The sequence below is a fragment of the Sporosarcina koreensis genome, from assembly GCF_042655825.1.
Classification (GTDB): Bacteria; Bacillota; Bacilli; order Bacillales_A; family Planococcaceae; genus Sporosarcina; species Sporosarcina koreensis.
The window spans coordinates 57,672-115,342 of sequence record NZ_JBHSNP010000025.1 but is presented as its reverse complement, the minus strand read 5'-3'; the positions used below and the strand labels follow the sequence as shown (position 1 = coordinate 115,342).

General features: G+C 44.4%; 50 protein-coding genes and 1 riboswitch (2 of these 51 cut by a window edge). Of the genes, 42 read left to right on the top strand and 8 right to left on the bottom strand.

Annotated elements, in window-relative coordinates; all coding sequences use genetic code 11:
- From ACFPTP_RS11435 to ACFPTP_RS11385, 11 genes are all read left to right on the top strand, one after another.
- Nucleotides 1–351 carry the final stretch of a putative thiazole-containing bacteriocin maturation protein gene (locus tag ACFPTP_RS11435; protein ID WP_381444957.1) on the top strand. The gene continues 1,548 nt to the left of window position 1, outside the view, so 351 of the gene's 1,899 nt are visible here — the last part of the coding sequence; the start codon falls outside the window, past its left edge; its stop codon occupies nt 349–351.
- On the top strand, nt 348–2,291 hold the full coding sequence (locus ACFPTP_RS11430; protein ID WP_381444954.1) for a TOMM precursor leader peptide-binding protein: 1,944 nt from the start codon (nt 348–350) through the stop codon (nt 2,289–2,291). The genes ACFPTP_RS11435 and ACFPTP_RS11430 overlap by 4 nt, the downstream gene beginning before the upstream one ends.
- 22 nt (nt 2,292–2,313) lie before the next feature.
- Nucleotides 2,314–3,885, top strand: a complete 1,572-nt coding sequence (locus ACFPTP_RS11425) for a SagB family peptide dehydrogenase (protein ID WP_381444950.1) — start codon at nt 2,314–2,316, stop codon at nt 3,883–3,885.
- A 229-nt stretch (nt 3,886–4,114) separates the two neighbouring features.
- Complete coding sequence (locus tag ACFPTP_RS11420) at nt 4,115–4,963, top strand: phosphate ABC transporter substrate-binding protein (RefSeq protein WP_381444948.1); 849 nt, start codon at nt 4,115–4,117, stop codon at nt 4,961–4,963.
- A gap of 48 nt (nt 4,964–5,011) precedes the next feature.
- Nucleotides 5,012–5,926, top strand: coding sequence for a phosphate ABC transporter permease subunit PstC (gene pstC / locus ACFPTP_RS11415; protein WP_381444945.1), 915 nt, complete (start codon nt 5,012–5,014; stop codon nt 5,924–5,926).
- Between the two features lies 1 nt (nt 5,927).
- Complete coding sequence (pstA, locus tag ACFPTP_RS11410; protein ID WP_381444942.1) at nt 5,928–6,752, top strand: phosphate ABC transporter permease PstA; 825 nt, start codon at nt 5,928–5,930, stop codon at nt 6,750–6,752.
- 34 nt (nt 6,753–6,786) lie between these two features.
- Nucleotides 6,787–7,557 carry a phosphate ABC transporter ATP-binding protein PstB gene (gene pstB / locus ACFPTP_RS11405; RefSeq protein ID WP_381444940.1) on the top strand — a complete coding sequence of 257 codons (771 nt, stop codon included), beginning with the start codon at nt 6,787–6,789 and terminating at the stop codon, nt 7,555–7,557.
- 21 nt (nt 7,558–7,578) lie between these two features.
- Entirely contained in the window at nt 7,579–8,241 is a 663-nt protein-coding gene (gene phoU, locus ACFPTP_RS11400; RefSeq protein ID WP_381444937.1) for a phosphate signaling complex protein PhoU, read from the top strand.
- A 136-nt stretch (nt 8,242–8,377) separates the two neighbouring features.
- The gene (locus ACFPTP_RS11395; protein ID WP_381444934.1) at nt 8,378–9,718 is read left to right on the top strand and encodes a sigma-54 interaction domain-containing protein; all 1,341 of its coding nucleotides are present in this window, start codon (nt 8,378–8,380) and stop codon (nt 9,716–9,718) included.
- A 317-nt stretch (nt 9,719–10,035) separates the two neighbouring features.
- Nucleotides 10,036–11,364 carry a GntP family permease gene (locus ACFPTP_RS11390; protein ID WP_381444932.1) on the top strand — a complete coding sequence of 443 codons (1,329 nt, stop codon included), beginning with the start codon at nt 10,036–10,038 and terminating at the stop codon, nt 11,362–11,364.
- A 106-nt stretch (nt 11,365–11,470) separates the two neighbouring features.
- Nucleotides 11,471–12,238, top strand: coding sequence for a 3-hydroxybutyrate dehydrogenase (locus tag ACFPTP_RS11385; protein ID WP_381444930.1), 768 nt, complete (start codon nt 11,471–11,473; stop codon nt 12,236–12,238).
- A gap of 47 nt (nt 12,239–12,285) precedes the next feature.
- Here the strand turns inward: ACFPTP_RS11385 and ACFPTP_RS11380 are convergent, their stop codons facing one another.
- On the bottom strand, nt 12,286–13,467 hold the full coding sequence (locus tag ACFPTP_RS11380) for a DHH family phosphoesterase (protein ID WP_381444927.1): 1,182 nt from the start codon (nt 13,465–13,467) through the stop codon (nt 12,286–12,288).
- A 67-nt stretch (nt 13,468–13,534) separates the two neighbouring features.
- Entirely contained in the window at nt 13,535–15,604 is a 2,070-nt protein-coding gene (locus ACFPTP_RS11375; protein WP_381444925.1) for a S9 family peptidase, read from the bottom strand.
- A gap of 418 nt (nt 15,605–16,022) precedes the next feature.
- Here ACFPTP_RS11375 and ACFPTP_RS11370 point away from each other — a divergent pair, with 418 nt between their 5' ends.
- The 4 genes from ACFPTP_RS11370 to ACFPTP_RS11355 all read left to right on the top strand — a co-directional run bounded on the left by ACFPTP_RS11370 (nt 16,023) and on the right by ACFPTP_RS11355 (nt 21,967).
- Nucleotides 16,023–17,414, top strand: coding sequence for an NCS1 family transporter (locus ACFPTP_RS11370; protein WP_381444922.1), 1,392 nt, complete (start codon nt 16,023–16,025; stop codon nt 17,412–17,414).
- Nucleotides 17,415–17,645: 231 nt separating this feature from the next.
- Nucleotides 17,646–19,115 carry an allantoin permease gene (allW, locus tag ACFPTP_RS11365; RefSeq protein WP_381444919.1) on the top strand — a complete coding sequence of 490 codons (1,470 nt, stop codon included), beginning with the start codon at nt 17,646–17,648 and terminating at the stop codon, nt 19,113–19,115.
- Nucleotides 19,116–19,193: 78 nt separating this feature from the next.
- Nucleotides 19,194–20,552, top strand: coding sequence for an allantoinase AllB (allB, locus tag ACFPTP_RS11360; protein WP_381444917.1), 1,359 nt, complete (start codon nt 19,194–19,196; stop codon nt 20,550–20,552).
- Between the two features lie 71 nt (nt 20,553–20,623).
- Nucleotides 20,624–21,967, top strand: coding sequence for an allantoinase (locus ACFPTP_RS11355; protein WP_381444915.1), 1,344 nt, complete (start codon nt 20,624–20,626; stop codon nt 21,965–21,967).
- Between the two features lie 38 nt (nt 21,968–22,005).
- Here ACFPTP_RS11355 and ACFPTP_RS11350 read toward each other — a convergent pair whose 3' ends face one another.
- The gene (locus ACFPTP_RS11350) at nt 22,006–23,643 is read right to left on the bottom strand and encodes a PucR family transcriptional regulator (RefSeq protein ID WP_381444913.1); all 1,638 of its coding nucleotides are present in this window, start codon (nt 23,641–23,643) and stop codon (nt 22,006–22,008) included.
- 218 nt (nt 23,644–23,861) lie between these two features.
- Here ACFPTP_RS11350 and ACFPTP_RS11345 point away from each other — a divergent pair, with 218 nt between their 5' ends.
- Both ACFPTP_RS11345 and ACFPTP_RS11340 read left to right on the top strand, forming a co-directional pair.
- Entirely contained in the window at nt 23,862–24,818 is a 957-nt protein-coding gene (locus ACFPTP_RS11345; RefSeq protein ID WP_381444910.1) for an oxamate carbamoyltransferase subunit AllH family protein, read from the top strand.
- Nucleotides 24,815–26,194 (top strand): uracil/xanthine transporter, encoded by a 1,380-nt coding sequence (locus tag ACFPTP_RS11340; RefSeq protein WP_381444907.1) that lies wholly within the window; start codon nt 24,815–24,817, stop codon nt 26,192–26,194. The genes ACFPTP_RS11345 and ACFPTP_RS11340 overlap by 4 nt, the downstream gene beginning before the upstream one ends.
- Nucleotides 26,195–26,246: 52 nt before the next feature.
- On the opposite strand, the gene ACFPTP_RS11335 is transcribed toward ACFPTP_RS11340, so the two are convergent.
- A complete protein-coding gene (locus tag ACFPTP_RS11335) occupies nt 26,247–27,119 on the bottom strand; it encodes an alpha/beta hydrolase (RefSeq protein ID WP_381444905.1) in 873 nt (290 codons plus the stop codon).
- A gap of 106 nt (nt 27,120–27,225) precedes the next feature.
- On the opposite strand from ACFPTP_RS11335, the gene ACFPTP_RS11330 reads away from it, so the two are divergent.
- From ACFPTP_RS11330 to ACFPTP_RS11285, 10 genes are all read left to right on the top strand, one after another.
- Nucleotides 27,226–28,884, top strand: a complete 1,659-nt coding sequence (locus tag ACFPTP_RS11330; protein WP_381444903.1) for a PucR family transcriptional regulator — start codon at nt 27,226–27,228, stop codon at nt 28,882–28,884.
- A 254-nt stretch (nt 28,885–29,138) separates the two neighbouring features.
- A complete protein-coding gene (gene allC, locus ACFPTP_RS11325) occupies nt 29,139–30,383 on the top strand; it encodes an allantoate deiminase (protein WP_381445036.1) in 1,245 nt (414 codons plus the stop codon).
- A gap of 58 nt (nt 30,384–30,441) precedes the next feature.
- Complete coding sequence (allE, locus tag ACFPTP_RS11320) at nt 30,442–31,209, top strand: (S)-ureidoglycine aminohydrolase (RefSeq protein ID WP_381444900.1); 768 nt, start codon at nt 30,442–30,444, stop codon at nt 31,207–31,209.
- 24 nt (nt 31,210–31,233) lie between these two features.
- Nucleotides 31,234–32,283 carry an ureidoglycolate dehydrogenase gene (gene allD / locus ACFPTP_RS11315; protein ID WP_381444898.1) on the top strand — a complete coding sequence of 350 codons (1,050 nt, stop codon included), beginning with the start codon at nt 31,234–31,236 and terminating at the stop codon, nt 32,281–32,283.
- Between the two features lie 49 nt (nt 32,284–32,332).
- The gene (gene allD / locus ACFPTP_RS11310; RefSeq protein ID WP_381444895.1) at nt 32,333–33,382 is read left to right on the top strand and encodes an ureidoglycolate dehydrogenase; all 1,050 of its coding nucleotides are present in this window, start codon (nt 32,333–32,335) and stop codon (nt 33,380–33,382) included.
- Between the two features lie 89 nt (nt 33,383–33,471).
- Nucleotides 33,472–35,220 (top strand): acyl-CoA synthetase FdrA, encoded by a 1,749-nt coding sequence (gene fdrA / locus ACFPTP_RS11305; protein ID WP_381444893.1) that lies wholly within the window; start codon nt 33,472–33,474, stop codon nt 35,218–35,220.
- Between the two features lie 242 nt (nt 35,221–35,462).
- Nucleotides 35,463–36,737: a YlbE family protein gene (locus ACFPTP_RS11300; RefSeq protein ID WP_381444890.1), complete on the top strand. Its 1,275-nt coding sequence runs from the start codon at nt 35,463–35,465 to the stop codon at nt 36,735–36,737.
- Nucleotides 36,738–36,830: 93 nt separating this feature from the next.
- Nucleotides 36,831–37,769 carry a carbamate kinase gene (arcC, locus tag ACFPTP_RS11295; protein WP_381444888.1) on the top strand — a complete coding sequence of 313 codons (939 nt, stop codon included), beginning with the start codon at nt 36,831–36,833 and terminating at the stop codon, nt 37,767–37,769.
- 91 nt (nt 37,770–37,860) lie between these two features.
- The gene (locus ACFPTP_RS11290) at nt 37,861–38,298 is read left to right on the top strand and encodes a YueI family protein (protein ID WP_381444884.1); all 438 of its coding nucleotides are present in this window, start codon (nt 37,861–37,863) and stop codon (nt 38,296–38,298) included.
- 368 nt (nt 38,299–38,666) lie between these two features.
- A complete protein-coding gene (locus tag ACFPTP_RS11285; protein WP_381444881.1) occupies nt 38,667–39,614 on the top strand; it encodes a DMT family transporter in 948 nt (315 codons plus the stop codon).
- 168 nt (nt 39,615–39,782) lie between these two features.
- Here the strand turns inward: ACFPTP_RS11285 and ACFPTP_RS11280 are convergent, their stop codons facing one another.
- Entirely contained in the window at nt 39,783–41,042 is a 1,260-nt protein-coding gene (locus tag ACFPTP_RS11280) for a TolB-like translocation protein (RefSeq protein ID WP_381444878.1), read from the bottom strand.
- Nucleotides 41,043–41,411: 369 nt separating this feature from the next.
- Between ACFPTP_RS11280 and ACFPTP_RS11275 the strand changes: the two genes are divergently transcribed.
- The 4 genes from ACFPTP_RS11275 (at nt 41,412) to ACFPTP_RS11260 (ending at nt 44,862) form a co-directional block, all read left to right on the top strand.
- Nucleotides 41,412–41,837 (top strand): VOC family protein, encoded by a 426-nt coding sequence (locus tag ACFPTP_RS11275; protein ID WP_381444876.1) that lies wholly within the window; start codon nt 41,412–41,414, stop codon nt 41,835–41,837.
- A 142-nt stretch (nt 41,838–41,979) separates the two neighbouring features.
- Nucleotides 41,980–42,642, top strand: coding sequence for a reverse transcriptase-like protein (locus ACFPTP_RS11270; RefSeq protein WP_381444873.1), 663 nt, complete (start codon nt 41,980–41,982; stop codon nt 42,640–42,642).
- 287 nt (nt 42,643–42,929) lie between these two features.
- Nucleotides 42,930–43,985 carry an LLM class flavin-dependent oxidoreductase gene (locus ACFPTP_RS11265; protein WP_381444871.1) on the top strand — a complete coding sequence of 352 codons (1,056 nt, stop codon included), beginning with the start codon at nt 42,930–42,932 and terminating at the stop codon, nt 43,983–43,985.
- Between the two features lie 31 nt (nt 43,986–44,016).
- Nucleotides 44,017–44,862, top strand: coding sequence for an MBL fold metallo-hydrolase (locus tag ACFPTP_RS11260; protein WP_381444868.1), 846 nt, complete (start codon nt 44,017–44,019; stop codon nt 44,860–44,862).
- Nucleotides 44,863–45,155: 293 nt separating this feature from the next.
- Here the strand turns inward: ACFPTP_RS11260 and ACFPTP_RS11255 are convergent, their stop codons facing one another.
- On the bottom strand, nt 45,156–45,485 hold the full coding sequence (locus ACFPTP_RS11255; RefSeq protein WP_381444865.1) for a DUF3889 domain-containing protein: 330 nt from the start codon (nt 45,483–45,485) through the stop codon (nt 45,156–45,158).
- A 115-nt stretch (nt 45,486–45,600) separates the two neighbouring features.
- On the opposite strand from ACFPTP_RS11255, the gene ACFPTP_RS11250 reads away from it, so the two are divergent.
- The 3 genes from ACFPTP_RS11250 to ACFPTP_RS11240 all read left to right on the top strand — a co-directional run bounded on the left by ACFPTP_RS11250 (nt 45,601) and on the right by ACFPTP_RS11240 (nt 47,776).
- On the top strand, nt 45,601–46,167 hold the full coding sequence (locus tag ACFPTP_RS11250; protein ID WP_381444862.1) for an AAA family ATPase: 567 nt from the start codon (nt 45,601–45,603) through the stop codon (nt 46,165–46,167).
- Between the two features lie 67 nt (nt 46,168–46,234).
- Nucleotides 46,235–47,197, top strand: coding sequence for a polysaccharide deacetylase family protein (locus ACFPTP_RS11245; RefSeq protein WP_381444859.1), 963 nt, complete (start codon nt 46,235–46,237; stop codon nt 47,195–47,197).
- An 87-nt stretch (nt 47,198–47,284) separates the two neighbouring features.
- Nucleotides 47,285–47,776, top strand: a complete 492-nt coding sequence (locus tag ACFPTP_RS11240; RefSeq protein WP_381444857.1) for a hypothetical protein — start codon at nt 47,285–47,287, stop codon at nt 47,774–47,776.
- 35 nt (nt 47,777–47,811) lie between these two features.
- Here the strand turns inward: ACFPTP_RS11240 and ACFPTP_RS11235 are convergent, their stop codons facing one another.
- Complete coding sequence (locus tag ACFPTP_RS11235) at nt 47,812–48,192, bottom strand: helix-turn-helix domain-containing protein (RefSeq protein ID WP_381444854.1); 381 nt, start codon at nt 48,190–48,192, stop codon at nt 47,812–47,814.
- Between the two features lie 218 nt (nt 48,193–48,410).
- Between ACFPTP_RS11235 and ACFPTP_RS11230 the strand changes: the two genes are divergently transcribed.
- The 8 genes from ACFPTP_RS11230 (at nt 48,411) to rsgA (ending at nt 56,809) form a co-directional block, all read left to right on the top strand.
- Nucleotides 48,411–49,409: a YecA family protein gene (locus ACFPTP_RS11230; protein ID WP_381444851.1), complete on the top strand. Its 999-nt coding sequence runs from the start codon at nt 48,411–48,413 to the stop codon at nt 49,407–49,409.
- A gap of 590 nt (nt 49,410–49,999) precedes the next feature.
- On the top strand, nt 50,000–50,482 hold the full coding sequence (locus tag ACFPTP_RS11225) for an NUDIX hydrolase (RefSeq protein ID WP_381444848.1): 483 nt from the start codon (nt 50,000–50,002) through the stop codon (nt 50,480–50,482).
- A gap of 93 nt (nt 50,483–50,575) precedes the next feature.
- Nucleotides 50,576–50,682, top strand: a riboswitch (TPP riboswitch).
- Between the two features lie 78 nt (nt 50,683–50,760).
- On the top strand, nt 50,761–51,342 hold the full coding sequence (locus ACFPTP_RS11220) for a YkoF family thiamine/hydroxymethylpyrimidine-binding protein (RefSeq protein ID WP_381444845.1): 582 nt from the start codon (nt 50,761–50,763) through the stop codon (nt 51,340–51,342).
- A gap of 1 nt (nt 51,343) precedes the next feature.
- Nucleotides 51,344–51,925, top strand: coding sequence for an ECF transporter S component (locus ACFPTP_RS11215; protein ID WP_381444843.1), 582 nt, complete (start codon nt 51,344–51,346; stop codon nt 51,923–51,925).
- Complete coding sequence (locus tag ACFPTP_RS11210; protein WP_381444840.1) at nt 51,918–53,288, top strand: ABC transporter ATP-binding protein; 1,371 nt, start codon at nt 51,918–51,920, stop codon at nt 53,286–53,288. The genes ACFPTP_RS11215 and ACFPTP_RS11210 overlap by 8 nt, the downstream gene beginning before the upstream one ends.
- Complete coding sequence (locus ACFPTP_RS11205; protein ID WP_381444838.1) at nt 53,269–54,024, top strand: energy-coupling factor transporter transmembrane component T family protein; 756 nt, start codon at nt 53,269–53,271, stop codon at nt 54,022–54,024. Before ACFPTP_RS11210 ends, ACFPTP_RS11205 begins: the two co-directional genes overlap by 20 nt.
- Nucleotides 54,025–54,106: 82 nt before the next feature.
- Complete coding sequence (locus ACFPTP_RS11200; RefSeq protein ID WP_381444836.1) at nt 54,107–55,180, top strand: metallophosphoesterase; 1,074 nt, start codon at nt 54,107–54,109, stop codon at nt 55,178–55,180.
- Nucleotides 55,181–55,729: 549 nt separating this feature from the next.
- Nucleotides 55,730–56,809, top strand: coding sequence for a ribosome small subunit-dependent GTPase A (gene rsgA / locus ACFPTP_RS11195; protein ID WP_381445034.1), 1,080 nt, complete (start codon nt 55,730–55,732; stop codon nt 56,807–56,809).
- A 129-nt stretch (nt 56,810–56,938) separates the two neighbouring features.
- Here the strand turns inward: rsgA and ACFPTP_RS11190 are convergent, their stop codons facing one another.
- On the bottom strand, nt 56,939–57,671 hold the end of the coding sequence (locus tag ACFPTP_RS11190; protein ID WP_381444833.1) for a S8 family serine peptidase. 3,662 nt of this gene lie beyond the right edge of the window; 733 of the gene's 4,395 nt are visible here — the last part of the coding sequence; its start codon lies beyond the right edge, outside the window; the stop codon is at nt 56,939–56,941.

Here is a 57,671-nt window from a genome sequence, read left to right as displayed (position 1 = left end):
GAAGTGAACGGCTTCCCAGTCATCTGGGTCGGAACGGATGACGGCTGGTATGGCGGTGTAGATTTGAATATCACATTGGCGTTGCGAAAAGTGCTACAACAGGCGCTGATGAACCCGGTGTATGCCCAAGAGAATTCGTCCTTTCTACTGGAAGAAAAGGCACTACCCAGCCTAGTTATCCCCGCTAGTGATGAGAACAGTCGACCTGATATTTTGCATTCCGCCATACAAATCCTCGAACGGAATCACAAACGGCTAGTAGTAGTTGATCTAGCATTTGAACCATTTTTGAAAGAGGGGCTTGCAGGGGTGTTTGGCGTGTTGTTGCGAGAGGAGGGAGGATTCCAGTGAGTGCCATCGTAATGGTTGTTGGCGAAGGATTATTGGCTGACCGGGTGTGCGGGGATCTATCCACTCAATATGAAGTAATACGCCGCTACGATTTCGAAGAGGGCGTACCAGAAACGACTGATCTGGTCCTGGTATTGCACGATACCTTAAATCCTACCATTCATAAAAAGGCAGAAGAGGTATTGCGACCAACCGGCATACCTTGGCTGCGGGGTTTTGTTTCATATGGAGAAGCTGTGATTGGTCCACTAGTACGTCCGGAAATACCAGGCTGCTCCCAGTGTGCCGATAAGCGACGTCTCATGGCAGGAAGAGACCGTAAAGAGATGTGGGAGATGGAACAGCTACTTGAGGAACATGGTGGAATATCGAGTGATGCTTGGGCATCGCGCACGGGATTACTGCAAATGGCGCATCTTCTTGGGTCGGAGGTACAGAGCGTACTGAATGGAAATCAGGCTTATTCTGAAGGTCGTTTATGTTTAATCAATCTGAAATCGCTAAAGAGTTCATGGCATTTGTTTCTTCCTGACTCGTTGTGTCCAGTCTGTAGTCAATTACCCAATGATTCACCAGCTGCTGCCCAAATTACACTGCAATCTAGTCTGAAAAGCAATCCTGACAGTTTCCGTTGTCGTTCCATGGCTGACCTGCAAAAGTTTCTAAGCAAGGATTATCTAGATCAGCGGACTGGGTTGCTTAATGGTAAGATGCATGAACTCACGCTGCCATTTGCCGATGTAAATGTTAATCTGCCGTTGTTTGGCGGAGATGAGGGTGTGGCAGGCCGAACCCATTCATACAAGGTTAGTGAGTCTACGGCTATTTTAGAAGGGTTGGAGCGTTATTGTGGTCTGTCTCCAAGTGGAAAACGAACAGTGGTTCATGACAGCTACCGCAATCTGGGAGACCGAGCGCTTAATCCTCTCAAGGTCGGTGTCCATTCAAAGGAACAGTATGAGCTGCCTAATTTTCCTTTCAAACCGTTTGATCCTGATCGTTCCATCGATTGGGTTTGGGGTTATTCGTTTTTGGAAGAGCGTCCTATTCTGATTCCCGAGTTGCTTGCTTATTACAGCGTGAGTGCTGGTGAAGGATTTATATATGAAACTTCCAACGGCTGTGCGTTAGGCGGTAGTTTAGAAGAGGCTATTTTCTACGGTATTATGGAAGTTGTAGAGCGTGATTCGTTCCTGATGACGTGGTATGCAGAGCTGGCACTTCCACGTCTTGACCCTTATTCTACGAATGATCAAGAACTACTATTGATGATTGACCGTGTGCGGGCGGTTTGTGGTTATGATCTTTATTTTTATAATTCGACGATGGAGAATGGAATTCCAAGTGTTATGGTACTGGCGAAAAACAGGAAAAAAGCGGGAATGAATATTATCGCTGCGGCAGGCGCTCATCTGGATCCAATACGAGCGGCGAAAAGCTCGATTCATGAGTTGGCTGGCATGATGCTAATACTTGACAAAAATCTAGAAGCAAACCGGGAGGAGTATTTACAAATGTTGAAGGACTCTTCCTTGGTACGAAAGATGGATCATCACGGGATGTTGTATGGGTTGCCGGAAGCGCAAGAACGACTACAGTTTTTGTTGGATGATAATCGGCCATTGCGAACGTTTGACGAAGAATTCAAATGGGAAGCAGTGCATGCAGACCTCACGGATGATCTACGGGATATTCTCCAGGTGTTTAGGGGATTGAACCTCGATGTGATCGTGGTGGATCAAACAACACCGGAAATCAAACAAAATGGACTATCCTGCGTTAAAGTATTGATTCCGGGAATGCTGCCGATGACATTCGGTCAACATCTTATCCGATTAACAGGGCTTGAGAGGGTGCTCCGTGTGCCAATGGAACTCGGATATAAGGAACAGCCGCTAACATTTGAACAGCTCAATCCATTTCCGCATCCGTTCCCATAACCAGTCGTGAGGAGGTAGGAGGATGAATCTTGAGGCATTGCTGCACAATCTCCATTTTGACATTGACAAGGTAAGCCCGCCAGACTGGGAAGTGGATTGGGATGATGCACCGTTTACGTATAAGCTTTACCGCGGCTTACCTGTGATTCCGCTTTCTTTAGAAGTACCGTTGACGCTTAATGGTATGGAGGAATCTGGAATCCCAGACCTTGGCAAGATCGGTCATTTTCTCTGGTATGTATATGGTCTAACGCAATTTAGCGAGTCTATGATGAACTTTGATTCCAGCGATCCAACCTCAAACCTCATGCAGTCGAAACGGCGGTTCGTTCCTTCCGGTGGGGCGCTGTATCCAAACGAATTGTACGTGTATTTGAAGATAGAGAACTTGCCTTCCGGTGTTTACCATTATGATGTGGCACATCATCGATTAGTGTTGCTGCGCGAAGGGAATTTCGATTTATATATCTCCCGGGCACTTGGAAATCGCTGTGATGTATCCGATTGTTTTGGCACTGTCTTTGTATCGACGATGTTTTGGAAGAACTTCTTTAAATATAATAACTTCGCATACCGTCTTCAAGGATTGGATGCCGGAGTCCTCATTGGACAATTACTGGAAGTTGCAAAATGTTTTCGCTTCGCCTCTCCGGTATGCTTCCAATTTCTTGATCGGGCCGTCAATCATCTCCTTGGGCTATCCGAACAAGAGGAAAGTGTGTATGCGGTAATTCCGCTATCAATGGAATCAACAAGCTTCTTCTACAAAGGCAACATTGATGGGGATGAATCTGCCATTGAATTATGCAAAGAATTGACAGCAATTCAGTCTACTCATTACGTCCGTTCACGAAGGGTTCTAGAGTTTCCGTTGGTAACGAAGATGAATGAAGCATCTATGTTGGAATCAACGAAATCGTTTCGGCAGATCAAAGAGGATCCTATCAATTGTGGCGGCCAAACGGTGACGCTGCCTCATGTGAAACGATTGTCATATGATTTGGCGTCGGTCTGCCGAAAGCGATTTTCACCGGAAAAAGATTTCGTTTTGGGAAAGGTGAGTCAACTACAGCTTGCCACACTGCTTAAGGGCGCGATGGATTCCTTCTCATATGAAAACGATTTGGATGACATTCATCAGAAACAGAAGCCCCGTGTCTCACTTTACGGATGTTTGTATAATGTCGATGACATTCCGAATGGTGCATATCACTATGACAGCGATGCCCATGCATTGCGTAGCATACAACTCGGAGATCAGCGAATGCCATTACAGCTCGGATTGTCCGGAGACAATGTAAATCTGTTCCAAGTACCGCTCTCTTTGCATGTAGTTGGAGACAATAATCATTTCAAAACAAAACTGGGATACCGGGGATATCGCATTCAGCAAATGGAAGCGGGTATGCTCGTGCAACGATTGCTGCTCGCCGCGTCATCCCTCGGATTCGGAGGGCACCCGCTCCTCGGGTTTGATGTGAACATTTCTGATGAGATTTTTAAGCTGCGTCCACAAGGAAAAACAAGCCTCATCCAAATCCCGACAGGTCCGTATCGGCACCGTCCATGGTTAAGTGGGGGGCTGCATAGTTAAGTAAGTGATAATGCCTCAATTCCCTTTTAGGAGTTGAGGCTATCTTTATGTAGAGCGCTAAAACTTCTCTTTTTGGTTAATCATATAACCAGGGAAATACATTATTTTAGGAAACGCCACCCAATTGTGTAAAGTGAATTTACAAAACCTTTACAATAAAACCTAATAGAATTTACAAATGGACATTATTATTTACATTGGGTCAACAAATCATGCCGGAGGGACAACTATGAAATTTATTAGTAAAGTAACGAAAGGAATAATGGTTATTTCCATAGCGGTCGTTTTATCTGCGTGCGGCAACAGTGCCGAAGGGGGTAACAAATCGTCAAAAGAAGGTTTACCGACAATCGCTATTTCCGGGTCGACTTCCGTAGGGCCATTGGCAGAAAAATTAGCATATAAATACGAAGAAAGCAACGATGTCAAAATAGAGATTAACCAGATCGGATCATCAGCGGGCATAACAAATGCAATCAATGGCGTGTCCGAAATCGGCATGTCCTCCCGTGACTTGAAACAGGAAGAGATCGACAAAGGATTGAAAGAAACAGTAATTGCGTACGACGGTATTGTTGTCGTCACTCATCCGACGAATAAAGTGAAAGATCTCACGTTGGAGCAAGTAAAGAAAATATTCACCGGTGAGGTGACAAACTGGAAAGAGCTTGGCGGAGATGACTTGGAGATTGTAGTCGTTTCCCGAGAGGACGGCTCAGGTTCACGTGATGCATTCCAGGAAATCGTTGACTACTCATCAGGTGAATTAGTGAGAAGTGCCCTCATTGCAAGTGGAAACGGGAATATTAAAACGACTGTTGCAACAAATAAGCATGCAGTAGGTTTTATTTCCTTCGAATATATCGATGAGTCAATTTCAACGATCAACATCGATGGTGTGCAAGCAACAGCAGAAAATGTTCTTCAGAAAAAATATAAACTTTCCCGTCCATTTTTGTTTGTTCATATGGAAGAAGGGTTAACGGATACCGGACAGAAATTCATTGATTATATCTTAAGTCCGGATGGACAAGCTGTTGTGTCTGAAACCGGGGCTATACCCGTTAACGAATCATGAATTGAATCTACATCTGCCCTATAAAGGTAATCTTGGAGGAATGCAGCCATGACAAGCCCACCTATTGAGAAACACCACATAGGTAACGGTAAATCAAATAAAAGAAAATATATGTTGGAAAGTTTATCATCAAAACTTTTCCTGCTTTGTGCACTCTTATCAGTACTCAGCTTGTTGTTAATCGTCGGCTTTGTATTTTATAGAGGTTCCCATCCGTTCATAGCGGAAGGTTACAGCTTTTTCGACTTCATCTTCGGAGTCGATTGGGTGCCGGGGGAGGATAAATTCGGGATATTCCCCATGATTGTCGCATCCATTTACGCGACAATTGGATCGTTGATCATCGGTGTACCGATTGGATTATTTACAGCTATTTTCTTATCCGAAATCGCCCCAAAACGAGTTGCAAAAATCATTTCACCAGCCGTTCAATTGCTTGCTGGCATCCCGTCTGTTCTGTATGGTGTTTTCGGACTTGCTATTATCGTGCCGTTTCTGCAAAACTACCTAGGTTTAGCGAAAGGGCAAAGCTTATTGGCCGTTATTGTCGTATTAGCGATCATGATGCTTCCGACAATTGTGACGGTAGCTGAAACGTCAATTCGCGCGGTTCCCAAAACGTATCGGGAAGGTTCTTTGGCACTCGGGGCTTCTGAAATCGGCACTATTTTTAAAGTGGTCGTACCGGCGGCAAAATCCGGTATTATGGCAGCCATTGTTTTAGGTTTAGGTAGAGCGATCGGGGAAACGATGGCGGTTATTTTGATAGCAGGAAACAGTTTGATCGTTCCTACAAGCCTGACAGACAGTGTCCGCCCGTTGACAACAAATATTGCTTTGGAAATGGGTTATGCTGCAGGGGTTCATCAAGAAATGTTATTTGCAACAGGAATTGTGTTGTTCTCCTTTATCATGATTTTGAATTTCGTTTTAGCAAAAATCAGCACAAGGGGTGCTAACTAAGATGAGGACTTTTAAGGATAACTTATTGCGTGGCCTTCTATGGTTTGCAAGCTTAGTAACGGTTGGTATTCTGTTGCTTATTGTAGGATACATTTTTTATAAAGGATTCCGTCTCATCAATTTTGAATTTATTTTCGGGAGTTATTCCCCAACAGGCGGCGGTGGCATTTGGCCAATGATCGTTACAACCGTGTACACAATCGTCATTTCACTCGTTATTGCAACCCCCATCGGGATTTTGGCTGCTGTGTACCTCCAAGAGTACGCGAAGCAAGGCCGGCTTGTCAGAACAATCCGTTTTGCGACAGAAAGCTTAACAGGGATTCCATCCATCATCTATGGATTGTTCGGTGCAGTATTTTTTGTGACGACGTTAAAGCTCGGCATGTCAATCATCTCTGCGTCATTAACGTTGACGATTATCGTATTGCCAGTCGTCATCCGTACAACAGAAGAAGCATTGAAAACAGTCCCTCAGTCGTATAGAGAAGGTTCTTTGGCTTTAGGAACGACGAAACTTCAAACACTCATTAAAGTCATCTTGCCGAGTTCAATGCCCGGAATCCTATCGGGAATCATTCTTTCCATGGGCCGGATTATCGGCGAGTCGGCTGCGATATTTTTAACCGCCGGAACTGTGGCGGCGATGCCCTCAAGCATATTCTCTTCTGCAAGGACATTAACGGTCCACGCCTTTTTAGTTACACAGGAGGCAGGAGATATTGAGCTTGCGGCTGCAATTGGGATTGTGTTAATCGTTATCATCTTGATTTTGAACTTCTCAGCTACGTTCATATCCAAGAAGTTGAATAAAGCAGATTATTAATGGAGCAAGAAGTGAAGGAGGACATGTAGCGCTTATGAAGAGGCAATCAGAAGGAACAGCTAAGATTAGTGTAAAAGATTTAAGTCTTTTTTATGGAGAGAAACAGGCACTTTACAGTGTGTCGTTAGATATTGAAGAAAAGAAAGTGACAGCGTTAATCGGTCCATCCGGTTGTGGGAAGTCGACTTTTCTACGAACGCTCAACCGGATGAATGATCTGATTGATGGAGTGAAAATCAACGGAGATATTGCAATCGATAACGAAGATATCTATAAATCCAGTGATGTCATTAAGCTTCGTACAAAAGTCGGAATGGTATTCCAGAAACCGAATCTATTCCCGATGAGTATCTATGATAATGTTGCGTACGGACCTCGGGCACAGGGGATTAAAAGTAAGAAAGAACTGAACCAAATTGTGGAGGAAAGCTTGCGTGGCGCTGCGATTTGGGATGAAGTGAAAGACCGTCTTAAGTCGTCAGCACTCGGTCTATCAGGTGGTCAGCAGCAAAGGGTTTGTATTGCCCGTGCAATTGCGATGAAACCGGATGTCATTCTCATGGACGAGCCTACTTCGGCACTAGATCCAATATCAACATTAAAGGTCGAAGAATTGATTGCACAATTGAAAAAAGAATATACAATTGTAATTGTGACGCATAATATGCAGCAGGCTGCCCGGGTATCGGACAAAACCGCATTCTTCCTAAATGGAGAAATTATTGAATATGATGTAACAAATTCCGTCTTCTCAAATCCGAAAGATCAAAGAACTGAAGATTATGTAACGGGACGTTTTGGTTAATCAAATCAAGGGGTGACTGTAATGATGAACGTGAGGAAAAACTTTGACAAGAACTTGCAACAACTGCAAAACAAAATGTTGGAGATGAACGCACTTACCGTATCTGCATTTGAGAAGGCGTTCACTGCTTTTAAAACGCAAGATGTTGAATTGGCGTTACGGGTCATTGACGAAGACACAGCAATTGATAATCTTGACCATGAAATCAACCAATTTGCAGTGTGGCTTATTGCAAAAGAGCAACCTTTTGCAACTGATCTACGAAGAATCATTGCGTCATTAAAAATCACTTCTGATATCGAACGAATCGCCGATTTCGCAGTAAACATCGCGAAAGCGACAGCTAAAATCGGGAAAACCGAATCATTGATCAATATTACAAGTCTTGAGCAAATGAATGAGGTTTCCCTTAACATGCTTAAAAAGGCAGTAACTGCATTCATTGATGGAAACATGGAATTGGCTAAGGAAGTCGCCGCTTTGGACGATCAAGTCGACGATGCCTATGCGCAAAACTATAAAAGCATCACTGAATACTTACGCCAACACCCAGAAGAAACAACACAGCTCGTTCAATTACTGTTCATCAATCGCTTTCTTGAGCGCACCGCCGACCACATTACAAACATCGCCGAAAGCGCTGCGTATTTAATAAAAGGCCAGATTTATGATTTGAATCAATAACGATAAAAATGAGATGAAATTCATTCGAACGGGAATGATTTCATCTCATTTTTATTTTCCTACAAACATTTCCGTTTGCACTATATTTACTTTTTTGAGAAAATTAGTGCGCAAGGAAATGCGATGGAGGGGTATGATGAAATCAGTAACAGATAGACTGACAGAATCGGTTTTAATGGAGATATTGGAGAATGCATTTCAGTGGTTTGTCGTCGTTGATAAAGAAGCGAACATTTTATATATCAATGAAGAATACTGTAAGTTCCTTGAAACGACTCGTGAAGAAGCAATCGGAAAACCAGTGAACGAAGTCATTGAAAACACTCGTATGCATGAAGTCATTGAGACGGGTGAGGAGCATATCGCATCGCCGCACTTTATAAAAGGAACCTATATGTTAGCGAATCGTGTTCCATTGAGAGTGGATGGGGAAACTGTAGGGGCTTTCGGAAGTGTCATCTTTCGTGACCTGCACGATTGGCATAACTTAAGCTCCCATGTGAGAACGACAATGGAGAAAATTAAGATTGGACAGGCAACAGAAAAAACGACCTTCCAACTACAGGATATTCTTGGAACCTCCGATTCGATCAAATCGATTAAAGAGACCATTCGAATGATTGCCCCAAGTGACTTGCCTGTATTAATCCAGGGGGAAAGCGGAACGGGAAAGGAAATGTTTGCGCAGAGCATTCATCACCTATCGAGCCGCTCTGAAAAGCCTTTTGTGAAAGTGAACTGTGCCGCAATTCCAGCAGAGTTTCTTGAACTTGAGCTTTTTGGCAGTGTCGGATCTACCGACCAAATCCAAAGGAAGGGGAGATTCCAGCAAGCCGAGGGCGGAACATTGTTTTTGGATGATCTAGGGGACATGCCACTATCGATGCAAGTTAAATTATTACGGGTGCTCCAAGAAGGGACGATTGAACCGATCGGGTCGCACCATGCAAAAAAAGTAAACGTCCGAATCATCGCCGCTGTCAATCAACCTTTGAAAAACTTGTTGGAATCAGGAAAGTTCCGAGAGGATCTTTATTATCGGATACATGCCATCACCTTGCAAATTCCACCGCTTCGTCAGCGGATGGATGATTTCAAGGAAATTGCAAATCACTTTTTTCACGAGACGATTGCAAAAGTCGGAAATCGTAATCTGTCAATTGCACCGGAGACGATGCACTATTTACAAGAATATAGTTGGCCAGGGAACGTGAGGGAATTGCAGAATGTAGTCCAAGCAGCTGTCTATTTAACAAACGGAAATGTGATTGAACCTAGTGTCCTGCCTCAAGAAGTTCGAGTCAAGTCAGGATATTATACGAGAAATACCCTAACGTTACAGCAAGCTGTAGAGCAAATGGAGAGGAATATCATTTCCGAAACCCTTCAAATGCACCCGAATAAGAGAGAAGCGGCAAAGGTGTTGGGCCTAAGCAGAAGCACCTTTTATGAGAAGTTGAAAAAATATGAGTTTTGACCTATTTTCCGACCTTCCGGACACCAGTACGGAAATCCGGACACAATGAAATAGGTGTTTCATATGCTGGAAAGGGTTAGAGATGAACAGTCCGAATTTCCGGACTGTTTTTTCTATTTATCTAGTAAAACGCCTAGAAATAAGGGTTTGCAAGTTTTCATAAGCTTTGATTAAATGAATTGAAAGCGCTTTACTACTTACATATATTGGAGGTGAACTCAAGGGAGAAGAGTTATCGATGAATTGTTTTGTATCTATTGTCTTTATTTTTCGCTTTAATTAACCGAAAATTATAATTACATTTGGGGGAAAATGCAATGGAAGCATTAGGTATGATTGGTTTGATTGGGGGACTCGCTCTTCTTATTTTCCTGACAATGAAGGGCGTAAATATTTTGATTGTCGGTCCTGTTTCTGCACTGTTTGTTGCGCTAATGAGTGGAATGCCGTTATTCGCTACGCTTGCTGAAGAAGGACAAGCCGACTTTGTATCGAGTTACATGGGTGGTTTTACATCGTTTATTGCATCCTGGTATATGATGTTCTTGCTTGGTGCGGTTTTTGGTAAGGTAATGGAAGATAGCGGTGCAGCAGATGCCGTTGCAAAATGGTTTGTAGATAAAATGGGAATGAAATTTGCCGCGCTTGCTATTGTTATTGCATGTGCAATCTTGACCTACGGCGGAGTCAGTCTATTTGTCGTAGCATTCTCCGTCTATCCAATGGCTATCTCTTTGTTTAAACAAGCAGACTTGCCTAGACGATTTATCCCTGCGGCTCTAGCGTTGGGTTCCGTTACATTTACAATGACTTCAGCAGGTTCTCCGGAAATTCAAAACTGGATTCCAATTAAATACTTAGGGACATCTCCTTGGGCTGGTTGGGAAGTCAGTGCGATTGTTGCCGTGTTTATGGCTGTATTCGGCTACTGGTGGTTAAAGCGAATGATCACAAAGGCAGTCAACAAAGGAGAGCGTTTTGTCGGCAGAGATACGGATCCGACATTCGATACAACACGTAAACTTCCTAATCCGTTCTTGTCTATGATTCCATTGGTTGTAGTCTTGGTTATTTCGTTTATCTTCCATAACAAGCTGGCACAATCAGCATTGATTGTCGCTTTGCTAGGTGGAATCATCGCGACGTACTTCGTTGGAAGAAAGTATTCTGCGAATTTCGGAACAGCAATTTCTGCTGGTACACTCGGAGCAATTGTTGCGATTGGTAACACAGCTGCGGTCGTAGGATTTGGTGGAGTTGCAAAGGCAGTTCCCGCGTTCCAAATGGCGGTTGACGCTATGACGAGCATTCCAGGCTCACCGTTAATCGGTGCTGCTATCGCGGTATCAGTTATTGCAGGTATGACAGGTTCGGCATCTGGTGGTCAGTCAATTGCATTGCCATTGCTCGCTCCTCATTATATGGATATGGGCGTAAATCCAGAGGCATTGCACCGCGTTGTCGCCATCTCGTCCGGTGCGCTTGATTCCCTTCCGCATAACGGCTATGTTGTCACAACCATTCAGTCTATTTGCGGTGAATCACACCGGAATGCATACGGTCCAGTGGGTGCCTTAACTGTAATTGTCCCAGTAATCGGAGTGGCAATTGCAATTATACTGTTCTCCTTAGGGTTAGGGATTTAACCAATATCATATGAAACAAACTAAAAACAGATCGACAGTAAACCTTTGGGGCGCCATAGGTATATCACTTTAAGCGCCCTGTATTTTTGTTGCAGGAGGAATTCGCATGGTAGAAGGAAAAGTTTTATTTATTACAGGAGCTGCACAAGGGATCGGTTTTGAAATTGCCCAAGAATTTGCTGAAGCCGGTGCCAAGGTTGTGCTTTCTGATATCAATGAGGAAAAAGTGAAAGCTGCTGCCAAGGATTTGGGTGGAGACGCAATTGGCATCACGTGTGATGTCACGTCTGAAGCGGATTTGGAAAAGGCGATAAATGAAGCAATCGATCACTTTGGAAGAATTGATATTCTCATTAATAATGCAGGGATGCAGCATGTTGCAATGCTCGAGGATTTTCCGACGGAGCGATTCGAATTGCTTGTTAAAATTATGCTCACAGCGCCATTTATTGCAACTAAACTTGTATTGCCCCATATGAGGAAAAATGGTTTTGGACGTATCCTAAATATGGCTTCCATTAATGGACTTGTCGGTTTCGCAGGGAAAGCCGCGTATAACTCAGCGAAACATGGCGTCATCGGGCTGACGAAAGTGGCCGCTCTCGAAACGGCAGCGGATGGCATTACGGTGAACGCAATCTGTCCTGGGTATGTTGACACGCCGTTGGTGCGCAATCAGCTGCAGGACTTGGCGACAACTCGCAATGTTCCACTTGAATCCGTATTGGAGGAAGTCATTTATCCATTGGTTCCACAGAAGCGGCTTTTAGATGTAAAGGAAATCGCCGATTTGGCACTGTTCCTTGCAAGCGATGGAGCGAAAGGCATGACCGGTCAAGCGGTCGTGTTGGATGGAGGTTATACGGTGCAGTAATGAAGAAGTGACCTCGCATTTTGGGAGGTCACTTTTTGCGTGTTGATTTATTTAATACTTCGTATCTGTTCCATTAAGAAATTGACGAAAGCATCGTCCCGTACAAGCCATGCTTCGTAATTTCTTTTAAGGAAACATTCCGCTTCCTCAAAGCTTGTAAAGTTCCGTTCCAGTTTTTTATTATTTTGTTGAATGGCCCAATCTTCATCGTTTTCCGGGTAGATGAAAAAGCTCTCTTCCATTCGGTTCTTATAGAGGGAACCGAACGAAGAATGTTTCACATTGTAGCGATTTCGTCTCGCGTCTTCCCGTAATGGCTCCAAGTGGAACGTGTCCAAGACAAATCGTTGAAATGCATCCTTCGTTAAAGAGCAACCAGATGCTTTTGCATGCCCGCCTCCACCGAATTGCCCGGCAACTCCAGATACATCAATATGATCATGGATTGTTCGAAATCCGACTCGTTTACCCCCGATGTTCAAGATGACGATGTAATCAAGATGAGGGTACTCTTTGCCAAGTTCATTGCCAAGCTCTGAATGGTAGGATTCCGCATACACGATTCCAGCAAAAAGATCGCCCGCTTTCAATTGGAAAAGTTCCCGCCTTTTCCGGCGAATATAGCGTTCGATTTTATTTTCTTCCATGTCGAGTAATTTCTTTTCAAATTCATCAAAGTGGAAATGGTCGTCTGAGAGTAGTCGATCAATCATCTTTTCTTCAAACTCATCAATTGTGATTAGGAAAAAGAGGGCATTTAGACGTTGTGCAGACTGATTATTATTTTTTTCCCATTCCCATGTATCATACTGCCTTACGAGCTCGACAAATTCGGCTACCGATTCGGATGGTTTCATCAGTTGATGTGCAACAAGGTATTCATAAAATAGGGAAGTCGCGGAAGTTAATTTTCCTTCATCATCCTCTACGACGACATGACCCCATTCATACTCATTAAAGTGCAGTGCTGTTTTATGATGATCAAGCAATTGGACCTTTCCGCCATCTTCATAAAACGCCTCAAGCCTCTTCTCATTTTCTTCATTGACCGACAAATCCGTAATGAACAAAAATGTTTCCTTATCTTCATTCTCCAAAAACCATTCCACTTCGCGGTCGAGACTGGAAACGGAATTGTAGCGCACTCTGACCTGCTTTCCAAAAGCAAGCTTCGCTAATATTCCGCATCCAACGCCGTCCAAATCATTATGTGACAACAATTTATACATGTCCTTCACTCCTCGAAAGACAGTATAGTCAAATTGCGTGTGTCGCAGACAATTCTAAATCCCCGGATTAACGGGGATTTAGAATTGTCTCTTCGGTAGGGACGCCAAGTCTATCAAGAATGAAAGCATAACATTCCGCAGCTTCTTTCAAATGGTTGAAGCGGCCTGACTTGCCAAAATGGCCAGCGCCCATATTCGTTTTAAACACAATCGTGTTGTCATCGGTTTTCAACTGTCTTAGGCGTGCAACCCATTTAGCGGGTTCCCAGTAACCGACCCGCGGATCGTTCAAGCCGGTTGTGATATACATATGTGGATAGTCTTTCGCCTCCACATTGTCATAAGGGCTATATGACTTCATATAGAAGTAATCTTCCCGATCTTGAGGATTGCCCCATTCATCCCATTCCAAAGTGGTAAGGGGAATGGTCGTGTCGATCATCGTCGTAACGACATCGACGAACGGAACTGCTGGAACGACGACTTCAAACAGCTCGCCAGCCAAATTGGCCACAGCACCAACGAGCAAGCCTCCAGCACTGCCTCCTCGGGCCGCCATTTGGCTTGGGGTTGTGTAGTCCTGCTCAATGAGATGTCTCGCAGCAGCGATAAAATCGGTGAACGTGTTTCGCTTATTTTGCATTTTTCCATCTTCATACCAACTCCGTCCCATTTCGGAACCGCCGCGGACTTGCGCTGTCACAAACACAATTCCTTTATCCAAGAGCGGAAGACGGTACGGGTCAAAATGTGGGTCGCTGTTCGCTCCATACGATCCATATCCATACAGAATCAACGGTGCTGGTCCAGCATCGAGCGCACCTTCCTGATAAACGACAGTCATCGGTACTTTAACGCCATCTTCAGCTATCGCCCATAATTGTTCTTGACGATAGTTGGATCGATCATATTCCCCGCTGACCGGAGCAACTTGTAAACGACGCTTCTCTCCAGTTAGCAAATTCAATCCATACGTAGTCTTTGGCGTCAGCAATGACTCATATTGGAGTAAGACTTCCGCGGTCTCATAATCTTGCTCGTTTACAATCGACACAGTATAGAGGGGTTCATCCCATTCAATCGGCTCGAGCTTACCGTCCTGCACTACCCAAATCTGTGTCAACCCGTTCTCGCGGCCGCCGACTAACAACTTGTCGCGGAATGGGTATATTCCTTGAAGATAGCGGTCCTCGTTATACGCAATGACGTTTTCCCGCGTTGTTAGATCATCGAGAGGGCAACGGTGCAGCTGGAAGTTGAGCGCATTTTCATTTGTCAGGATGAGCAGGTCGTCCTCCCAATGCTCGACATAATACAGGATTCCATCACGGCGCTCATCAACTAGCTGCAAGGGGGATAACGGGGAATCCGTGTCTACTAGACGCACTTCACTCGTCGTTGTTGAATAGGAATAAACAAAGATGAATTTCCCGCTTTGCGATTTACTTAGGAATAAAGTAAATGTCGTGTCTTTTTCCTCGTAAATGAGCTGATCACTTTCCGTGCTGCCGATTTGATGTCTCCACAACTTGCATGGACGTTGGAATTCATCAACCGTAATGTAAAAAATAGAGTCGCCAGAGCGGCTCCACTCCAAGCTTCCATATAAAAACACATCCGGAATGCGGTCCGGCAGAAGCTCTCCCGTTTCCATATCTTTTATATGAATCGTATATCGGTCCGTTCCATCCCGGTTTTCCAAATAAGCGAGGCGGTTATGATCGGTGCTCATTCGCTGTACCGTTACGCTTAAATAGTCATCTTCCTTAGCCAGTTCATTCAGATCTAGCACCACTTCCTCCGTTGCTTCTGGCAATAGGTCGCGGCTCGCCGCCTGCTTACGTGCGTAGATAGGATATTGCTTGCTTTTATCCAACCGCGAATAGTAGAAATACGGTCCATGCTGCACCGGCACTTTCACTTCGGAGTCTGGAACCCGTTCCACCATGCTTTGATAAATCTGCTCGGTCTGCTCCTCAAGCGGGCGCATGATTTCGTCAAAATACCGATTTTCTTCCTCTAAATACTGGATGACCTCCGGATTATCACGATCCTTCAGCCAATAATAATCGTCTTCGCGCACATCGCCATGCAGCTCATGGGGATGGGGAATGCGTTTTGCTATGGGTGGTTTCATAAGTATCCTCCTTAACTGTTATATGTACTGTCTTCGTGATAGAGATTTGAAAGTCCTCTTTTTATTTATTTCAACTACTCGTTCTTTTAAAGGGACTTGCCAGCTGAAGCTTCATTTTGCTTTTTCAAAATAGTTTCTCGCTATGCACCCTTCATAGAGATTGTTCAAAATATACAACAGGTTATGCATAAATCTTGTTATTCAAATTGAACAACTAGTTGTCCAAAGAGGCTGTATGTGTGAAAAAAGTTATGCACTGTATCTAGCTAACAGTTGTGCATTTTGGTTAATAGACATAAAGACCTTCAAGGCGAAGCTATGTATAATAAGAGGTGCAAGACGAGAGAATACTTTCCGAAGCAAAGCATCAGTCAAAATATATGAAGCTTTCACTACAGAACTGAAAGGGGCATTGGATATGTCTACAATCAATGAAAGTGTCGACACGATTCAAGTTGAACAAGCTACGGGTTTGGACGAGTCGCTTCATCCAAAATCCGCTGCGGATAGAACCGTCAAACCTAGAGACTATATCTTCATGTGGATCGGAGACGGGGTTAACTTAGGGAATATGACCCTAGGAGCGAGCGTAATTGTAGCGGGAGTTGCAACGTTGAACATCTTCCAAACAATCTTGGCAGCTCTCATCTCCATCGGAATCATTTCAACGATTTTCGCGTTGAATGACCGAGTCGGTTATCGAGAAGGTATTCCGTACGTTGTACAGTTAAGAATGTCGTTCGGAATTAAAGGAAAAGTCATTTCTTCCTTATTACGCGGTGTACCCGCCATCGTCTGGTACGGGATTCAGAGTTGGATCGGTGGTACGGCGCTGAATGAAATTATGAAGATTGTTACACATGGTTCATTCAACAATGTTGTTGTCTGTTTCATCGCACTTCAACTATTCCAGATCGTACTATCGCTATTCGGCTTCCATGCGATCAAGTGGGTAGAGACAGTTGCGTCAGTTGTATTCATGGCGGCACTTGTGTATGTATTTGGTATCCTTATGACATCACACACAGCCGACATCGCACAAAACTGGGTACAAGCTAAAGGCTCATGGGGCTTGCCGTTCTTCGGTCTTATCATGGTCTTCTTAGGAAACTATGCGGGGATCTTCGTAAGTGCTGCAGACTATTCCCGAGAGTTGAAAACTGGCATCAGTGATAAGAAACGTGGAGCACTATACTTTATCCCAATCACGATTTCGTATGGTTTTGTTATTGTCATCGGGGCAATGCTCGCTGCTGCAACGGGTGTAACGAATCCGGCACAAGCACTTCCGATCATATTGAATAATGATTATGTTTCCGTATTCGTATCTGCATTTATCGTAATTGCGGTTATTGCGACAAATATGGTAGCAAACATCATTCCGCCGGCATACGTCATAACGTTGCTGACGAAATTGAAATACAAAGCTTCTGTAACGATTACAGGTTTGCTTGCGCTAGGTGCGTTCCCTTGGTTGCTTATCCAGGAATCATCAGCTAAAGGTTTGAATATGTTCATTCTGATCTACTCGGCATTTTTAGGACCAGTTATCGCCATCCTTCTTGTTGATTATTATATTTTAAGAAAACAGAAAGTGGATATGACTGATCTGTATAAAGATGATGGATCATTTGCCGGATATAATCCAGCAGGATTGATTGCCATGTTTATCGGTGCGGGCGCTGCGTTTTTAGTAGTTGAACTTGCATGGATCATCGGTTTAGTCGTGGCAGGTACATCTTATTACCTTCTATCTAAGTTCGCATTTAAAAATTCAAGTTTCAAAAAAGGAACCATTTTTGAGAAATAATGAATGTTATGAAATTCCTCATGAAGAATCCTTCTTCATGGGGTGTTTCTGTTGTTCAAAATGAACAAACTGTTATCAAAAATGTCTAGTATTACAATCTTCCTTATCCACTATACATAATAAAAGATGATTCTTTTGTTTAAGAGACCTAAAGAAGTATGGCTATAGAGTATGTATAATGATGTAGTCAACAAATGGTCTCGATAGTTAGTTGTATAAGGAGGAGTTCTTTTGAAACTTTTTAATAGAGAAAAAGCTATGGCGGCCGGCTATAGCAATGATGTGTTACCGACAAAAGAAGAGGATCGAAAATGGGGAGTTAGCAATTTCTTCACCGTTTGGATGGGATCCGTTCATAACATTCCAAACTATATCGCCATAGGCGGTCTTTTTGCTTTAGGATTGTCAGTCGGTCAAGTTTTTGCGGCCATTATGGTTGCCTCTGTTGTCATAGCCGCGATGCTTGTTCTGAATGGTCATGCGGGATCGAAATACGGCTTGCCGTTTGCGATGTTGCTGCGTTTATCATATGGACCGAAAGGCGCAATGATTCCAGGCGTATTGCGTGGAGTCATTTCTGCGATTATGTGGTTCGGCTTTCAAACGTATGCAGGAAGCCAGGCATTATCGATCTTAATCGGCAAGCTCTGGCCGACGTATTTAACGTTAGGCGGAGATTGGAACCTTTTAGGATTATCCTTGCCGGCATTGATTTCGTTTTTACTGTTTTGGTTATTTAACGTTGCTTTAATTTATGGAGGAATGGCTTTCCTAGGGAAATTCACCAATATCCTCTCACCGCTTGTTTACATCGTATTTGGTGGAATGGCAATTTGGGCCATAAACTTAGCGGGTGGAATTGGACCGATTTTATCTTATACAGGATCGGGAGTAGCAGGAAATAAAATCGTCATCTTCATCGCTGCAATAACAGCAGTCATTGCAGCATGGGCAGCGCCGATTGTAAACATTTCAGATTTCACAAAGCTTGCGAAATCGACGAAGACGCAAGCAATTGGACAAACTGTCGGACTTGTCGTGTCGTATCTATTGTTTGCAGTTGCAAGTATCGCGATTATTGTTGGTTCTGAAATCGCTTTCGGAACACCGATTTGGAACGTACTCGATGTCGTAGCGCGATTTGACGGTACATTCGCGGTTGCAATTTCCGTTTTGACACTTTGCTTAACAACTTTGTCTGTTAACGTTACCGGAAATATTGTACCTGCCGGTTATCAATTGGCTTCCTTATTCCCGAAAACACTCACGTTCAAATCGGGTGCAATCATAGCGGCAGTCGTTGGGATTCTCGTTATGCCATGGAAGCTGATGGAAAACGCAACAAGTATTTTCACTTTCTTAAACATTATTGGCGGGATCCTGGCTCCAGTCACTGGAATTATGCTAGCCCAGTATTTCATCATCTCGAAAACAAAAATCGACTTGAATGCTTTATACGATTCGGAAAAAGGAAAGTACTACTATACAAAAGGTTTCAATATAAATGCGATTATCACAACAATCGTTGCCGGTGTTATTTGTTTAATCGGCAATTTCGTTCCTGTCCTTAAACCGCTGTACGATATGTCTTGGTTTGTAGGGATCATTACAGCCTTTATTCTTTACACGGCGCTTGAATCGCCTTATTCAAAAGGCACGTTGATGCAAAAAACTCCTGAGTTGAATAAGGAGAATAGTTAATTCCGTAAATGGCGAAACTGACGCTTGGTGTGAAGTTGATAGGTATAAAATCATTGGTAGTTGAAAGGGGAATTTCAAATGGCATTTGATGTAGTTATTAAAGGCGGAAATGTTGTATTGCGTGACGGTGTGTACAAGGTTGATATCGGAATTAAAGATGAAAAGATCTCTTGCATCGCTGAAAGCATTACGGATGATGCGAAAGAGGTTATCGATGCAACTGGCCAATATGTTATGCCAGGAATGATCGATACACATGTACACATAAGCGAACCAGGACGCGCAGAGTGGGAAGGTTTCGAAACAGGTTCGAAATCATTGGCTGCAGGAGGTACGACAAGCTACGTTGAAATGCCGCTGAATGCCCTGCCGGCAACAACGAATAAAGCTGCGCTGGATTTGAAATTGGAAGCGGCTGTTGACCAAAACTACGTCGACTACGCATTTTATGGCGGACTCGTCCCTGGGAATGTCGATAAGCTGAAGGAAATGTCTGACGCGGGCGTTCTCGCTTTCAAATGCTTCCTATCCGATATTACAAGCGATATTCCGGACGATTTCGTAAATGTCGATGATTTCACCTTGTACAAAGGCATGCAAGAGCTTGCTGAATTGGATCAGATTCTATGCATCCACGCAGAAAACGCATCTGTTCCAGCCGGTCTCGCGAAGGAATTTGCGGCAGCAGGAAAAAACTCCGGAGAGGAATATGCGGAATCCCGCCCGATTTTCACTGAAGTGGAAGCCGTTCAACGTGCAATCCTATTCGCTAAAGAAACTGGCTGTAAATTGCATCTCGTTCATATCAGCACTTCAGAGGCAATTCAGGTGATCTTGAAAGCAAAAAGAGAAGGTGTGGATGTAACGGTTGAATCTTGCCCACACTACTTTGCTTTTACTGCTGATCAAGTCGATGAAATCGGTCCAAAAGCAAAATGTCAGCCGCCAATCAGAAAGGCGGAAGACCAAGCGAGACTATGGGACGAGCTTCTTGCTGGCAACATCGACTGGCTAACGTCTGACCATTCGCCTTGTACGGAAGACTTGAAGCAAGGAACGATTTGGGAAGCATGGGGCGGAATCAGCGGCGCGCAAAACAACGTCGACCTGATGTTCGACTTGGCTGTGAAGCAACGCGGACTCCCGGTTCATGAATTCGTTAAATTGATTTCAACGAACCCGTCTGAGCGTTTCAATATCACCCATAAAGGTGAAATTGCCGTTTCAAAAGACGCGGACATCATTTTAGTCGACCCTAACCAATCGTACACAGTGAAAAGGGAAGACCTTTACTACAAAAACAAACATAGTGCTTACGAAGGCAGAAAAATCGACTGCCGCGTGACAAAAACAATCGTCCGCGGAAACGTCGTCTTCGATCTCGAAAAAGGAATCTTCGGAGAACCTGTCGGTAAATTGATCTCTGCTACTAAATGATTCATTCAATCCCCTCGCCATTGTCCGAACCGGCAATGGCGAAGGGCAATACCTACATGGAGGAATGAAAGATGACTACATACGATTTGATTATTAAAAACGGTAAGATTGTCACTGCGGAATCCGTTATCCAAGGGGATATCGCGATCAAGGACGGCAAAATCCAAGAAGTTTCCCAATCACTCGAAGCTTCTGCTGAACGTGTGATTGATGCAGAAGGTCTTCACGTTTTGCCTGGTTTAATTGACACACATGTCCACTTCAATGAGCCGGGAAGAACAGAATGGGAAGGAATTGCAACGGGAAGCCGCAGCTTGGCTGCAGGCGGAGCAACTTCTTTCTTCGATATGCCATTGAACAGTACGCCACCAACGATCAATAAAGAGAATCTTGACTTGAAAAAGGCATGTGCCGATGAGAAATCCGTCGTTAACCCTTATTTCTGGGGCGGACTTGTTCCGGAAAATATTGCAGATCTGAAAGAACTTCATGAAAATGGGGTTATCGGATTTAAAGCATTCATGTCTCCGAGCGGCATCGCTGATTTCAATCATGTTGACGATGAAACGATCTTCAAAGGGATGAAAGAAATCGCTTCTTTCGGTTCGCTTCTTGCTGTTCACGCAGAAAGCACAGTCATCTGTGATCAGCTTGCTGAAGAAAAGCAAAAGCAAGGCAAAACGTCCGCAAGGGACTTTGTCGAATCAAGACCGATCATTTCTGAAATTGAAGCGGTCAGAAGAATCATCTCGTATGCGGAAGCAACTGGATGTAAGCTTCACGTTGTCCACGCAAGCAGCAAAAAAGTAGTCGACATCATTACGGAAGCTAAACAACGCGGCGTTGATATTACAGTGGAAACTTGCCCGCACTACCTATCTATGACAGTTAAAGATTTAGAGGAAAAAGGCGGATTGGCGAAATGCTGCCCTCCACTGCGCGATGAAAACGAAGTTGAAGATCTATGGGCTGCAATCGCGAATGGGGAAATCAACGTCATTGCGTCTGACCATTCTCCTGCACCTGCATCAATGAAAACAATAACAGACAACTATTTTGAAGGTTGGGGCGGAATTTCCGGTGCTCAGTCCACATTGAACATCATGTTGACAGAAGGGCATTTCAAACGTAACCTTCCTTTGGAGAAAATCGTTGAATTGACAGCAACGAATCCTGCGAAGCTATTCGGTCTTGCGAATAAAGGTTCAATCGAAGCTGGCTATGATGCAGATATCGCGATCGTTGACCTGAATGAAAGTTTCGAACTGAAAAATGAAGATCTTTTCTACCGTCATCAGCATTCACCATATGTCGGCATGACGTTCAAAGGAAAAGTGAAAACAACAATCGTCAACGGCGAAGTTGTCTTTGAGAACGATGAAATCGTCTCTGACAAAACAACCGTTGCTCAATAAAAATAAAAACCAAAGCCCATTCAACCGGGCTTTGGTTTTTATTCATCTTCTTTTAAAATGGATCCGATCATTAATGCGACACGGATGCGCAATGAATGGGCCGGGTCGCGGAAAGAGCAATTCAGCAATTCCTCCGCTTTCTCAATCCGATATTTAACCGTATTCCGATGAATGAACAAACGGCGTGACGTTTCCGAAATCTCACATTGTGAATCGAGATACACTTGAATCGTTTTCACCAATTCCTGATTTTCTTTTGTCTTTGGATTGGCAAGGGACTTCAATGTGTTTTCATACAATGCTTTTAAATCTTTTTCTGGAATGGTGTTCAATAAATCCTCAAGCTCTTTCATTTTATAAAAATTGATGAACCCGAGCATGTTCATGTCATATCCGCTCATAATGGCTTCACAAGCTTCTGAATAGGCGGTCGTAATATCTTTTATGGAATGAACCGTATTGCTGACGCCAAAGGAGATGGAATAATCGCCTTGCAGGCTTGCTTGGCATTTATTCACGAATTCGGTCACTTCAACCGGATCCGCTTCATCAGCATATTGCAAAATCATGACAAAGTATTTTTCCTTCGTGAATAAAATTCCGTCCAATTCACTATGAACGATTTCATCTTCAAGCTGATCATAAATACTATTGTATAATTCGCCGGCCTTTTTTTCGTATAATTGAAGGTCTTCGTAATTTTGCCCTTTTTGGTCGACCGTGCAGATGATGCAAATATTATTCAAGTCCTCATTCAAGCCGTAATAATTGGCGCGGCTTAAAATTTCTTCATCCGAATGGATCCGATTTTCAATCAAATCGTCAAAGAAATTATTTTTGAGGAGCCTTGAGTTTTCTTCAATCGCCTGCTCCTTGATAATTGTAAACGTAATAACGTTGCCGGCCTGTTCAATCGCCATTTGAGAGGACGGGTAAGGCAGAGTCATTGAATCGACAATGACAAGCATGCTCGGATGCTGCCTTTTTGTTTGAACAGGAAAGGTGGAAATGGATTGATGCTCTTTTGACGGAACCGTAAAGGTGCTCCCTTCCCGGGCAGATGGTAAGTCTTCTTTCACCTTTTCGATGATTTCCCGTTCGACCAACTTCATGGAATCCATCCGGAAGTCGTGGCTATGTGCGATTTTCTCTCCTCTGTGATTCAATAGGAGGGTAGGGCGCGATAGAAAATGACCTAGTTGCTCGATCAGCGCCGTTAGGCTATAGCCTTTGATCATCATATTCGAAAACTCTTTTTGAACATGCAACGCATAATAAAGCTGTTCCGCTTCAGCATCGTTTAAATAATTCAAGATGTGCCGGGACACTTCACCTAACGTATGCTTCGTCGGTAAATCAATGATTGGAAACGCCAGATCATCAGCGAGTAATTTCACTTCACGGGGCAATTCGTTGAAGAATCGGTTGATTTTGATGACAAGACCCGAACAATTCAACTCATGCATCTGTTTGATGAGCTCGCAGAATTTCTCGGGGTCATCTTTGAAAGCATATCCAGTTGTCAGGAGAAGGTGATTTTCAGCCAAGAAATTGATGACGTCCGGCGTGTCGGATATATTTACAAATTGTACATTTCGGGTGAGTCCGCGATGGCCCGCAAGTACAATGCCTTCTTTCATGCCTTCCAATATAAATAGATCATTTACAGTTTTCATAAGCATAACCTCTTTTTAAAAATTCCCTAAGAAATTTCGACATAATCTATGCTGCTTCAACTATTAATAATACGTTAAAAGTAACCAAAAATCAAGCGTAGTTTTGTTCATAGTAAACAATGAAATTTTCGGCCAATACATGTAGACTAGAATAGATAAAGGCGAAAAATAAGGGAAAGCTATAATATCGGATAGAATCCAGTTCTGGGGTGAAAATATTGTTTTATTCTATAGATAACCCGGGTCGTCATCGAGATGCGTTTGTTTTAAAGGCCATCGCAGCGAGTGATGAAGTTTCCCGTATCTTGAAAGCAAACCCGAACGGTCATGTCCATAGTGTGTTTAATACTAGTTTCAATTTAGCTTTTGGCGGCCACCTTGTCCACGTTGGCGCATTGGGGAATGGCCTTGCTCCATTCGGAATCGGGCTGGACCAGGCAAATGCACATCTGCTTACAACTTTGCTTGCTGGCGACTTAGAAGCTGTTTGGGATGAAGCATCAATGTCGTTGCTTTTCCCGAAAGGAATTACGCTTTCCTTAGCCGAAGCGAAATGGTCAAATCATCAAATACATCCGTTCACGTATAACTGCCCATCTCTTGAAGACAATTTCATGTTTTTGGCGAATCGGCTTCTCCAAGATGATTGGAGTACGGGCCTGGCTCAAACGACAGAAGAGAAAAAGCGGATCATTCAATATATCGTCGATCCATCCTCATCCACTGATGATGTTTCCGTCCTGGAAAAATTGGATGAATTAAAAGAGCTGGTTTTGCATCATGAAATGGATGCGAAAAAAGTTTTCGACTATTGGATCGGCAGGGGACTCGGGCTTACACCGAGCGGAGACGATTGTCTTACAGGGATTTGTGCGGTTCTATCAGCACTTGAAGGAACAGACCAAACGTTTCCGCAAAAGCTGAAACCCTATTTGATGGAACATGGCCAAAAACGGACGACGTATGTTGCTCTGGAATATCTCCTTTATGCGACAGAAAATAAATTTCATTCCCACCTTCTGAATTTATGTTATGTTTTAGATAAACCGCGTGGGCCTGAATTTTTGAAAGCTGTCGAAGAAATGAAGGAAATCGGCCATACATCAGGTGCAGATACAGTAGTAGGCATGTTGATCGGCATGAAGGCTGCCGTTATTCATAATAAAGAAAGGTGATTGTTATCAACGAGTTATTAAAATCAAGTAACTGGATTTCGGGCTTACAATGGCTCTTTTTTATTTTCACTAACATAGTCGTCATCCCGATCACTGTCGGTGCGGCTTTTGATCTTTCGCCGGAGACGATTGTCAATATGCTCCAGCTTTCCTTTATCGTCACTGGATTAGCGTGTATCGTCCAAGCGTTCTTTGGGCATAAACGTGCCATCATGGAAGGGCAATCCGGTCTATGGTGGGGTGTCATTTTAACACTTTGTACGACTGCTGCGGCTCAAGGAATGCCATTATCGGTTCTAGGAGGCAGCTTGACGGTCGGAATTATCATCGTTTCGATTATCACTTTCTTGATTGGTGTCACAGGGCTCGGGCCTCGTATAGCCAAATTATTCACTCCGGCAGTGATGGGTGTATTTATGTTCTTGTTCGGATGTCAATTGATCGGGATCTTCTTAAAGGGGATGCTCGGTATTCCTTTTGGCAACCAGGCTACAAACCCGCATATCGACTTACCCATCTCCTTATTGGCGATCCTTATTGCAATTCTGATCATCGTCATCAGTGTCAAGGCGCCTTCAAGTATAAGACGCTACGGTTTGCTAATTGGGATTATCGTCGGTTGGATCGTTTATGCACTGATTTTCAAGCCGGAAAGCACAATTAGCGGAACGACGAAATTCACGCTTGAATTATTCCCATTAGGGAAGCCGGCATGGGATGTCGGCATTATCATTACGACTATTTTAGCGGGTTTATTGAACACAGCGAATACGTTTGGCGCGTTAAAAGGGACGGAAAGCATGTATGAGGTGGAAACGACGAAGTCCGAATACAGGGCATCATTCACCATTACAGGTATATTTACGCTTATTGCAGGTATTTTTGGCCTTGTTCCAAACTCACCATTCGTTTCTTCGATCGGTTTCTTAAGCCAGACAGGGATCATCAAAAGGCTTCCGTTTATTCTTGGTGGATTCATGTTCCTTGTTATGGGACTTATCCCGCCGCTCGGCCACTTTTTCTCACAACTGCCGTTAAGTATTGGTAGTGCTGCATTATTTGTCTCGTATTTGCTTCTATTGAATTCTTCCTTGAACTTCTTCAAGCAAGTTGAATACAATACAGTCAACGTATATCGTTCGGCAGTTCCATTGTTCGTAGGAGTCGTCATCATGACGCTTCCGGCAACTTATTTTGTTACGATTCCGGGTGTAATCCGTCCATTGCTTAGCAGTGGGTTGTTAGTGGGGATCATTCTCGCACTTCTAATGGAAAATCTGTTCAATTGGGACAAATACGGTGTAGAAGTGAAGACGGAGCAAACGGAAACAGCAAACTCTGTTTCTACTGAGAAAACCTTTATTAAATCAAAATGATGAATAGAACTAATAAAAAAAGGGCCTAGAGATGATTCTCTAGCCCTTTTACTTACTTCAACTCATCGTTCAAGAAATTGATCACTTCTTCAAATGCATGTTGCACAATCGGATTTTGCCAGTCTTCGTCAAAAGAATGCTTGCCGTCAGGAATGGTGATCAGTTTATTGTCTACGCCATTTTGTTGTAAGCCTTCCGCCATGAAGACGGATTGCTCATACGGGACATCCTCATCTTTCGTTCCGTGGAGCAGTAGCGTAGGCGGGTAGTCCGGCTGGATGTTGAATAGCGGACAGTACGTCGAAAGCTCGTCTTTCGCCAGGACAGGAATAAGACCGCTTAATTCCTCGATCCAAACGCCATGCTGCCTCGCGTACATGTAGAGGGCGTACCGCTTTTCAATCGGACCGACTGAAATGATTTCGTTCGACACGAGCATTTTTGCAAGCTCCCTTGGCACGTTCGTCATCGCTGCATAGTGGGGGCTTGGCTTTACCGCCCAATCACCGGTAATATCGCCGTAACCGTAAAACGAAACAATCGCTTTCGGCTTGTTCGGGAAAGTCCCCGTCAGTAGGGATAGAAAACCGCCAGCAGAACTGCCGATGACCGCTATTTTTTCAGGGTCATAATCAAACTGCTTTGTCCCTTCGTTTCCGATCCAGTCAAGGGCATCGATAATATCCTCTCGGATGGCAGGCAGCTTGGATTCAGGCGCTAACCGGTAATCGATCGAAAAGATATTAAAACCGGCTTGATGATAAAAGTCAATTTGTTCAGGCTTCATATCTTCACGTGATCCCCATAATAGCCCGCCGCCGTGTATATAGACAATGACCGGGCGGGACGATTCATCAGCGGGGTAAAAGTCCGCTTTCAGCTCGAAGTTTTCCTTTTGTTTATAAATGACCGTTGTTTTTGACATGATGTCACGCTCTTTCGTTTAGATATGCTTTCTGTAAGTATTGTATAATAAGAACAATAATATTTCGAGATAAGGACTTTTGGATAGTTGGAAAGGGGTGCGACGAATGGAGTTCAAAGTAAAGGATTTATTGGCGTTGGAGCCGATGAAGGATGCTGAAGTGTTAAGTGGGCAACATTATATTCATAATGTAATCGAAGGCGTAACGATCATGGAAGGGCCCGATATCGCGAATTGGATTAAAGGCGGGGAAGTGATTTTAACAAGCCTTTATTCGATCCGTAACTTTAATGGAAATGAGCAAAAGGATTTCATCTCCAACCTAGCTGAAAAAAGAGTCAGTGCGCTTGTCATTAAGAAACATAGTGAAGAAATTTCCGATCTTTTGCTTGAAGCCGGTGAAAAAAACAGGATGCCAATCATCCAGCTCCCGCAAGATGTTCCATTTGTCGATGTCATGTACCCGATCATGGGGGAACTTTTCAATAATCAAGTTACAAAACTTCAATATTATAAAGAGATTCACGATCGATTTACAGCATTGTCTTTAGCGGATAAAGGCCTTGAGAAAATCATTCATACACTTGAAGAGTTGATCGGGAATCCGGTCGCTTTGTTCGACCGGAATTTCAGTTGTATCGTTTCGACATATCCGGAACTGGAGAACTTTGAAATGGTGGAGAAAGTCCATTTTTACGAACAGACGTCAGGAATCAAATTCCCTCACTATCGTCAAATTGTAAAATATCCTGATTTGGACAATATTAAAGGGCATCAAATCGTTGTTCCGATAGAAGCGTTAAACCATAATAAAATGTATTTATTAATAGGTGAGATTAATAAATCACTAGGTGAACTGGATTTGATTGCCGTGGAAAATGCTGCGACTTCTTTATCCCTCGAATTGGTGAAGCAATTTGCGGTCGCGGAAGTTGAAAAGAAATATAAAAACGATTTGATCGAGGAACTAATCAGCGGAAGAATCCAATCGATCCAAGCCGTATACGAAAAGGCGAACGTGATTGGCTGGGACTTCAATGGATCGTTTGCTGCAGTATTATTCAAAATCAATCGCCAAACAGAGAGCATGTTAAAACAAAAAAGCGATCTTGCGGATCGGAGCCACTTCCTTGTGAGTGAAGCGATTCATCATTATTTGCCGAACGGCATCATTTCGAATAAAAGCAACCTTTTCATTGTCCTATGGAAAATCGAGAAGATGAGCAAAAATGACAATGCATGGATGAATGAAATTAAGAAAACTGCCCTGACGATCCAGACGGTCATTAAAAAACAAGTGAATGACATCGATGTGCAAGTGGGAATCGGAAGTGCAGTAAGTGATATTACCGAAATTCCGAAGAGTTACCGGGAAGCTCATGATGCGCTCGATCTAGGGGAAACGTTGAATGGGCCGGCATCGATTACCGCCTTTTCGGAATTGGGGATTTTCCGGCTGCTGCGCCATGTGAAGGATTCCTCCGCATTGCTGCAATTCATTCCTAGATCACTGAAGGAGTTGCTTGATTACCAACAGGCGAATCAATCGGATTTGCTGGAAACGTTGCAAACCTTTTTGGAATGCAATCAAAACGCTACTCAAACAGCTAAAAACCTTTTTGTCCACTATAAAACCGTTATGTATCGCTTGGAGCGGATCAAGGAAATAACGGGAATGGACTTTGATGATTCGGAGGAAATGCTTTCAGTACGGGTTGGACTGAAGATTTATGAACTGATTGAACGCGAAAACCAACAATATTAATGGAGGCAGCCGTATGCGCTGTCTCTTTTCTTTTGGTTTATCCACTTTAGGTAAATTTAAGATGAAACTTTATCAACTCATGCTAAAGACTATTCAGTTTATAACCATTACAATTAGTAGTGGAGCTAAAGGCTAAAAGTAAATCATAGCAATTCATTGCATACATCCGTATGGATTACAGACAATAATTAGCGTTACAAAATATGATAAGCATTTACATGGCGCGGAAAAGGGTGGTGAAATAGGTGAACGATATGAAAGACATTGTACAAAAGCTTGATCTTGCTGATGAAACAGCCGGCAGACTTGATTGGCTCGGAGAATTCGGTAAAGATTCCGAGGGCGGTGTTTCTCGTTTACTCTATACAAAAGAGTGGGTTGAAGGTCAACACGCATTGAAAGAATGGATGGAAAGCGAAGGCCTGGATGCTCGATTTGATGAAATTGGTAACTTATATGGAACGTTAAAAGGGAAAAATCCGAATGAAACAGTACTGACAGGCTCCCATGTGGATACCGTAACAAACGGTGGCCGTTATGACGGTGCTTATGGAATTGTTGCCGGAATCATCGCATTGAAATACTTGAAAAAGCATTTCGGCGAACCAGTCAGAAACATCGAAGTCGTTTCGATGGCTGAAGAGGAAGGAAGCCGTTTCCCATACTCGTTCTGGGGTTCCAAAAACATTGTCGGCTTGGCAAAACGTGAAGACGTTGAATCGATTAAAGATTTTGACGGCGTTCCGTTTGTCGAAGCGATGAAAAATGCCGGTTTCGGCTTTAAAGACAATGCCGAGGGACGCAAGGATTTAAAAGCGTTCGTTGAAGTTCACGTAGAACAAGGAAGCGTTTTGGAAACAGAAGAAACGGCAATTGGTGTAGTGAACAACATTGTTGGACAAAGACGGTATACGGTCGAAATAACAGGTCAAGCTAATCATGCCGGTACAACGCCGATGGGCTATCGGAAAGACGCACTTTATGCATCTAGCCATATGATCCATGAAATTATTTCGATGGCTAGAAAAGTCGGAGATCCACTTGTAACGACAGTCGGGAAAATCGAAGCTTATCCAAACATCGTCAACGTCGTACCAGGAAAAGCGATTTTCACAATCGATGTCCGTCATACGGATAAAGAAGCGATTGTTTCATTCACAGAGCAAATGACGGCTAAAATGCAGGATATCGCAAAAGAGCATGAAGTGGAAATGAACATCGATCTATGGATGGATGAAGATCCGGTTCCGATGGATCAAACGGTCGTTGAGCTTATTGAAAAGCAATGTGAAGCAAATGGTCTCAACTATAAGTTGATGCACAGCGGTGCGGGACATGATTCACAAATCTTCGCCCCAGTCGTACCAACAGCGATGCTGTTCGTGCCGAGTTTAAAAGGAATCAGCCATAATCCGGCTGAATTTACAGAGCCAACGGATTTGGCGGAAGGTGTAAAAGCGCTGATTGGCGCCCTTTATGAATTAGGCTATAAAGAATAACTTTCTGAATGCTGGGAGCAACTCCCGGAAATATAAACAAATAGAGGAGAATGTAACGATGGGTTATCCAAAAGATATACTTTCAAGCAGGTCAATTATTAAACCAGGTCAATATGCGCTAATTGCTCCAGAAGGCTTAGTGAATAACATTATCCCTGGATTTGAAAATTGCAGAATCTCCATTTTGGCTTCACCGAAACTAGGTGCTGACTTTGTCGACTACATGGTCACAATGCATGAAGGCGGTAAGAACAGCGAAGGCTACTGCGGTGAAGAAGATGTACAAAGCTTTGTTTATGTGATTAGCGGAAAAGTGAAAGCGAAAGCTGACGATCAAGAGTTCATCCTTGAAGAAAGCGGCTACCTATATTGCCCACCAGGCGTAACAATGTATTTGGAAAACATGGAAGCAGGCGATTCCCGTCTATTCCTTTACAAACGTAAACATATCCCATTGAAAGACGGACGCAAACCATGGGTCGTATCCGGCCATGCGAATGACATCGAGTACATGGACTATGATGATATGCACAATGTTCACCTGAAAGATCTATTGCCGATGGATCTTGAATTCGATATGAACTTCCACATTCTTTCATTCGATCCTGCAGCAAGCCACCCATTTGTTGAAACACATTATCAAGGACATGGCGCGTACCTATTGTCAGGTGAGGGTATGTACAATCTAGATAATGAATGGATTCCGGTTAAAAAAGGCGATTACATTTTCATGGCACCATATGTGCATCAAGCAGCATATGCAGTTGGCAGAGAGCCATTGACATATGTTTATTCCAAAGATTGTAATCGGGATGCATCACTATAATAATCCCAGCGAAGAGGTGTCAAGATGAGAGTAAGTAGAGATGACTTGAAAAGTCTAATCAAAACAAAGCTTGAAAAGGCTGGCCTGAAAGAGGAACATGCTGATGTCGCGGCAGACGTGCTTACGTTTGCCGACGAACGAGGCATCCATTCCCACGGTGCTATGCGCGTTGAATATTATGCAGAACGAATTGCAAAAGGCGGGATCAATACGAACCCGGACTTTAAATTCGAGAAAACAGGTCCAGCTACTGGCGTATTCCACGGCGATGGTGGAAATGGCCATACAGCTGCGAAGTTAGCGATGGACGAAGCCATCAAAATGGCTAAAGAAAGTGGAGTTGCCATTATCGGTGTAAGAGATATCTCCCATAGCGGAGCGATTTCTTATTTCACGAACCAAGCGGCGGATGCTGATCTGATCGGCTTCTCCGTTTGCCAATCAGATCCGATGGTCGTTCCGTTCGGCGGTGCTGAGCCTTACTACGGCACTAACCCGATCGCATTTGCTGCACCGAGCAGCGACGGAAGAATGATCACGTTAGATATGGCAACGACTGTACAAGCTTGGGGGAAAATCCTCCATGCACGTTCCAAGAACGAATCAATCCCTGATACGTGGGCGGTTGACAGCAATGGGGAACCGACAACGGATCCGATGAACGTCAATGCTTTACTGCCAATTGCAGGCCCTAAAGGGTACGGTCTTGCAATGATGGTAGATGTCTTATCAGGAATCCTTCTTGGACTTCCGTTCGGCAACAAAGTTTCGTCCATGTATGAAGATTTGGCGGAATATCGAAGACTGGGTCAGCTTCATATTGTCATCAATCCAGCATTCTTCACAGGATTGGCATCCTTCAAAAATGACATTACCCAAACGATGGAAGACTTGAATGGAATCAAACCAGCACCAGGTTTCTCGAAAGTCCTTTATCCTGGACAAAACAATGATGTAGTGATCGAGGATTATAAGGAAAATGGCATTGAGCTCGTGGACGATATTTATGAGTATCTAAAGTCGGATGTCATCCATAATAATCAATATGACCATAAGAATCCTTTCGCTGAATAATATCCGTTTTAGATATAGACCGGTGTAAAACTTAATAGGGGTGAGTGGAGTGAGAGTAAGTAGTGAACAGTTGAACGAGTTGATCACGGCAAAACTGCATAAAGCAGGATTGACTGAAGATCATGCACGCGGCGTTGCAGACGTGCTCGTTCACGCAGATGCAAGGGGAGTCCATTCCCATGGAGCAATGCGCGTCGAGTATTATGCAGAACGAATTGCGAAAGGCGGACTTAATGCAAATCCGGATTTCACATTTGAAAAGACGGGTCCTGTTACAGCCATTTTTGATGGTGATAATGGAGTAGGGCACGTCGCTGCGAAATTGGCGATGGACGAAGCTATTCAAATGGCGAAAGAAAATGGAGTAGCAGTTGTCGGCGTAAGAAGAATCGGTCACAGCGGCGCACTTTCATACTTTGTTCAACAGGCTGCAAATGAGAATTTGATTGGCATTTCAGTTTGTCAATCGGATCCGATGGTCGTTCCTTTTGGCGGAGCAGAGCCTTATTACGGAACTAATCCAATTGCTTTTGCTGCACCAGGCAAAAACGGCCAGAACATTACATTTGATATGGCAACAACCGTTCAAGCTTGGGGCAAAATTCTCCATGCTCGTTCAAAAAACGAATCCATTCCTGATACATGGGCAGTGGATAGCGAAGGACACCCGACAACTGATCCATTCAAAGTAAACGCCTTGGTACCGATTGCCGGACCAAAGGGATACGGACTTATGATGATGGTTGACGTGTTATCCGGAATCCTTCTTGGACTTCCGTTCGGAAACAAAGTGTCTTCCATGTACCATGATCTCACCGAATATCGAAATCTTGGACAGCTTCACATTGTCATCAATCCGGAATTCTTCACAGGATTGAACGCATTCCAAGAAAGCATCGCGACAACAATGCAGGATCTCAATAACATTAAACCGGCTCCTGGTTTTGACCACGTTTCTTACCCTGGACAAAGAAGTGCCGAAAGGGAGAAGCAGTACGAGGAAAACGGTATTGAAATTGTAGATCATATTTACGAATATTTGATTTCTGACGTTGTTCATAACAATGCGTATGATAACAAAAGCCCTTTTGCTAAGTAAGACTTGTTAAAGGAAGGGTGGTCAAATCGTGGCCACCCCCTTTTCTGTGCGGATTTTACCAAAAATAATACTAAGAGGTGCGTGAAAACATGCTTTATACGATCGTAAAACAGAATTCATACCAGGATTCAGTTAACCTAATGCTTCTTACGAATAAAATTTCCACAATGGAAGGCATCACTAAAGTTCAAATTATGATGGGTACGCCTGCTAACAAAGATATCCTCAAAGCAGCTGGCCTTTACACGGATGAACTTGAAACTGCTGCTTCCAATGATATGTGTATCGTTGTGGACACTGAACAAGAAGAGAAAATCGAAGAAGTTCTTGAAGAAATCGATAACTATCTAAGCAACCAAGCAATCAGTGCTGGTAAGGAATCTTTCGAAACTGTGAATTCATGGGACAAAGCTGTCAATGCACTTCCTGATGCAAACATTGCAATCATCTCTACACCAGGTCAATACGCTGCAGAAGAAGCGGAAAAAGCGCTTGATAGAGATATGCACGTCATGATTTTCAGTGATAACGTAACAACTGAAGATGAGCGCCGCATCAAAGAAAAAGCGCATGAAAAAGGTCTTCTTGTAATGGGTCCTGACGCTGGTACAGTCATCGTTTCTGGTGTTCCTCTTGCATTCGCAAACGTAGTGAAAACAGGGAAAATCGGTGTTATCGGAGCTTCCGGAACAGGTATCCAAGAAGTGACGACTGAAATCGACCGTCTGGGCGCAGGCGTAAGCCATGCAATTGGTACTGGCGGCCGCGACCTTTCTGATAAGATCGGTGCAATCACAATGTTGGACGGCCTTAAAGCGTTGGCGCAGCATAACCAAACAGAAGTGATCACACTTATCTCCAAGCCACCTGCAAAAGAAGTTCGCGACGAAGTTGTAAACTTGCTGCACAGCATTTCTAAACCGGTTGTTGCAATCTTCCTTGGAGAAGAGCCACATAACCACGAAGGAAATGTGTACTATGCAAACACACTTGAAGAAACAGCAGCACTTGCTGTTGACCTTGTAAAAGGCAACGAAATCCAAGCTAACTACAACCACCTTGAAGACGAAGTACCTGCAGTGGACTTGAAACCTGAACAAAAAACAATCAAAGGTCTTTATTCAGGCGGTACGCTTGGATACGAAGCTGCTACATTGATTAGCAGAGGCTTGAACCTTGGAGAAACTGACCACGATCAAGCTGGCTACCTTCTAAATGCGGACGGTTTTGAAATAATTGACCTAGGTGACGATATTTACACACAAGGTAAACCTCACCCGATGATCGATCCGGATACAAGAATCCAGTTCTTCCAAAAAGCCGCTCAAGACGAGTCAACCGCTGTCATCCTATTTGACGTTGTACTTGGATACGGTGCTCACGACGATATGGCTGGCGCATTGCTACCAGGCATCGAAAAAATCCAAGCAGAAACGAAAGCAAATGGCCGAAACATTTACTTCGTAGCAACTGTTTGCGGTACGGACCAAGATCCACAAGACATCGACGAGCAAAAAGCTAAACTTGAAAAAGCTGGCGTTATCATCCGTGATAGCAATAACCAAGCGGCTCTAACTGCTTTGGCGATGCTTGGCATTCAAGTTGAAGAAGTATCAAAAGAAGTCGTACCAGCTGCACAAGAAGTTGAGACTGTTAAATTTACAGTTTCAGAAGCAATCGAGAAACTAATGAATGAAAAACCAAGCGTAGTTAACGTTGGATTGAAGAAGTTCACAGAATCGGTTACTGCAAATGGTGGCAGAGTTGTTCAATATGACTGGCGTCCAGTTGCTGGCGGCAACCCAAGATTGCGTAAAATCTTGAGCCTCCTTAAGTAATATCAAAAGCGGAAGCGCCTGTTCAGGGGCGACAGGCATAAGACGAATTGGCGAAGAGGCGCTTTTTGCCTCACAGCCAATCGAACTGCGAAGGGTTCGATTTGCCGTATTTCTGCGGTTTTTGCAGAAATTAAGGCACTTTTCGGCTTATGACCCGAGCCCCTAGGCGCTGCAGCTAGATGTAAAACGAAGCGCTAAAGTCATCCATTTAGGAAATATTGAATTTTCAGGAGGAAATCATTATGTACGGACAGTTTAAAACAATTGATGAAGCAAACCGAGCAGTTATTGATAAAGTTGTATCAGGCTCTCCATTTTTGATCGACGTAGTTCCAGCTAAATCTGTTATCGAAGAATTGAACGGGAAAGTATTACTTCACGCTGGCCCGCCAATCAAATGGGAAAACATGACGAGCCCGATGCAAGGTTCTTGTATTGGTGCTACATTGTTCGAAGGTTGGGCTTCTAACGCTGAAGACGCACGTGCAATGCTTGAAAATGGCGAAATCGAATTCATCCCTTGCCACCATGTAAATGCGGTTGGTCCAATGGGTGGAATTACTTCCGGAAGCATGCCTGTTCTTGTTGCTGAAAACAAAGACGGCGGAAACCGCGCATATTGCACAATGAACGAAGGTATCGGTGCAGTACTTCGTTTCGGTGCGTACTCCGAGGAAGTAATCAACCGTCTAAACTGGTTCAGAGATGTTCTTGGACCAACACTATCCAAAGCACTTGCAATTAAAGGTGACGGCCTCAACGTTAACGTTATGATGGCTCGTGCGATTACGATGGGTGACGAATTCCACCAACGTAATATTGCAGGATCACTAATTTTCCTAAAAGACATCGTTCCATACATTCTTCAAACGGATGTCGATGCAAAAGACCAGCAGGACGTTATCCAATTCCTAGCTGATACAGATCAATACTTCTTGAACATTGCAATGGCTTCAACGAAAGCTGTAATGGATTCAGCTCGTGAAATCCAACATGGTACAGTTGTTACTGCAATGTGCCGTAACGGATATGAGTTCGGAATCCGTATCGCAGGTATGGGTGACCAATGGTTCACAGCACCGGTTAACACGCCGCAAGGTCTATTCTTCACAGGATACGACCAAGACATGGCTTGTAAAGACATGGGTGACAGTGCAATCACTGAAACATTCGGTGTTGGTGGATTTGCAATGATCGCTGCTCCAGGTGTTACACGTTTCGTAGGTGCCGGCGGTATGGACGATGCGGTGAGCACAAGTAACGATATGATGGATATTTGTATCGATCACAACCCGAACTTCTCCATTCCGACTTGGGACTTCAAAGGTTCTTGCCTAGGAATCGATGCGCGTAAAGTTGTTGAAACTGGAATCGAGCCGGTTATCAACACAGGTATCGCTCATAAGGAAGCTGGAGTTGGCCAAATCGGTGCAGGTACTGTTCGTGCTCCATTGGCTTGCTTCGAAAAAGCGATCGATGCTTACGCAGTGAAGCTTGGTCTAATCGAAGCGGAATAATGAATTCATGTGGAGAGGAATAGTTGCAAGCTAGTTCCTCTCCTCTTTTCTGTGAAAAACAGAGTATTTTTCTTAATTAAAGGAGAGTTATCGATGAGTAAAAAAGTTGTATTAGCCATCGGCGGAAACGCTATCATTAAAGAAGGCCAAAAAGGGACACTTGAAGAGCAAATTCAAAACATTAACGAAAGCTGCGAACCAGTACTTGAACTGATCGAACAAGGAAACACAGTTGTCATCACACACGGTAACGGTCCGCAAGTCGGGAATTCATTAATCAAAAACCAAATGGCTGAATCTGTTGTTCCAGCTTACCCGCTTGATGTATTGGATGCTGAAACGCAAGGGAACTTGGGTTACTTGATTCAACAAGCATTCAGAAACAAAATGGTCGAGCGCAACATTAACAGACCTGTAGCTACAATCGTTACACAATCTGTTGTCTCTAAAGACGATCCGGCATTCGATAATCCTACAAAGCCGATCGGTCCATTCTACACACAAGAAGAGTTGGACAAAATCCTTGAGACGGAAAAAATCTCTTATATCGAAGACAGCGGACGTGGATACCGTCGTGTCGTAGCTTCTCCAAAACCGGTAACAATCGTTGAGAAAGACGCAATCCAAGCGCTACTTGACAAAGAAATCACAGTTATCACAGCTGGCGGCGGCGGAATCCCTGTCGTCGAAGAAAACGGCATGCTCAAAGGTACGGATGCAGTTATCGATAAAGACTTCGCAAGCGCATTGCTCGCTGCGGAAATCAATGCGGACTATCTATTCATCCTAACAGGCGTTGAGCAAGTAGCAATCCACTTCGGCACTCCACAACAAGAGAACTTGTTCAGCATGACAGTCGAAGAAGCTATGCGCTACATGGATGAAGGCCACTTCCCGAAAGGAAGCATGGGACCGAAAATCGAAGCAGCGATTATGTTCTTGGAAAAAGGCGGCAAAAACGTCATCATCACTTCTATGGACAAACTTCAAGATGCGCTTGATGGCAAAACAGGTACTCGCGTAACTCTATAATAGAAAACAGAACGGCAGCTCTCGTAGCTGCCTTTTTGTGCATTATTGGCTGGTCTATCCGGTGATCCGGACAACAGAAGGGGGTATTTCGATGTCTGGTAATATTGATGACTATATTCAGCAAGGGATTTATGGCACCCTACAAACAAAGCCAGACGAACGAAGGAAGTTTCTAGGAACAATTCGTGAACGGATTGTCATTGCACTTACAAAAGAACAAGTGAGGGAAAAAGGAATCTATCAAGAAGTCGAGGATGCCATAAAGGAAAATAGAGAGGCCCGCCTATACTTGAATGGGAATATACACTATGGAGTGCTATCCAAATATACGAAAATCGCTTCACGCTATAATGTGAATTACACCTTTGTCACAAATAAAAACCACAACACCGAAATCGGCCTACTCCTCGCATACGACCACGCCATCAACAAAGAGGATATTTACGTAAAAAAGCCAACCCCAACCGAAAAGCCAAAACAAACGAACAAAAAAGACCTTTTCTCCGTCTTCTCAAAACTCTTCAGATAGCGGTGCCTGTGTAAGGTACATTTATGACAATTCATATAGTTGTATAAAAACTCAGAAGGAAGCTAACCGATTATTGAATCGATTGGCTTCCTTATTTTCTTTATGCAATTGTAGTGCATAGTCAGAATTGTGTCGGTGCCTGTGCAAGGTTCAATTATGATAATTCAATACTGTGTATTTTAATTCATTGAAATAGTAGCGGATTATTGAGCCTGTTGGTTTTCTGTATTAGTTTATACAATTGTAGTGTATAGTCAGAATTGTTTGCTGCACAGGCACCTTAAATAGAGAAGTATAATATCCTCAACAATAGACAAATTAATAATGAGTTGGTTGTCCATGATGATTTTTGAGATGGGGTAAATTTGATGACTAAAAAGAGTGCCAAAGAAGTGAGGCTGGGTATTGGCCTAGGAGCGACTTCCGCTATTGCGTGGGGTGTGGATACGGTAATCATAGGCATTATCATAGCGAGCACGCCTTTTAAAGAGGCTGTTATGCTTGCTCCCATAATAGCCGCATTCATGCATGACTTTTTCTCTTCAATTTGGATTTCTTTGTTCATGATTATTAGAGGTGAATTTATTAATGTCTTAAAGGTTTTTCCGACGAAGAGCGGCGCTATTTTAATATTGGGCGCATTGTCGGGTGGGCCACTGGCAATGAGCTTTTATTTTCTTGGTATTCAAAATGCGGGAGTGACGTACGCGGCAAGTATTGCCTCCATATTTCCTGGGATAGGAGCCGTACTCGCTTACTTTTTTTTGAAGGAGAAAATGAACAAAAAAACATGGTCCGGTGTTGTTTTGAGTATCATCGGAGTCATTGTACTCGCATATGTTCCAACGAAGTTTGATGCCGAAAGCAATTTTTTCATAGGAATTTTGTTTTCATTAGGAGCAGCCATCTTTTGGGGGCTTGAAGGTGTGATCGGCGCTTGGGGAATGAGAGGTAGAGAAGTCGTGCCGCTGTATGCAATCAATATTCGGCAAATCACTTCCGCCCTCAGCTACGGAATCATCCTTGTTCCATTGATGCATGGCTATCCTTTAGTATTCGAAGCGGCAACATCCAGTATCGTATGGGTCATCGTCATCGCGGGACTTCTAGGGACCGCTAATTACTCTTTATACTATTCGTCCATCGATAAAATCGGTGCCGCCAGGGGACAATCACTGAACAATACGTATGTGTTCTGGGCAATCGTGACAGAAATTATCTTTATCGGCACCGCAGTAAATTTCCAATTTGTCATCGGTGCAATCATCGTTATTCTCGGGTCAATACTCGTTTCAGGCAGCGTGAAAAGAAGCTAATTGTGTGGGAATTGTGTGGGTGCCTGTGCATGGTGCATTTATGACAATTCTATTGAATGTATAAAAATTCAAAAGGAAGCCGACCGGATGTTGAATCGGTCAGCTTCCTCCTTTATTTTATACAATTGTAGTGCATAGTCAGAATTGTTTGCTGCACAGGCACCGAGTTTAGGTCAGATAAAAAGCGTATAATTCTATGCCGTGGATCAAGATTTCAGCATTCTTGCCGTCTGGTTCGGCTATCCATAAATCACCGGCTGCTGCGACAAAATCACTTTTTCTTAGCCAGGTTATTTTATTGATGGATGGCAAGAACATTGGATTGAAATCACCTTCGCCTTTGGGTGGATCCGTCACTTTAACTTGTCGCTGTCCAGCCAACGTGACAAAATACAAGACGGGCTTCGGACGTTTTGCAGGGGCGTTGGACCATTCGGTTTCAGGGACTCTCGATACAATCAGCGAATTGTCATCGACCCATGTAAAACCGATATCTGCATAGTGTGCAGGCGTGAGATCGACAGAACGGGAAGCAGGAAGCTCGGTCACTTTCAAATCCTTGTTTTTAAAGCCGAAAACAATTCTGCCTCCGCCGGCAATATATCCGAGAAGATTTTTGGTTAACGCCCATTTTGGCGTAAACTCGAGAATCACTTCATCAATCACTTCAAAATCCTTCCCATCCGCGGAAATCACCGCAAGCATATCACTGTCCATCGCCCAAGATGCAGTCGGAGAAATCACAAAGGAAATCCATTTTCCATCTGGAGAAAATTTAAGTTTCTCCGTGCCGATTGCGATAACCTTCACATCGTCTATTCCAACTTCTTTCGGAATGACAAACAGTCTCTTGCCATTGTTCATTAGTGGGACATCTTTATAGCCCTGTTCAATGGAAACGGTATAAAGAATCGTATGGGTCCATCCATCAGGGCGAATGGAGGCGACGGATGAAGCGATAAACCCTTTTCCGTCAGGCTGCCACACATAATTGCCCACGCCTAATGCAATATTATAGAAGCCGTCCAAATCCGAGATATTTAAAATGCCGCCTGGAGCATCTCCAGCAGTGAATGCGACAATATTTTCCGTCGGTGACCATTGAGGATTATAGCCGTCGTAAAAGATTTTTTGATGTTTCTTCGTTACGGTGTCATACACCCATAATTCATTTGACGTTCCATTCGGGTTGCCTATAGATCCAGCTACCATTTTTTCATAAACCAACATCTTGCCATCAAATGACCATTGGGGAGTGTTTGAATAAATCGCCTTGTCATTAGTTATTTTCTCTTCATGGCCATCATTTTTGATCCATAGATAGCCATCACGGGTGAATGCCACTTTAACCGGATAGGCGTCTGTCTCAGCGTGGATCGTGGGCGGTGAAAGAAGGAAAAGAACGAATAGGATTTGAATGAACCTCACAATAAACACCACCTTTTTCCCATATGTTCACCTGAAAACAACTATGTAAGCGTGTTAAATGGTGGAAGGCTAATTGTGTGGGAATTGTGTGGGTGCCTGTGCAAGGTTCATTTATGACAATTCGTATATTTACATAAAAATTCAAGATAAAGCAAACCAAATATTGAAGCGGTCAGGCTTTCTAGTTTATTTTATACAATTGTAGTGCATAGTCTGAATAGTTTGCTGCACAGGCACCCGTTCATAAGAAGCGAGTATTTTTACTCTTCAATCAATTAATAATTGACGAATATATGTTCTGCAATGTAAAATAAAAAAGTGGTGCTAATTCTTCCCACTGCAAATGTCAAAACAAATTCGAAGGAGATGATGTCATTGAAATTAATCCCCTATTTTATGATGAATGGCAACGCAAAGGAAGCTATGCAATTTTACGAAGAAGTGTTGGATGCGAAAGTGCTTTTTAGCCAAACCTTTGGTGAAATGCCGGAAAACCCTGAATTTCCTTTACCAGAAGAAGCAAAGGGATTAGTATCCCATGCAACGATTAAAGTCGGAGAGTCCGATCTAATGTTTTCAGATAACTTTCCAGGTGCTACAGCTCAAACTGGCGATCAAGTGACAATCTGCATTACAACAAATGATGTCGACAAAGCAACTGGCATTTTTGAAGCTTTGCAACAAGATGGACAAGTGAGAATGCCATTGGAGGCGACTTTTTTCAGCCCCGCTTATGGCATTGTAACGGACAAGTTCGGCATAACTTTCCAGATTTATACAGAAGGTCAACAATAATAATTGATGCATTCAACTGGCATGTAAAAGATGCGAAACCCGGGCAAACTAATATTGTCCGGGTTTTTTCGTGTTACATAGGATGGTGAATCGGAAATAGATAGATGAATACAATAAAACGAATGCAATTGGAGGAAAAGCAATGAACGTCACAATTGAATGGACATATAAATCCCCCAAAGGAAAGGAAACAGTCTTCCGCTCTGAGGAGCTGGATGCGGCGCAAGCAATCCACATTGCGGAAGATTTAGAGAGGACTGGGCGTGCCAAAGATGTGAAGTTTCTGGATCGGTTCGACAGCTTTTGGACCGTTAAGGAATTGAAGGGCTATTTGAAAGGAATTGAAACAGAGCCGCATAACCTTACCGTCTATTTTGATGGGGGATTCGACCTGACAACGAAGGCGGCAGGTTTGGGCTGTGTCATTTATTATGATCAGAACGGGAAGTCATATCGGCTTCGAAGAAACGCTTCGGTGTCAGAGCTCATTTCAAATAACGAGGCTGAATATGCAGCACTTCATTTTTCCTTGCAAGAGCTGGAGCTGTTGACTGTCCATGACTTGTCCGTCCGGTTCGTCGGGGATTCCCGGGTCGTCATCAACCATTTGAGCGAAGAATGGCCTGTCATCGAACAGAATCTGTTCAGTTGGGCGGATCGGATTGAATCGAAAATGAAGCAGATGGGAATTCGTCCGGAATATGAGCTCGTCTCACGAAAAGCGAATGCCGAGGCAGATCGGCTTGCAGGCCAGGCATTGAATGGCATTGTAATTACGGCGACAATCGAAGTGTCGAAGGAATAAAAAAAGTTCCCGATTTGGGAACAAAAGATTATCTATGAATCAATTGCGTATGATTAACTACATTTTTTACAATTCTTGCATTCAGACTTGTCGGCACCACATTTTTTGCATTTCGCCACTCAATCACTCCTTTGCAAGCATATATTCAAATTTATTCAGTTGCGAATGGAGTTATGCATGAACATAGCTTGGACGATTAAATAAAGATCTAATGCCTTGAATCAGCTGATACATCCGAGTTGTTATACAATAAAAGAAGGCTTTTGTTCAATGAGGAGGCAATAACAATGGAAATTGGTATAACAACATTCGTGGAAACGACGCCTGATGTGGAAACGGGTCATGTCGCAAGCCATGCGGAGCGTATCCGTGAAGTCGTGGAAGAAATCGTATTGGCCGATAAAGTCGGGTTGGATGTATTTGGGGTAGGGGAGCATCATCGCGAAGATTTTGCCTGTTCGTCGCCAGCTGTCCTGCTTGCAGCAGCGGCCGCTCGGACAAGCCGGATCAAACTGACGAGTGCTGTCTCCGTTTTATCCTCAGACGATCCTGTGCGCCTCTACCAGCAATTCGCAACGGTCGATGCCATTTCAAACGGACGTGCGGAAATCATGGCGGGCCGGGGATCGTTCATCGAATCATTCCCACTGTTTGGCTACGATCTGCAGGAATATAATGAGTTGTTTGATGAAAAGCTGGAATTGCTATTGAAAATAAATGAATCCGAAAAGGTTACATGGAACGGAAAACATCGTCCATCGATTCCGAATTTAGGCGTATATCCACGCCCTGAGCAAGGCCGATTGCCGATTTGGATTGCAAGCGGAGGCACACCGCAATCCGCGGTGCGTGCAGGCGTACTAGGGCTGCCACTTGTTCTGGCGATCATTGGCGGCAGTCCGCTGCAATTCGCCCCAATCGTCGATATGTATAAACGAGCGGCCGAGCAGGCAGGACATGACGTATCGAAGCTGAAAATCGCTTCCCACTCACACGGATTTGTCGGGGAGACGACCGCCGAGGCAAAGGATAAATTTTTCGCGCCGACAGCTCAGGTAATGAATGTGCTAGGGAAAGAGCGTGGATGGGGGCCGTACACGCGGGACACATTTGAGGCGGCGAGCAGTTTGGAAGGTGCCATGTACGTAGGGGATGCGGCAACTGTCGCGGAAAAGATCATCTTCCTCCGTAAAAACGTCGGAGTCGAACGATTCATGCTCCACGTTCCGGTCGGTTCCATGCCACATGAAGATGTCATGAGGGCGATCGAGCTGCTTGGAACAGAAGTGGCCCCAATCGTCAGGGCCGAAATTGAACAATGGGAAAAAGAGAGCGCGCAATAAAAGATACAGCTAAGAAGCAAGGAGAAGAAACATGCAAAAACTAACGAAAATATCCGATCGACTCTATTATTTACCGCCCGTTCAAGTAACGGACCGACCGATTTTAGGAGCGGTAATCGGGGAAGAAAAAACGATTCTCATTGATGCGGGGAATTCATCGCAGCACGCCAAGCTGTTTGTCCAGCAGCTTGAGGAAGTCGGGATTCAACCCGGTCTTCTCGCCCTCACCCATTGGCATTGGGATCATGTCTTTGGAATGAAAGAAATTTCCCTCCCAAGCATTTCATTTAAGGAGACATACGAAAAAATCAAAGAAATGCAGCCCCTTTCTTGGGAAGACGAGGATTTGGATCAACGTGTAGAGGAAGGGACGGAAATTCCTTTTTGCGCAGATGCCATCAAGGAAGAGTTTGGCAACGACCGGGATATCCAAGTCCGACTTCCTACGATCGTCTTTGAAAATCGGCTGACAATCCATTTGGGTGGAGTGACCTGCGAAATTGAACACGTCGGCGGCGACCATTCAAGTGATTCCTGTGTCATCTTCATCCCGGAAGAAAAGGCGCTGTTTGTAGGAGATTGCCTCTACGCGAATCTCTACGCGGAAAAATGGAACTACACCGTCGAAAAAACACTGAAGCTCATTCAGCAACTGGAAAAATACGATGCGGATATCTTTTTCCTCTCCCATCATCCAGCCCCTCTAACGAAGGATGCCTTCAACTCTTTTCTGCAACTCCTGAAAAACGCCGCCCTGCTCACACAAAAACACGCAGGTGATGAAAACGCCGTTCGTCAAGAAATGGCCAGCTTACTCCAGCGCGACCTGAACGAAGAAGAAACCGAAACAATCGGCTTCTTCATCAACGGCTGGTGATTTATGTCGGTGCCTGTGCATGGTGCATTTATGACAATTCGGCGTTCTGGATAAATATACGGGTAAACCGTTATTGAATGTTGAAGTAAGAGGCTTTGACGTCATTGCATATTCAATTGTAGTTAATAAACTGAATTGTTTTGGTGCCTGTGCAAGATGCAATTATGACTATTCATATTCATGAATGAATATACCAGTATTTCAAACGGTAAACGCTATAAATAAACCTTTCGAATGCCGGTTTATTCAATTGTAGTTAATAAACTGAATAGTGTGCTGCACAGGCACCGCTTTTACCTGTCCGTTTCTTGGAAGTCGATTTTGATGAGGTCGCCGGTTTTGGTGGTGAAGGTGACGTGGATGATGACGCCGAATTCGTGGCGGTCGTCTTTTAGCCATAGTTTGAACTTTTCGGTTGTTGTATCGTCTTTTGTTTCGCTCCCGAGGTGTAGATAGTCGACGAGACGGGCATTGGGATATTTTTGCTGTGTCTCTTTGACTGCTAGCATTCCCCATTTGGCGTATGCAGGGTTCAGTTGTTGTGCGGGAGTGAGGGTCGGTGTTTGGGCTGCTGCTGCAGGGACGGACAGTAAGAACCCAAGCGCGATAAGAAAGTTTTTCATGAGGTTTCATCTCCTTTTTTAGCCTTGATGTTTGTAGGATGAGTTGTTTGCTTGGATTCATTCAGTCGGATCATAACCGTAAAAATAGTAGATTATGAGAATAGGAGTTGTAGCAATGAAGAGGTTAGCGGTCATAACCGTCGGCAAGACGCATAGCGGGAAAACTACATTTGCGAGGTCTTTGGAACAAAAACTCAACAATTCCATCGTGATGGATCAAGATAATCATGGCGCCTTCATTAATACATACTACAGGAACCTGCAACCGAAAACGGGACCGAATACGCTCAAGCATGCCATCTCCCAGCTGATTGTCGATTATGCAAAGGAACAAAGTGATTGTCACCTCATTATTTGCAATTCAAACCGAAGCCGGAAAGGCCGGGCGTATTTGCTTGAACAATTGTTTCCAGCAAACGAGTTCATTCGCATCCTCGTCCATTTCGATGTACCAGATCATATTCTTCAAACTCGCGTCACCAACAGTCAGCGCGATACGAATATATTCAGAAGCGCTTCCAATTTTGAAGAAGTGCTTGAGCGGCAAAACGCTGATTCGCTTAAGGAAGATGTTGTGGATCCTGTTGAAGGAGAAGCTGATCATTTATTTGTAATTAAAGACTGCGGAGACGTGAGTGATACTATCCAGAGGATCATAATGATAGAAAAAGATATTCATTAAATCACCCAAGTATAGTTCCGAAGTGAAGGGGAATCGTAAAGCCAACAACTCAAATGGAGGACTGGCGATGACAAACGAGAATTGGCTTGGAAAACGGTTCATGAAAAATGTATTGCTCGTTGGTGCATTCCTTTTAGCGTTCGGAAGCTATGCAATTCCAAGTAATGCTATGTTCCAAGATTCCTACGCAAAAAAAGATGTGAAAAATGAAGCGCTTTATCAAGAAATCAAATCCTACAGTGAGCAGCATGAAATCCAACCGATTGATGCGAAGGTGGACAGGGTTTGGAAGGCGATGCCTGGGTATAATGGCTTGAGGGTTAACATCAAAGCGAGTTATGAAAAAATGAAGAAGGCAGGAACATTCGACGAATCGAAACTCGTCTATGAGGAAGTGCCGCCAGCAGTTCATTTGGATGACTTGGAGCCGCAGCCGATCTTTCGGGGGAACCCGGAAAAGCCGATGGTGTCCCTCCTCATCAATGTTGCGTGGGGGAATGAATTTATCCCGCCCATCCTTCAAATCCTAAATGACCAAGAAGTGAAAGCGACATTTTTCTTCGACGGCAGCTGGACGAAAAAGAATCCCGATTATGCTTCGATGATCTACAAAGAAGGCCATGAAGTCGGCAACCATGCATACAGTCATCCCGATCTACAAAAACGCTCCAAAGCCGATACGATGGATGAAATCTCTAAAACGAATGATGTCATTGAACAAACACTCGGATTCAAGCCGAAGTGGTTCGCGCCGCCAAGCGGCAGTTTCAATCAGCAAACGATAGAAGTCGCTCATGAACTCAATATGAAAACGATCTTATGGACAGTCGATACGGTGGATTGGAGAAAACCTGAGCCTTCCGAAATGGTGAGGCGTGTCGTTTCCCAAGTCGAAAACGGCACAATGATCCTCATGCATCCTACCGAGCCCGTTGCAAAAGGGCTAGCGACAATGATTGAAGAGATTAAAGCGAAAGGTTATCAGCTTGGGACGGTCAGTGAGTTGATGAGTGAGGATCGGATTGACTGAATGGAACCCAAAGTAAATCGGACCGTCACTTTGTAATGGAATTGCATACTATGTATCGAATGTTCTAATCGTGATGGAGGTATGCAATTGACGAACTTTCTATCTTTTACGGGTAGGGTGATGGGGATCGAAGACTTTCCAATCGTACAAAACAATCCTCAATCCGGCTGCTACAAATTATTTTCCCTGACAAACAGGGACGGTTCGATTGTAAATTTTGTTGTCGAGCCAACCACTTATTTTGTAGATCATGTCAAGGTGAAAGTCGGGGATATTGTTACGGGGTTTTACGATGCCAACGCGCCAGCGCCGTTAATTTACCCGCCACAATATCGGGCAATTGTCATGGCGGAGGACAATCCGAATTACTTTGTGACTGTGAGTTTCTTTAACAGTCAATTACTAAGCAGCGACGGCAATTTAAAATTGAATCTATCGAGGCAGACAGAAATCATTCTCGAAAACAGCCAAGACTTTAATGGGAATCCCGCAAACCGGAATTTAGTCGTCATTTATGGTGCCACGACGAGAAGCATTCCAGCGCAAACAACCCCTTATAAAATAATCGTACTTTGTTAAATGAAAGAGCCAACCGCCCAGGCGAATGGCTCTTCTCACTTTTGACCGTACCCCGTCTTTTTATCCATTAACTTCAAGACATTTTTTGTGTTATCGATTACATATTGGATTTCATTTAAGTCACGTTCCATAAGCATTGACCGATGAATTTCGATCAAAAGCTTCTTGTCTGTTATATCTTTTGTGTCGGATAAGTTCTGGAAGTTGAATATTTCCATTGGCGTGATTTCCAAGGCTTCCATGACTTTTGCTAGCGTACCTAATGTGGCATTGCCTTTTCCATTCTCGATTTCAGAAATCCGTGCTCTTGCAATTCCCGCTTTCTCCGCCAATTGTTCTTGATTCATACCCTTTGATTCCCTGATCATCCGTAGATGTTCACCGACGAGCCGTATGAAGTTTGAAGTAGCTGCCACGACGTATCACCTCTACCTATGAGGTTAGAGTAAACTATGGCAAATGATTATCCGTATATATAATACAAAGAGAAGTGAATGTACTATATAACGTACTGAAAAAGAAGGTTCTAGGAAGAAGTGATTTATTCTGGAAAACATGAATTTGGGACCGTTCCAGAAACGCCAGAAAAATGGTAAACTGGATAAGTTCTATTTTTATGAAGGAAGTGTTTGAAATGATTGGACGTAATGATCCTTGCCCTTGCGGCAGCGGGAAGAAATATAAGAAATGCTGTCAGTCAAAAGAGACTGTTACCGTTGAAACGGTGCAAATGGAAGAATTGGAAGGGATCCTACAAACATTTTATGATGTATATCCAGAGAGGAAAGACATCCCGGACTATTTGGAACTAGCGAATGAATGGAAACGCTCATTGGATACATATTTGCCCGAAGAAGAGATGATTGAAGCGATCGTTTTGGATGAATTCTTTTTCCATCATCGACCGGACATCTGGACGGGCTACTTGGACAGACAGAAGAAAAAGCTGTTGCGTCCTTCCGTTTTGCGGGTAATCGAAACGTGGCGGCAACCGCAAGCAATCATCGGCGAAGTGATTGACGTTGAAGAGGGTTACATTGCGGTGAAATCGATCTTTAATGACGAACTCATCCGGTTGCGACGGGAAAGTGAGAAGCCGGTGCCAGTCGGTGTACACTTATTCTGCTTCATGCTGCCTGACGGTACAGGAGAGGAAGGTCAGTTTTTGGCCGTGTCGAGCCTGATCTTTTTCCCGACCGATCATGCCGATGTGTTCAGGGAATTTGCAGAGCAATTTGAAGCGTATGAAGAACAGGATGTCAGCAAGTTCTTAAAAGAGTACGCGATGAATTTCTGGCGGTTGCTCGGTCAAAACGGATATCAAGGCGGAGAGTTTACGGAGTTCGAAGCAGGCGTATTGCTCGATGCAATGGATTTTCTCGAAAAACATGACCGCATGTCTAGAAAATTACTGGACGTTGTCGAGGACTTTTTAGTGGAACAACAACCGAATGCACGTAAAGAAACAGCGATTGCAGCCGGGGCGATCCGATTCGGTCAGGAGCACTCGTTTTTCGAGCCGCTATCCATGACATTGAAAGAAATCGCCGAGTGGTTTGATGTTTCTCCTTCATCCATGAATAAATATTATAAGGAACTGGATGCTTACTATCTCGCAAAAGTTCCAGTTTAAGCATTTATGAAAAACCACCTTCAGCTGTCAAAAGCGGTAGTTGGTTTTATTGATTGGCAGCCTTGAACGTTACGCCTACAATCGATTTGAATTTAGACATACCATAATGATGAATGAGAAATGAAGGAGGGATAGACGTGAGAAATCCTGAACAACATCACATGGGCGAAAGGCGCCGTCATGAACACCATCATGTACATCATCATCACCATGTTCACACGGGACACATGAGCCACCATCCTGGGCATATGCATCATACTGGTGTCCATCATACAGGTGTCCACCATACAGGTGTTCACCATACAGGTGTTCACCATACAGGTGTTCATCATACAGGTGCCCATCATATGCACACCCATACCCACCACCACATGCACCACGGAGGCATGCACCACGGAGGCAGCTTTAGTAATTTTTAATAGAGTGCAACACATCAGGCGATTCATTCATAAAGCAAGTAACCCTTTGACTGTTCTGGTCAAGGGGTTTTTTTTGCACAGTATGTACTATTTTGAATAGGAGCTTTAATCAGCAGGAGAAGATTGTTATTATAGAAATAAATAGATTAATTCAAAAAGGGGATGGGAAGAATGGCGATGCCGACACATATCGTAGCCTGTGGTGGGCTCGTGGAAGACAGGGAAGGGAATCTCTTAATTGTGAAAACAGAACATGGGGGATGGGTTTTCCCAGGAGGACAAGTCGAAGTCGGAGAAAACTTGATGGATGGAGTCATCCGCGAAGTGAAAGAGGAAAGCGGCATTGACGTGGAAGTGAGCCACCTCATTGGGGTCTATACGAACTCGGCCATTTATAAATGGTATGACGGGGTGACGGATGTACCGACGAAAGTAATGTTCGATTTTGCTTGCAAGCCGGTTGGCGGGGAATTGTGCACGTCGGAAGAAACGTCCGATTGCAGGTGGGTTCCTAAGGATAAAGTGCTTGAGTATATTACGCAACCAGCGATCCGGGTCCGTATCGAAGAGTATTTCAAGTTTGACGGGAATGTTGAATATCAAGAATACGTGACACATCCTGAATTTGAATTGAAATTGAGCAGGAAGGTGTAGTCCGATACAAAAGTACGAGTTTGCCAGATTTTATTTACAATAAAAAATACTTCGTCTATACTAATGGCAGCATAACTAACAACTACATACCGTTTTCTGCACTAGGGGTGCCCACTATTGGCTGAGATGCGAGCAACAGCTCCGATCCCTTATGACCCGATCAGGATAATACCTGCGTGGGGAAGTGTAGTGGCTTTCCGATTGTTTCATATTGGAGAAGTGCTACATCTTCCGGGATGTAGTTTTTTTTATGAAAATTTTTTGGGAGGTCGAAGGAAATGGAATGTGGGTTAAGCCCAATTGTCGGATTTCGTTTCTCATTGCATCCGATGGCAGATGATTTTGTAAGTATTATTAAAGGAGCGCTTGAACAAACGGATACGTCGAATGTGTGGATGCATACAGATGATGTGTCCACCGTCATTCGCGGCAAGCAAGTTCATGTGTTCAATGTGGCGAAGGCGATTGCTCTGCATGCTGCGAAAACGGGCAAGCATATTGCGCTATCGGGCACTTTTTCAGCTGGCTGCCCGGGTGATACGGCGGGCGATGCATATTTGGATAAAGGCGAGAAGATCGCGAATACGGATACGGCAAAGCAATATGTATCCTCCCAATTTGCGCTCTATCCGATGAATAATCCGTCGTATATGGAGATCATTTATCGCGAAGTGGACCGGGCAAAGGAGCAGGGCGTGTTCAATGAATCGATGCATTACGCAAGCGGCATCCATGGGGATATCCATGATGTGTTCGCATTTTACGAGGAAGCTTTCAGCAATGCGCGGTCTGAAGAGCATAAGCATTTGGTCATGACTGTTTCAATGAGCATCAACAGTCCGTCACACGGAGGGCTGTAATATGTTGAAGTCATGGAAGCTGAAAGAAGTCGTCCTCATGTCGCTGTTTTCGGTTGTGTTCGGAATCGTCTATTTGCTTTTTCTGCATGTCGGGAATATATGGTCGGGATTCATTGGTCCGATCGCCTATGAATGGATTTTCGGCATTTGGTTCATCGTGTCGATTATCTGCATGTACATTATCCGGAAACCTGGCGCGGCCGTCATTTCAGAGACCATTGCTGCTGCCGTCGAAGTGCTATTAGGGAATGCGGTCGGTCCGCGGTTGATCCTCGCAGGAGTTATTCAGGGGTTAGGCGCCGAGGCGGCTTTCGCTGCAACACGCTATCGTCGATTTGATCTATGGGTGCTCATGTTGGCAGGGGTCGGCTCTTCGGTTTTCAGCTTTATCTACGGCTATTTCCTAGGCGGTTTCACAGTGTTTAGCACAGGTTATGTAATGCTCATGTTTGGCATCCGGATCGTAAGCGGAGCAGTTATTGCGGGAATCGGCGGCAAGGCGGTCGTCGATGGATTGCTTGCTACTGGCTCACTACGCGGGTATGCGATCACGCGGGTGAAAAAGGGTGAAGCGCGTGCCTGAAGTGATACGGTTTGATAACGTCAGTTTCCGCTATCCGGATGAAGAAGATTGGATCTTTGAAGATCTTTCATTCACCGTGGAAAGCGGGGAAAAGGTTGTCATTACGGGACCAAGCGGGAGCGGAAAAACGACGATGCTTTATTTATGCAACCGGCTGTATCCGGAAAATTGCGATGGCATTGTAAAGGGCTCGGTTGTCCTATTCGATAAAGAAAGTCAGTCCTATTTACCCGGCGAAGTGAATCACCGGATTGCGACCGTTTTCCAAGATCCGGACGCGCAGTTCTGCATGCCGACTGTCGAAGAGGAGCTGGCGTTCACGCTTGAAAACTTGAATGTAGACCGTGAAGAAATGGATTTCCGGATTCAGGACGTTTTGGAGCTGACAGGGTTGACCGAGTTTCGCCATTCCGTCATTCAAAAACTGTCCGGTGGCGAAAAGCAGCAGATTGCCACTGCATGCGCATTGATCATGGAGCCGGAAGTCCTTCTGCTCGATGAACCGATTTCTCATTTGGATCCGTATACCGCGAAGCAGTTCATCGGCTGGCTGGATGAGCTTCAGCGGAAACGGTCTTTGACAATCTTGGCGATCGAGCATCGGCTCGATTTATGGGGCGGCTTTTTCGATCGCGAAATCCAGTTGGAGCGAATGAAGGACGCCATTCCGACACGTAAAAGGACGAGCAGTAAACAGGGGCGGCAATCAATGGAAGTCACCAACGTCGGTACAGATTCATTTCTGAAAGACGTTTCCTTCACATTGGACCGCGGAGAAGTTGCGGTTCTTGCAGGCCCGAATGGAAGCGGCAAATCAACGTTGCTGAAAGCGTTGTGCCAATTGATTCCTGCAAATGGAACTGTGCGCCCCTCAAATTTGGGATATGTCCCTCAATCACCGGAATTTTTATTCGTGACGAAAACAGTCCGGGATGAAATTGCATTTGGTGGCGGCTCAGCTGTTGATGACTTGCTTGAACGTTTGCATTTGACGGCGGTTGCGGATGCCCATCCGTTTGCGGTGAGCCACGGGCAGAAGAGGCGAGTGGCGATTGCCGCGATGTTGTGCGACGGCAGGGAAATCATCTTGATGGATGAACCGACATCCGGCCAAGACGCCGCATCCATGGCGGAGTTGTTCGGGTTGATTGACGAGCGGGCGAGGGAAGGGACGACTTTTTTGATCGTCACCCACGATATGGAGTTTGCGTTTCATGTGGCGGATTCGGTTTTATTAATGAAAGATGGGGCTTTGACAGGGAAGTTTGACGCAGATCACGTTTGGCGGGACGAGGATTTACTGACGAAGCATCATTTGCTTCAGCCGAAAGGATGGGTGCAGCATGAACTCTGCTTTGCATAAGATGAACCCATCCGCAAAGTTCATTGTTGTCACGGTTTGCATGTTGACGATGGCATTCTTTTTCAATCCGTGGACGCCGTTGCTTATGTGGATCGGCGTGATTGTTGCTCAGCTCCTCTTCAGCCGCATCGATTGGAAAGTATGGATCCTGTTCATGATTCCGTTTTTCATCATGGCGTTCGGTTACTTTTGGACGACGCTCGTTTTTGCAGAAGACAAATCAGGGCCGGTCGTCCTGTCGATTGGGTCGATCAACATAACAGAAGTGCAGATGAACCACGCATTGTCATTAAGTTTTCGCGTCCTCGCGTTCTCGGGCTTGTCCTTGCTATTCGCGCTGACGACGAATCCGGTTTCATTCATCTTAAGTCTAATGCAGCAAATGAAATTGTCACCGAAAATCTCGTACAGCATATTGGTCGGGTATCAGTTCCTGCCTGTCCTGAAGGACGAATTTGTGCAAATCCAACAAGCCCATCGATTGAGAGGGGCAGTGCGAGAGAAAAATGCAATCCGTAGGTTATTGCATATGCGAAAGATCCTTCTGCCAATGCTCGCGGGCGCCGTCCGGAAAGCGGAACGGGCGGCATTTGCAATGGAGGCAAGGGGATTTACGGGCGATAAAAGGAAAGACTTCTATAAAGTCGTTCGCATCGGCAAGGTGGACGGGTATATGGTTAGCCTGTTCATGCTGCTGCTCGTTCTTAGCTGCACAAGTGTTTTGTATATGAATTAATTTTCGAGGACCCATCTGTAGTGGGTCCTTTCTATGGTATAGTGATTCTTATAGAAATTCTGATAATAAAGGGGGAATCGCATTGATTGATGTAAGGGAATTGATATTGGAGAAAGATAGACGCGTCATTATTACGTCCGATGTTCATGCACATCTTCCGCTATTTCAGCAGTTGCTTAAGAAGGTGAATTATACGAAGGAAGATTATTTATTCATTAATGGAGACCTTTGTGAAAAAGGTCCGGATAGCCTGTCGACAGTTGCGTTTGCGAGAAAACTGAGTGAGGAATCAGATCGGGTTTTCATTACGAAAGGGAATTGCGATGTCGTCCACGATTATGTATTCACTAATGTGGAGGGCATCAAAAACTATATGCGACAGCGGAAGAACTCCGTTTTGAATGAAATGCTAGACCGCCATGGGAGAACGCTGGACGAGTTTGCAACGCTCCAGGAACTTGGGGATTTTTATCGTACATATTTCGGCGAAGTGCTTGACTGGCTTGACCAACTGCCCATCGCCTATGAAACAGATGATTTTATCCTTGTTCATGCGGGGGTGGAGGATATTCCGGATTGGAAGATGACGAGCCGCGAGTTCGCATTGTATGCACCCTCCTTCTACGAAAAAGGACATCAGGCGGATAAGACGGTCATCGTCGGACATTGGCCCGTCGTCAATTATCGGGCGAATGCGATCAGCTCGAATTGTCCGCTAATCGATTTGGAGAAAAAGGTAATTGCAATCGATGGCGGCAATCAAATCAAAGCGGATGGACAGTTGAACGCGCTCATTATTGAAGGGGAAACAATTACGTATACATATGTTGATAGTTTGAATGAAAAAACAATCACACGGAGTCATGTCGAGAAAAACGGCCGGGTCGGAACGGTCACGTACCCGAACTATGAATTGCGCATACTTCAGGAAGATGATCATTTTACATTATGCGATAACGTGAGCCTCGGCATTGAACAGTGGATAAAAAATGAATTTATTCATGAAGGCAACTGTAAAAACGACTTGAGTACGACGTTTTTATCTGTTGAAAAAGGGGAAACCGTCTCTGTCGTTGATGATCGACATGATGGATATGCATTAGTGAAGTCACGTGGCGGCGAAGTCGGCTGGATTCCGAAGGAGTGCTTGGTGTAATTCGAAAAGCTTCGAGGGCGGATGTCTGTCGAAGCTTTTTATTATAGGTCAAAGGTCACGAAATGACGATAAAGTTGTGAAAGTGATCGATAACTTCGGGGAAATGACCGATAACTCGCCCAGATTGATCGATAAAACAAGGGAAATGACCGATAAACTCCGGGGAATGATCGAAAACTTTCCGCACATGAAAAAACCTGTTGACCACAAATAATCATTTTGTTATGATAAAAACAATCTTTCAGAAAGCAGGTGATGTTTTATGGCTACAATCAATATGGCTATTGTACAATTGGTCGGCACCATAATTTCACCTGCCATGCCTTCGTAATCGGCATGTTTATTCTGTTATGCGCGTGAAAGCATGGTGTCCGATTCGGAACCATGCTTTTTTTGACGTCTAGCTCCGGGCGCCAGAAGCTCGGGTCATAAGTCAAAGTTGCTCTGTGGCAAAGGACGCCACCTCCGCAACTTCGCCTTATGCCTGTCGCCTCTAGGCAGGCGCCCTGCGCTTTTGTCTAATGCCCATAATAGGAGGATTTTACATTGATTAATTTAAACGAATACGGTTGGAATCAATTCCACCAAGAAAATATGGATATGTTAGTAGAAGAACTGAAAGCGGAAAATTACGTCGCGGGACGTGTGACGCTTGAACATAAACGGATGTACCGGGTGATGACCGCGGCGGGGGAATGGCTTTCCGTCTGCTCGGGTGCTTTCCAGCATGCAGCCTTCGAACGAAGGGATTACCCCGCCGTCGGAGACTGGGTGCTCGTAGAAAAAATGCCCGGTGAAGAGCGGGGAATCATTCATGCCATCCTGCCGAGAACATCGCTCTTTTCGAGGAAATCAGCTGGATCGACCATTTCCGAACAGATCATTGCGGTGAATGTCGATATCGTTTTCCTCGTCATGTCGATGAACCACGATTTCAACGCGAGACGATTGGAACGCTACATGGTTGCAGCCTATGATTCCGGGGCTACGCCTGTTGTTGTCCTGACGAAAATGGACCTTAGCGATGATCCGGATCATTATTTGGAGATGGCGAGGGCGATCGCATTTGGCACGGATGTGTTCCCGGTGAGCAATACGACTGGGGAAGGAATCGAACAAATTACAGACATGCTGAAAAACGGCAAGACGGCCGCATTGCTAGGGTCTTCAGGTGTCGGGAAATCATCGCTCGTCAACTCGATCATCGGTGAAGGGAAGATGGCGGTGCAGGGCATCCGCGAAGACGACGCAAAAGGAAGACATACGACGACCCACCGGGAGCTTATCAAGATTCCGACAGGGGGAGTGCTCATCGACACGCCGGGGATGAGGGAGTTCCAGCTGTGGAATGAAAGCGAGAGCCTCGACTCAGGATTCAAGGATATCGAGGAACTATCCGCCTCTTGCAAATTCACCGATTGCCGCCACGAAAGCGAACCGGGTTGTGCAATCCGAAATGCACTTGAAACGGGGAAACTGGCAAGGGAACGGTACTCGAACTACGTCAAGCTCCAGAAAGAAATCGCCTTTCTCGACCGGAAGATGGACCGCCAAGCGCAAGCGGCCGAACGGGACAAATGGAAGAAGATAACGAAAGGCATGCGGAAGCATCCATCGAAGAAAAAATGATGCATATAAAAACGGGCAGTGGCAACCATCGAGAATCCGATGAGGCCACGCCCGTTTTATTTATTCAACCTGTTCAGCTGCTTTCTTCAACTGCCGCATCTTTCTTCAATTCCGCCTCGTCCACTCCATTCACTGGCCGAGATTGATGAACAGTTTTCCGTCTGCGAGCTTCCTTCTTTCATTTCCGAAGGCATCGACGACTTTCACTTCGACGCGTGCGCCGTCAGCGGTGACGCCTAACGGAACTGTCCAATAGCCGACGTAATGTCCTGGTGATACTTCTTGCATTGGCAATTCAGTCGCGTTTGTCACTTCTTTATCGCCAAGATTCGTCAGCGGCATGTGGATCACGTAGGTCGCCTTCAAACCAGGTTCGCTGTCGAATTCGAACTTGACGGATTTGCCGGTTACTAAATGGATATCTTCCTTCGGTGTCAAATTCGTAATCTCAGGAGCTGTGTACTTCGCAGTGACAGAAACAGTTTGGACCGTTTCGTTTCCTGCAGCATCTGTCGCGATGACAGTGATGGTATTCACACCCTCATCCAGTAGGATCCGTTTCGAGAACGTTCCGTTGTCTGCAACGGCTGCTTGTTGGCCGTTCACAGTCACCGATTTAAGATGAGCATCAGCTACTGTACCTTCCACTGTCACCGTTTCACGATTCGTTCTTTCTCCATCCTTCGGGCTTGTGATCGCCAATTCCGGCTGCATTGTATCCAATGTCACTGTCACAGGCTTTGAAGTACCCGTAGTTCGTCCATCCAATAGAGACACAGCGGTAAATTCATTGTCGCCTTCCGTCAGTACTGTTTGGAATGAAAACTTACCATCATTCCCGATGACAGCCGTGCCGACCTCT

Bases quoted from the DNA above. Each gene is read 5' to 3' on its own strand.
- ACFPTP_RS11425 (WP_381444950.1), top strand. From the start codon at position 2,314: ATGAATCTTGAGGCATTGCTGCACAATCTCCATTTTGACATTGACAAG.
- ACFPTP_RS11420 (WP_381444948.1), top strand. From the start codon at position 4,115: ATGAAATTTATTAGTAAAGTAACGAAAGGAATAATGGTTATTTCCATA.
- pstC (WP_381444945.1), top strand. From the start codon at position 5,012: ATGACAAGCCCACCTATTGAGAAACACCACATAGGTAACGGTAAATCA.
- pstA (WP_381444942.1), top strand. From the start codon at position 5,928: ATGAGGACTTTTAAGGATAACTTATTGCGTGGCCTTCTATGGTTTGCA.
- pstB (WP_381444940.1), top strand. From the start codon at position 6,787: ATGAAGAGGCAATCAGAAGGAACAGCTAAGATTAGTGTAAAAGATTTA.
- phoU (WP_381444937.1), top strand. From the start codon at position 7,579: ATGATGAACGTGAGGAAAAACTTTGACAAGAACTTGCAACAACTGCAA.
- ACFPTP_RS11395 (WP_381444934.1), top strand. From the start codon at position 8,378: ATGAAATCAGTAACAGATAGACTGACAGAATCGGTTTTAATGGAGATA.
- ACFPTP_RS11390 (WP_381444932.1), top strand. From the start codon at position 10,036: ATGGAAGCATTAGGTATGATTGGTTTGATTGGGGGACTCGCTCTTCTT.
- ACFPTP_RS11385 (WP_381444930.1), top strand. From the start codon at position 11,471: ATGGTAGAAGGAAAAGTTTTATTTATTACAGGAGCTGCACAAGGGATC.
- ACFPTP_RS11380 (WP_381444927.1), bottom strand. From the start codon at position 13,467: ATGTATAAATTGTTGTCACATAATGATTTGGACGGCGTTGGATGCGGA.
- ACFPTP_RS11375 (WP_381444925.1), bottom strand. From the start codon at position 15,604: ATGAAACCACCCATAGCAAAACGCATTCCCCATCCCCATGAGCTGCAT.
- ACFPTP_RS11370 (WP_381444922.1), top strand. From the start codon at position 16,023: ATGTCTACAATCAATGAAAGTGTCGACACGATTCAAGTTGAACAAGCT.
- allB (WP_381444917.1), top strand. From the start codon at position 19,194: ATGGCATTTGATGTAGTTATTAAAGGCGGAAATGTTGTATTGCGTGAC.
- ACFPTP_RS11355 (WP_381444915.1), top strand. From the start codon at position 20,624: ATGACTACATACGATTTGATTATTAAAAACGGTAAGATTGTCACTGCG.
- ACFPTP_RS11350 (WP_381444913.1), bottom strand. From the start codon at position 23,643: ATGAAAACTGTAAATGATCTATTTATATTGGAAGGCATGAAAGAAGGC.
- ACFPTP_RS11335 (WP_381444905.1), bottom strand. From the start codon at position 27,119: ATGTCAAAAACAACGGTCATTTATAAACAAAAGGAAAACTTCGAGCTG.
- ACFPTP_RS11330 (WP_381444903.1), top strand. From the start codon at position 27,226: ATGGAGTTCAAAGTAAAGGATTTATTGGCGTTGGAGCCGATGAAGGAT.
- allC (WP_381445036.1), top strand. From the start codon at position 29,139: ATGAAAGACATTGTACAAAAGCTTGATCTTGCTGATGAAACAGCCGGC.
- allE (WP_381444900.1), top strand. From the start codon at position 30,442: ATGGGTTATCCAAAAGATATACTTTCAAGCAGGTCAATTATTAAACCA.
- allD (WP_381444898.1), top strand. From the start codon at position 31,234: ATGAGAGTAAGTAGAGATGACTTGAAAAGTCTAATCAAAACAAAGCTT.
- fdrA (WP_381444893.1), top strand. From the start codon at position 33,472: ATGCTTTATACGATCGTAAAACAGAATTCATACCAGGATTCAGTTAAC.
- ACFPTP_RS11300 (WP_381444890.1), top strand. From the start codon at position 35,463: ATGTACGGACAGTTTAAAACAATTGATGAAGCAAACCGAGCAGTTATT.
- arcC (WP_381444888.1), top strand. From the start codon at position 36,831: ATGAGTAAAAAAGTTGTATTAGCCATCGGCGGAAACGCTATCATTAAA.
- ACFPTP_RS11290 (WP_381444884.1), top strand. From the start codon at position 37,861: ATGTCTGGTAATATTGATGACTATATTCAGCAAGGGATTTATGGCACC.
- ACFPTP_RS11285 (WP_381444881.1), top strand. From the start codon at position 38,667: ATGACTAAAAAGAGTGCCAAAGAAGTGAGGCTGGGTATTGGCCTAGGA.
- ACFPTP_RS11275 (WP_381444876.1), top strand. From the start codon at position 41,412: ATGTCATTGAAATTAATCCCCTATTTTATGATGAATGGCAACGCAAAG.
- ACFPTP_RS11270 (WP_381444873.1), top strand. From the start codon at position 41,980: ATGAACGTCACAATTGAATGGACATATAAATCCCCCAAAGGAAAGGAA.
- ACFPTP_RS11265 (WP_381444871.1), top strand. From the start codon at position 42,930: ATGGAAATTGGTATAACAACATTCGTGGAAACGACGCCTGATGTGGAA.
- ACFPTP_RS11260 (WP_381444868.1), top strand. From the start codon at position 44,017: ATGCAAAAACTAACGAAAATATCCGATCGACTCTATTATTTACCGCCC.
- ACFPTP_RS11255 (WP_381444865.1), bottom strand. From the start codon at position 45,485: ATGAAAAACTTTCTTATCGCGCTTGGGTTCTTACTGTCCGTCCCTGCA.
- ACFPTP_RS11250 (WP_381444862.1), top strand. From the start codon at position 45,601: ATGAAGAGGTTAGCGGTCATAACCGTCGGCAAGACGCATAGCGGGAAA.
- ACFPTP_RS11245 (WP_381444859.1), top strand. From the start codon at position 46,235: ATGACAAACGAGAATTGGCTTGGAAAACGGTTCATGAAAAATGTATTG.
- ACFPTP_RS11230 (WP_381444851.1), top strand. From the start codon at position 48,411: ATGATTGGACGTAATGATCCTTGCCCTTGCGGCAGCGGGAAGAAATAT.
- ACFPTP_RS11225 (WP_381444848.1), top strand. From the start codon at position 50,000: ATGGCGATGCCGACACATATCGTAGCCTGTGGTGGGCTCGTGGAAGAC.
- ACFPTP_RS11220 (WP_381444845.1), top strand. From the start codon at position 50,761: ATGGAATGTGGGTTAAGCCCAATTGTCGGATTTCGTTTCTCATTGCAT.
- ACFPTP_RS11215 (WP_381444843.1), top strand. From the start codon at position 51,344: ATGTTGAAGTCATGGAAGCTGAAAGAAGTCGTCCTCATGTCGCTGTTT.
- ACFPTP_RS11205 (WP_381444838.1), top strand. From the start codon at position 53,269: ATGAACTCTGCTTTGCATAAGATGAACCCATCCGCAAAGTTCATTGTT.